This window comes from Paenibacillus pseudetheri, assembly GCF_924513355.1.
Classification (GTDB): Bacteria; Bacillota; Bacilli; order Paenibacillales; family Paenibacillaceae; genus Paenibacillus_AQ; species Paenibacillus_AQ pseudetheri.
The window spans coordinates 1-55518 of sequence record NZ_CAKMAB010000042.1; the positions used below are offsets into that span (position 1 = coordinate 1).

Sequence of the window (55518 nt, forward strand, 5' to 3'; positions counted from 1 at the left end):
TAAAACGTTATTGTAATCTGCATGCCCATGAGTGACGGACATCGGAAAGCCGTATGAGGGAAAACCTCACGTACGGTTTGATGAGGAGGGGCTGAATTTGTTCAGCCTTTTACTCTAGAACCTGATAATCATATTTACATAAAGTACCATACGAATTATATTGAAAGAACAGCATAAAGGATGAGGGGTGATATATTTGGTGAGGATTTTTAATGAAAATACAGTTTCATTTAAACAGAAGTTATCTCCGATTCCTGAGTTTGCTTGGCATACGAGTGAGAGGTTAGCTGAGATCGCTAATTCTAAACATCTTGTCTTCGACATAAGGTCGCTTGATCCAGATAAATATTCCTTTCCTTATCATTTTCATAGAAATGCTGAAGAAATATTTGTGATTTTGACGGGAAAAGCGATGTTAAGAACTCCAGAGGGTTTTAGCGAGGTTTCTGAAGGTGATGTGATATTTTTTGAAATGGGACCTGAAGGAGCGCATCAACTTTATAATCATACGGATGCACCTTGCAAGTATCTTGATCTCCGAACGAACCAGGGCATAGATGTTTGCGAATATCCGGACTCAGGTAAAATCAACATTCTCCCCTATCAAGAAATTTATCAGGCGGATCAACAAGCGGACTATTATAAAGGAGAAGAGCAGGTAAGGGAGAAATGGAACGGAATGGAGGATCACGCTTGATTCAAGATCGATGGTTCACAGTCACGAAAATGGATCCAATTACTTATGCAATCAGTGAATATGGACATTGGGAAAAGGTGCACTCTTTTTTGTTGTTAGGGAAAGAACAAGCGGTGTTGATTGATACGGGATTAGGCATCGATAATATAAAAAGAATAACGGATCAGTTAACGGATTTACCTATCGCTGTCATCACTACGCATGTGCATGCAGACCATATAGGCAGTCATGGACAATTTGAGACGATCTATGTTCATAAAGAGGATGAGGATTGGCTGATTAATGGAATACGAGGTTTGTCCCTTGCCCAGATCAGAAAAGATATGAGCCGAGATATTACTCTTCCTGTTCCTGAGACGTTTGATCCTAATACGTATACGCCTTATCAAGGGAAACCAACAGCTCTATTGCGAGAGGGAGATGTGCTTGATTTAGGCGGGCGTAGATTAGAAATTTACCACACACCGGGTCATTCGCCAGGTCATATTAGCATCTTTGATCATGCCAACGGGTATCTGTTTACAGGGGATTTGTTGTATGATGTTACGCCAATTTATGCTTTTTATCCCTCTACTAGTCCGGCAGATTTAGTGGCTTCTTTAGAAAAGATTACGCAAATTCCAAATGTATCTCAAGTATTCGGCTCTCATAATACGTTGGGTCTAGATCCAGCTATTTTGCAAGAGGTTATTAAGGCAGTTCGTGAATTACGTGAACGGGATCTTGTTGCTCATGGTACGGGCATTCATCAATTTAACGGATTTAGTGTGCAATTTTAAAATGAATGTTGGATGCAGCGAAAACGGCCCTCTCAAAAGGACCGTTTTTTTGTCCTTCCTTAAGGTTTTCAAAATTTCTAATTGGGAAAGGTAAAGTGAAGTAATAATAGTCGGAAAGGGGGCATTTATTCGGATACGATCGACCTGAAGAATGCATGCAATTGTTGGACTTGGGAGTAAGCTTCTTTGAACTGTTTGTCGGATTGTTGAATGGGCAATAAGCCTGGCAAGAAGGAAATGCTATACACAGGTATTTCATTACTGTTCATGTATATTTTAAGCGTAAGTTCCTCGATAACATCAGCCTCTTCGTCAGCACTATTAAGCACATGAATATCCGCACTTGAAGCAGTTGTTTTGCTGTTTTGTTGTCTTTTAGATACTTTTGAAAGGGTTAGTGCGTTAACAACAATCTCTGATCCCATTACATTGTCGAACGAATATAGCTTTGCTATTGCCTTTTTGCTTGTCTTCGGATTGCTGGTACCTATTGCTATTTTTTTATAAGGTTCGTTAAGGGCGATCAAGTGAGATTGATTGGGCGGAATGAATGTTTTGGTGAATATAATATTAAAAGATGAGGTTGCGTTTAAAAGCTTAGAAAGTTCAGAAGAAGTAGATAGTTTTTTTAATTCTAGAATAACGGCACTTAGAATTAAGACTCCTCCTACAATGGCAAACATATACATCAAGAAAATCAGCATGTAATCACACCTCCAATGATCTCAGTAGAACAAGATTTATTGCTTATTGAAAGATATGCCTGAATCCTCTCTACTAGTATCTGTTAAAAGCGGAAATCGTGGGAATTTAGGATATGACTACTGAATAGAAAAAGAGAAAGCACCCAGAGTTCTGCCGATTTTGCAAGCTGAGTGCAGAATTGGGGCAACTGCTGGAGTGCTTTGTCGAGAGCTTTTTAAAATAAATATGTCCTAATCATATGAAATTGAAGGCTGTGATTTGATCGGTATAAACAATTAGCTGTTTGTATTCGATCGGAGATTCATAGTGAGTATAGGGTCTTACAGAAACATCATTAAGGACTACAAAGTTATAGCTGAAATTTTTATCGGGATGTTCCGCACCTAAATAAGATATGTATTCATCTACAATGACATCATCCATTAGAGATTTTAAGTCAAAAACATCCTCTTTATTGGAGGTGGAAGGGGAGATGGTCCCTTGAATACTGCCGAATGAGGTGAGTAGATTTACTTTTTTTCCACTAGCTTGATCGTTATTTAACAATAAGCCAGAGAGTTTAACAAGTGCATCGACTTTAAAATCGACGAGGGTTCTGATTTTTGAGTTGTTCAAAACGAGACACTTCCTTTCAATTTGAAATCCTGTAAACATTATTCGACATATAACCACATAATTCCTATTAGGTCATCAAAAATACATATATACAAACACACCCCCCTCCATTGAACAATGAGTGAGGCGTGTTTATCTATGGATAGATTTAATTCCTGATCGTTACTCGTGTTCCAATCGGAACAATCGCAGCTAGTGCTAACACATCCTCATTGTACATACGAATACAACCGTGGGATACCTCGTGCCCTATGGATGAGGGATCATTGTTTCCATGTATCCCGTAGTGAGGCTTAGATAGACCCATCCAAAAGACCCCAAATGGACCGCCTGGATCGGGTTGTTTGTTAATGATTGTGAATTCACCGAGTGGTGATTGAGTTAACATTTTACCGATTCCGACTGGGAAGCCCCTGATCACAATGTCGTTATCAAGAAGATAAAGCATACGCTGCGTCAGATCAACTATAATCCGGTAAATTGGCATTGTGCAACACTCCTTTCTAATTAAGATATGAGCAGGATGCCTAAACGGTTATTCATTAAAAATGGTCATTTTAGCCTATGGGAACAAATGTTCCTGTATAGATAAATGGAGTTAGATAACAGTAAAAAAGCTGTTCTGCATTTGCAGAACAGCTTTTTAAAAAATAAAAGAAAGTATATATTTTACGATATACACTATCCTTATACTTCTCGTAGAAACGGATACCGTCATTTAAATGACGGTATCCGTTTCGTTTGGTAGGAGTGCAACTTAGTGGATATCTCGAAATAATCCGATAACTCTGCCGAGAATGGTCACGCGATTAAGGCGAAGAGGCTCGTACGCCGGATTCTCCGGCTGAAGACGTATATGATCACGTTCTTTATAAAAAGTCTTAACGGTTGCTTCATCTTCTTCGGTCATAGCTACAACGATATCTCCGTTATCAGCCGTTTGTTGTTGACGAACAATAACATAGTCGCCATTCATAATCCCAGCTTCGACCATACTGTCACCTTGAACCGATAACATAAATACTTTGTTATCTCCAACATAGTGAGTTGGAAGCGGGAAGTAGTCTTCAATATTCTCAGTAGCAGTGATAGGAACCCCGGCGGTAACCTTACCTACGACAGGAATGCGAGCGACGGTTTGCGCAAAATGATGGACATTCTCGGAATCCTCTTGGCCAAGTAATTCTATCGCACGAGGCTTCGTTGGATCTCGACGGATAAGTCCCTTCTTCTCTAGCCGATCCAAATGACCGTGAACTGTGGAGCTGGAAGCAAGACCAACAGCTTCTCCAATCTCCCGGACGGAAGGAGGATAACCCTTGCTGCGGACTTCGCTACGTATAAATTCCAGGATCGCCAGCTGGCGACTTGAAATCTTTGACATTGGAATCAACCCCATATAGTAATGTTTGGGAAAATTATAACATAGAACTACCGTTCGCACAAACATAAGTTCTAACTATTATAAATATTAATTCGAAATAGTTAATAAATGGTAGTCTTGTATTGATTGCGTTTCCTTCATCTAAATGAAAAGAGTGATTCTTTATATGAAGTATATGGTAAATATTAACCTCTGAAAAAAAGAGAACAATTGTTCTAAAATAGTATTGAACAAAACACATGTTCGTGTTATTATAATTTCAAAAGTAAGAACAAGTGTTTGGAGGATGATATTCATGTTAAAATACAGTACATACCGTAGCATCTACGATAAAGCCCCAGTGGTTGAATCTTTAGGACATAATCCTATTACCCGTTGTTCAGCTCAGATTAAAGAGATTACAGAGCTTTTGCTTGAAGGCTTGATGCGTTTGTTCCGTAGAGATTATGTTATTAAACTGACATTGATCATTGTGCTCGTACTATCAGGACTTACAGTAGTAGGTAATGTATTTGCAGGATCTACTACTTTAATGAAGGATGAGAAGCGCGTAGTGGTTGAACGTGGAGATACACTTTGGAGTATTGCTCTTGAGAATAAACCTTCTGATATGAAGACGGCTGTATATATAGAAGGAATTAAAAAATCCAATGGCATTAAAGGTAGTCAGATTGATGCTGGAGATATTCTCACTTTACCTATTTATTAATATGCTAAGAACATAATAAGAGGACATGAAGAGCTTGCAGGGAGTAAACCTTGACAAGCTCTTTTTCTCATGGCAGAGTTAGAATTAATTTATAAGGGGAGGGAAAGTTTTGAATATTGATGAGTTGGTCGCGCGTATTAACGAATTGGCACGCAAACAGAAGAGCGTAGGCCTTAATCAAGAGGAAACGGCGGAACGCGCCAAGCTTCGTGAAATTTATTTGGGGAATATTCGCAATAACTTCCGAGCACAATTGAATACGATTGAATTGGTCGATAATGATGAGCATGAACAAGGTAACAAGGGGCGTAAGCATTAACACCCTGTTCCTTTTCATAGATATTACTGGATGACTAGGGGGAACGCATATGGCCCGTTCTTGGGAAAGAATGGTTCAACGCAACACGCAGCAAATTAATAAGCAAAGAAAGAAACAGGGGAAGGAAACGATTTACGCATCTAAATCTAAATCTAAATCTCCTGGTAAGAACAGCGAAACCTTTAAAGGCCGTAACATTGCATTTCCAGTAGTGTTATTAGTGCTTGGTACTATGTTTTGGATGATTGGTTCAGTGGACCAAGCCAAAGGTAATGGTATGCTTATGAACTGGTTAGGAGTCGTCTTGTACTACTTACTAGCGGCACTTCTGTTCTTCCGACGTCCGTACTTGAAGGTAGAGAATGCTAGACTATCTACTATAAAATTCAATCGCGAACGTTATCTGCCAGCTTCTGATATTGAGAAAATTATCCTTTCGCGTGGAGCTGTTGTAATTAAGCATAAAGGCAAACGCACGAAATGGATTTTTACCAGACTTATGAATCGTTATGATACCAATGCGATGGGGACTCGACTGGAAGCATTCGCAAAAGCTCACCAAATTGAAGTAGTTCACGAATAGAAATTAACCAGCCATGGGAGAGGGAGACCTGTAATGCCAATTTCCGCCGTACTATTTGACCTTGATGATACACTGCTCTGGGATGATCGGAGCGTTAATGAAGCATTTCGTTCTGCATGTGAAGCCGCTGGGGATACGATTGATCCACAAGAACTGGAACTTGCGGTGCGTAAAGAAGCCATTGGACTATATGAATCCTACGAAACGAACCCGTTTACAAAGATGATTGGGATTAATCCGTTTGAAGCACTTTGGGGGAACTTTACTGCAGGTGAACAGCCGGAATTCCGTCAATTAGAGCAGCTTGCACCGGGATATCGTAAAGAGGCATGGCGTCGTGGTCTTGCAGCACTTGGTGTAGAGGACGAAGCTCTTGCTGAGACATTATCAGCCAAATTCGCAGCAGAGCGTAGAAATCGACCTTACATCTATGAAGAAACGATTCAGGTGCTGGAAGAACTGAAGGGAAAAGTGAAGCTATTGCTTCTGACTAATGGATGCCCTGCATTGCAACAAGAGAAACTAGATGGCGTACCAGAAATTGTTCCTTTCTTTGATCACATCGTGATTTCTGGAAGCTTCGGCAAAGGAAAGCCGGATAAGGAAATTTTTCTGCATGCCCTAGAACTTTTAGACATTGCACCTGAGCAAGGAGTTATGGTCGGAGATAAGCTTACAACGGATATTCGTGGTGGGTTGGCAACAGGTTTGACTACGGTTTGGATTAATAGAAAAGGCAAACAGCCAGATCCGGAAATTCAGCCGGATTATGAAATCAAACATCTTGGAGAGCTTCTTTCATTAGTCCAATCTTTATAAAATAGAGTGAAGCTTCATTCATTTAAGCTTTAAGAAGGCAGTGAGTTCCTAGGTTACTAGGAGACTTGCTGTCTTTTTTATATTTACATCATATTTAGTCTGATAGATGAGATTCACTTGTATATGATTTAAGTCACAGGAGTTTAGATGAATTGATGCGAAATACTGAAAAACCAATAATAATGTGTATAATAGATGGAGAATGTATAACATGAATTGGTAGATTCTTAATATTCAAATCGACTGGGAGGAATCTAAATGAAGATTTCAAGAACAATATTTCCTTTATTATTAGGTGCAACACTTTTAGTATTGGGAGGATGTTCATCAGACCAAACTAAACATTCTGGCGTACATAATATGAATATGAACATGGACATGTCTATGGAACCTATCAAGGTCGAGTTACATTGGAGTCCTAAAGAGGTTGTTGTAAATCAGAAGGTGACCTTTGAGGCAGTGGTGACGCAAGACAACTTGGTAGTGGATGATGCGAAAGAGGTTCTGTTCGAAATTGTGAGTAAAGATGATAGTGAACAGAAAATTGAATTTAAAGGGAAGCTAGTCGGTGATGGAATCTATCAAGCAGAAGGAACACTTGCGAAAGAAGGACAATATATTGTTACATCACACGTAACTGCTAGAACCCAGCATTCTATGCCTAATAAAGAACTCTCTGTGAAACCATAATTAAAAGAATAGCATTTCCTATGATTACAGATAATGCAGAGTGGAAAGGAAGGCTTTTCGAAATTCCTTTATTCTGCTAAACTTACTCTAATGTTTTACTGGGGGGACTATACGTTGGCTAAATATACACTTGAGGAAAGCTTACAACAAAGAATATTAATTCTGGATGGTGCAATGGGCACAATGATCCAACAGGTGCCTCTGACAGGTGAGGATTTTGGTGGGGAAGAATTGGACGGCTGTAATGAAATGCTAGTATTAACACGTCCAGAAGTAATTCAGACGATTCATGAGCAGTATCTCGAAGCAGGTGCTGATCTCATTGAAACGAATACATTTGGTGCAACGTCTGTTGTACTTGCTGAATATGATATTCCGCAGCGGGCTCGTGAAATTAATCTGGTTGCAGCAAAGCTAGCCCGTAATGCCGTTGATAAATATGATACACCAGATCGTCCCCGCTATGTCGTAGGTGCGATGGGTCCTACAACAAAGACACTCTCTGTTACAGGAGGCGTCACTTTCCAAGAGCTCGTTGATAGCTACGAGGAACAGGCAGTGGCATTGATTGATGGTCAAGTAGATGCGTTATTGCTAGAGACCTCTCAGGATACTCTGAACGTGAAAGCTGGAAGTATTGGTATTCGAAATGCATTTGAGAAGACGGGTATCAAATTGCCAGTGATGATTTCGGGAACAATAGAGCCGATGGGTACCACACTTGCCGGTCAGAACATTGAAGCATTCTATATTTCTTTAGAACATCTGAAGCCTATCTCTATAGGTCTGAACTGTGCGACGGGTCCAGAGTTCATGCGTGATCATATTCGTTCACTTTCTGCAATCTCTTCAGCGGCGGTGAGTTGTTATCCGAACGCTGGACTGCCAGATGAGAATGGGCATTATCATGAATCTCCTGATTCTCTTGCGCGTAAAATTGCTGCGTTTGCAGAAAAGGGATGGCTTAACATTGCGGGAGGTTGTTGCGGAACGACACCGGAACATATCCGTGCTATGTCTGAGGCCCTTTCACAATTCCCTCCACGTCCGCTTGCAGGAAATCATCCACCGGCACTTTCAGGGATTGAACCTGTTTATATTGAGAACGACAACCGTCCATACATGGTAGGTGAACGTACGAATGTATTAGGGTCGCGTAAGTTTAAACGTCTTATCGTCGAAGGTAAATATGAGGAAGCCTCAGAAATTGCCCGTGCACAGGTGAAGAGTGGTGCTCAAGTTATCGACGTCTGCGTGCAAGATCCGGACCGTGATGAGACTGAAGATATTAAGCTGTTTCTAGAATTAGTTGTAAAAAAGGTTAAAGTTCCTTTGATGATCGATACTACCGATCCGAAGGTTATTGATCTGGCATTAAAGTACTGTCAAGGTAAGGCGATAATTAACTCTATTAACCTTGAAGATGGTGAAGAAAAATTTGAGCTGGTCACTCCATTGATTCATAAGTATGGCGCAGCTATCGTAGTAGGTACGATTGATGAGACAGGACAAGCAATCAAGGCTACGGACAAGCTGGAAGTTGCCAAACGCTCCTACGACTTACTAGTGAACAAATACGGATTAGCTGGAGAAGACCTTATTTTCGACACGCTTGTGTTCCCTGTAGGAACCGGGGATGAACAATATATTGGCTCTGCTAAAGAAACTATTGATGGGATTCGTCTAATCAAAGAAGCACTTCCAGGTGTTCATACGATCTTGGGAATCAGCAACGTTTCCTTTGGATTACCGGAAGCAGGACGTGAAGTGCTGAACTCAGTATTCCTCTATGAGTGCACTAAGGCTGGATTGGATTATGCGATCGTAAATACCGAGAAGGTAGAACGTTATGCTTCTATTCCTGCTGAAGACCGTCGTCTTGCGGAGGAATTAATTTATAATACGAATGACGACACGCTTGCTGCTTTTGTAGCCGCCTTCCGAGGGAAAAAGGTTGAGAAAAAAGAGAAAATTTCTAACCTGTCACTAGAAGAGCGTCTGGCTTCATATGTAGTTGAAGGCACCAAAGAAGGGCTTATTCCAGACCTTAATGAGGCGCTAACAAAATCAGGACCCTTGGAGATTATCAATGGCCCGCTAATGGCCGGGATGTCAGAGGTTGGACGGCTGTTTAATAACAATGAGTTGATTGTAGCTGAGGTACTGCAAAGCGCTGAAGTGATGAAGGCTTCCGTTGGTCATTTAGAGCAGTTTATGAAGAAGGATGAGACATCGGTAAAAGGTAAGATTATGCTGGCAACCGTAAAAGGCGACGTGCATGATATAGGTAAGAACCTGGTGGAGATCATCTTATCGAATAATGGTTATCAAATCATTAATTTGGGTATAAAAGTACCACCTGAGACCATTATCGAAGCGTTTCGTCGTGAAAAAGCCGATGCGATCGGATTGTCTGGACTACTCGTGAAATCGGCACAGCAGATGGTGCTGACTGCGCAAGACCTACGCACGGCTGGGATTGATGTGCCGATTATGGTAGGTGGTGCTGCCTTGACTCGCAAGTTCACCAAAACACGTATCCGGCCGGAATATGATGGGCTAGTATTGTATGCTAAGGATGCTATGGATGGACTAGATATTGCTAATCGGCTTATGAACCCAGTTGAACGGGAGAAAATTGCCGAGGAAATTCGAGTGGAAGCAGAATCAGCAGTGGCAGTTGCTCCTAAGCAAGAGCTTCCTACGCTGACTAGAGCTGTACGCTCCAAAATTTCTCCAGATGCACCTGTATTTAGTCCACCGGATTTAGAGCGACATGTCATTCGTAATTATCCATTGGGGCATATTATCCCTTATGTGAACATGCAAATGCTGCTCGGTCATCATCTGGGGTTACGAGGTTCTGTAGAGGCGCAGTTAGCTGCTGGTGATGAGCGGACTGTGGAGTTGAAAGGTACTGTGGATGACATTCTACATCAAGCGATGCTGGAAGGTACGATTACTCCTCATGCGATGTATCAATTCTTCCCGGCACAATCAAGTGGTAACGATATTATCGTGTATAATCCACAGAATACAGCTGAGATTCTGCATACCTTTACTTTCCCAAGACAAGGTGTGGAGCCTTATCTCTGTCTAGCGGACTTTTTGAAGTCGGTCGATAGTGGAATGATGGACTATGTTGGATTCCTCGTAGTAACTGCGGGACACGGTGTTCGTGAGCTCTCTACAGCCCTTAAGGAAAATGGAGATTATTTACGCTCACATGCCTTACAATCTGTAGCTCTAGAAGTAGCTGAAGGATTAGCGGAGCGCGTTCATCACATGATGCGTGATACATGGGGCTTCCCAGATCCTGCGGATATGACCATGAAACAAAGACATGGGGCAAGATATCAAGGGATTCGTGTATCCTTTGGTTATCCTGCATGCCCTGATCTAGAAGATCAGGGACCACTATTTAAGCTGTTATCCCCAGAGGATATCGGTGTCCACCTTACAGAAGGCTTTATGATGGAGCCCGAGGCTTCCGTTTCAGCGATGGTATTCGCTCATCCAGAAGCGCAGTATTTTAATGTAGAGAAGCTGTAATTCTTTCATGTATACACCCGGTCTGTAGGGGGATTGTATCCCTTTCAGCGGAACCTCCCGTAACTGGGGGGTTTTTTGCTGGAAGAAGGACGTTTAGAATAGATAAGAGATTGTTCAGCCAATAAGAAGAAGGGAGGAAAAAGGATGGAATTATATTTTTTGGGTACGAATGCAGGGGTACCAACTATTCAACGCAATGTAACGTCGATTGCATTAAGACTTTTGGAAGAACGCCGTAGTATTTGGATGTTCGATTGCGGGGAAGGGACTCAGCATCAGGTTCTTCGCTCACCGATTCGCCTAGGTAAGCTGGAAAAGCTATTTATTACACACTTACACGGAGATCATCTATTTGGTCTTCCAGGTCTATTATCTAGTCGTGGTTATCAGGGAGGGACTTCGCCTTTAACGGTTTATGGTCCACCTGGATTGAAGGCATACTTAGATATATCCTTAGCTGTGAGCCAATCCCGAATTCCATACAAGATTGAGATTGTCGAGCATACAGGAGGAACGGTATTTGAGGATGATGGTTTTAAAGTGGAGGCAGCATTATTAGAGCATCGTATTGATAGCTATGGTTACCGGGTAACGGAAAAGGATAGTCCCGGGAGCCTCAATACGGAATTACTAAAGAGTTATGGCTTAAAACCTGGACCGTTATATGGAAAATTAAAAAAAGGTGAAGATGTTATAACGGATGAAGGTGTTCGTATCAGCGCTGCTGATGTTGTTAGAGAACCTAAAAGAGGGCGTATTGTTACGATCTTGGGAGACACAAGACCTTGTTCAGGAGCTTTAGAACTCTCACTTCATGCAGACCTTATCGTTCATGAAGCAACCTTTGCTCATGATCTGGCAGAAATGGCGTATCAATACCATCACAGTACAGCACGTCAAGCTGCAGAGCTAGCAAAGGAAGCCAATGCAGGCCAACTATTGTTGACTCATTTCAGCTCTCGTTACAGTTCGTCTGAAGAGTTGATTCCTTTGCTGGAAGAAGCTGAGCTCATTTTTCCAGAGACATTGTTAGCTGAGGAATTCAGCACATATCCAATTTATCGAAAACAAAACGGGCAATTGGAGAAATGATTATTTTCCGGGAAAGCGCAGGAAATGACAGTGCTATGCTAAAAAATGCTGGATGAGTCTCTCGTTCGATTTCTTTCGACGAAGTGTGTTAGATTTAAAGTAATCACAGCGTGAAAGAGGAACGAATAGCTGGAAATCTTGCCGAAAACAAATGGGCAGTACCACCAACAAAAAGTATTATTAATCATTCAAAATCCAAGCTGGGCTTAGGTTGAATGTTTATTAATACCATTATTCATTTATCACATTAATTAAATTTCTTATGGAAATAGAGGGATTTATAGTGGAACAGATTAAAGGATTATTAATTGATCTAGATGGTACGCTATATCATGGGCATAAAATGATTTCTGGTGCTGATTTACTGATTAAAGGTCTGCGTGAAGCGGGCATTCCTTTTTTATTTGTTACCAACAATTCATCGCGTACAGCGGCTAATGTGGCTGCACATTTATGTGGAATGGGAATCGATGCGAAAGCTGAGGAGGTATGTACCTCATCAATGGCGGCCGCACGTTACATAGCTGAGGAATCACCTGGGGCTGCAGTGGCGATACTTGGAGAAGAGGGTTTGCATGTGGCTTGTACCGAAGCAGGGCTCCGCATCGTCACAGACTCACCCGATTATGTACTGCAAGGTATCGATCGCTCCTTCAACTATACGTCGCTCTCGCAAGCTTCGCGCTGGATTCTGGGAGGAGCAAAGTTTGTACTCACTAACCCGGACTTAATGCTGCCATCAGATGATGGCATTATGCCAGGCGCAGGTACGATCGGAGCAGCCATAGAGGCTGCTAGTGGTGTGAGTCCGGTAGTGATTGGCAAGCCGGAATCTCATTTAATCAAGTTTGCAACAGATCTTCTTAATATCGAGCCTGAACATGCTGTGGTAGTTGGTGATAATATGCGTACAGATATAGCTGCTGGAGTAAATGCGGGCTGTCGTACAGTTCTTGTATTTACCGGGTTAACAAATGCAGGAAATCTTGACCACTATAAAAACATTACAGGGATCTCACCAGATGAAATTTGTGCCGATTTAACTGAACTTAAAACGTTTCTCGGTGTATAATAGCTAGGATCTTATTACTTCACCAACCTAGAGGGGACGATGAGCTATGCCGGAACTGCCGGAAATGGAGAATTATAGAAAGCTGCTCAGTCAGCATATTATAAATGTGCCAATATCTGATGTAATCGTGAACAGAGAAAAATCAATTAACATGGAAACAGACGCTTTTAGTAAAGCATTGATCGGCGCACGTGTTGTTTTTGTTGAGCGGCGTGCCAAGTATATTTTATTTCACCTACATGATGGACGAAGACTACTTCTACATTTGATGTTAGGTGGACTGCTTTTTTATGGTACAGAGGAAGAACGTCCGGATCGTAACACACAGGTTGAAATCGCATTTGGTGATCATACCCTTTACTTCATAGGACTTCGCTTAGGGTATTTACATTTGCTGTCGGTTAAGGAAAGCGAAGCCACAATGGGTAAACTTGGACCTGAGTTGCTGGATCGTCGAATGACGCTGGAACGATTCACAGGACTAGTAAAGGGACGGCGAGGTGCGCTCAAAAGCCTGTTAGTAAATCAGCATGTGATGGCTGGAGTCGGGAATTGCTATGCCGATGAGATTGCTTTTGAAGCTAGCCTTTTACCTTCTGCATTAGTACAGAATTTAACAACTGAATCTATAGCCCGTCTCTATGAGAGCATCCAAAAAGTACTAACTGAGGCCACAGAAATTGGTGGGTACATGGAAATGCCGTTTATGACTGGGGATTCTGTTACAGGTTCATATAATAATCAATGTAATGTGTATGATCGTGAAGGCGAGCCTTGTCTTCGTGATGGGGGAACAATTATCAAAACAGAGCTGTCTGGACGCAAAGTGTTTTATTGCCCAGACTGTCAGCATGACCAATAGTCTTCAAATAGGGGCTCATGTTAGCATTCGCGGTGGATATGGGAGAGCTGCCCGATTCGCTTGGGAGAGCGGTGCAACATGCTTTCAATATTTCCCTAAAAATCCGCGTAGTTTGAAACTTAAACTGGTAGATGTTCGAGATACGAGGGATTGTGCGCTCTTTTGCCAAGACAAAGGGATTGCTTCGATTGCTCATACACCCTATGGGATTAACATGGCAGCTGGTGTAGATGATGTTACTCCGCGAAAGGTTTATATAGCCTCTCTCTTAAATGATCTAGAGATTGCAGAAGCTTGTGGTTCATTAGGCATCGTTGTTCATTTTGGACATTTTGGTGGAATGGAGCCGTTACAAGGCTATCAAAATATTATACAATGTATGAATGAGGTGCTTCAGTCCTGGGAAGGTCGTACTAAGCTGCTTATAGAGAATCAAGCGGGCAACCATGGAAATGAAGGGATTACACTTGAAGAACTCGTGAAAGTTCGAGAGCTTAGCCAATTTCCGGAGAAAATAGGATTTTGTTTGGACACCTGTCACGCTTACGCAGCTGGGATCTGGAACCCTGAGCGAACGGAAGACTTCCTTGAGCGAGGAGAGCAACTTGAATTTTGGCCACATCTTGTTGCTGTTCATTTAAATGATTCTAAGTTTCCTTTCGACTCAAGACGCGACAGGCATGCTGGAATCGGACAAGGACATATTGGAGAGCAGGGGCTGAAAAGCTTATTATCCTCCAAGCTTTTACGAAGCTCAGCTGTTGTCATGGAAACTGAGAAGGGTGCGGATGGCAGTCACCGAAAAGAAATTGCTACTGTGCGTGGTTGGTTTGAAGCGGAGGCGTAATTGTGATTCATATCTATATGGATGATCTTCGAAAGGTACCTAAAGGGTTCGTTCTGGCTCGTTCGACGGAAGAATGTCTTCTAATGCTGCGTGAGTGCGAGGTGGATATTTTATCACTGGATTACGATATGGGGCCGGGTGATTATTCGGGTGGAGAAGTTGCCAGACGGATCGTACTGGAAGGACTGTTCCCCCGAGAAATCTATTTGCACACTTCCAGTCTGTGGGGGCGAAGAGAAATGTATGAGATCTTATATACTGCTAAACCTGAGGGGATGCTTTTGGTAAATGGTCCCCTGAGTTCTGATAAGCTTCGCGATATCGCCGAGGAGACGGACTTGAAATGAAGGCAATGAATGAAGTGGAATTACTGGAGGCGCTCAAGAGTTCAGGAGAACCGCTTGTAGTATTCTTACACACTCCATTGTGTGGTACTTGTAAGGCTGCTGAACGAATGTTAGAGGTGGCGTCTCATTTATTGCCTGCTGAACTCCAGATGGTTGGAGGCAATGTGAACATGCTGCCGAATTTGGTACAACAATATCGTATAACGAGCGTTCCTGCACTACTTGTTGCTTCTGCAGAACGGGAAAATGATCCGAATGTTTATTATTCCATGGTTTCAGTTGAGCGAGTACTGGAATACATAAGGAGTGTTATATCATAATCATTTCATTACAACATTTATCTCTCCGCAGAGAAGAAAGCTTAATCTTGGACGATGTGTCGCTAGAAGTTAAAGAAGGTGAGAACTGGGTCATTTTGGGACGGAATGGCTCCGGTAAAACCACAATTTTAGAGATGATGACTGGTTATTTGTTTCCTAGCAAAGGGACTGTAGAAGTGCTGGGTTATAAATATGGTCAATGTGATATACGTGAGGTTCGTAAAGAAATTGGCTATATCGGGCCTTCCTTGATGGAAAAGATGAGCTTAAATGATCCGGTGTGGGAGGTCGTAGCAACAGGTGCTTACGCTTATTTGCGTTTCTACGAGACGATCCCTACCGAAGTAAAAGAGAAAGCAATCAGCATGCTGGAAGATATGAATCTAGGCAATATGGCATTTCATCCTTTTGGGACCTTGTCACAGGGGGAACGTAAAAAAGCTATGTTGGCAAGATGTCTTATGGCTGACCCTAAGCTATTAATTATGGACGAGCCATGTGCTGGCCTTGATCTATATGAAAGGGAAAAAATGCTGGCTGAAATAGATAAGCTGAGACAGCGTAATGTTTCTGTAGTGTACGTAACTCACCATGTGGAAGAAATTGTCCCGCTTTTCACGCATGTTGCATTAATTCGTGAGGGTAAGCTAGCTGGATCTGGACCGAAAGAAGAAGTATTAACGAAAGAAATGATCTTGGCCACTTATGATATTCCTGTTGATGTTGAATGGGATAGCGGTCGTCCCTGGATTAAAATTAGACCTGGAGGCAAAACGATTTGAACGATTTAAGACAAGATACCGAAGAGCAGAACCTTGCTCCGGAAGAAGACGTGTATTCCCGATATATTTGTACAGCTAATCACGGATTTGCGCCTTATACGCAAGAAGAGCTTCGCCGTTTATTCGGTGCTGTGAAGAGTACCTTGTTACTACCAGGAGAAATCTTTCTGGCTACATTGCAATGTGAACCAGAGGAAGTAACCCGGCTACTCACACAGAATCTTCCCATTTTCCTGCGTCATATACAGCCTGTTCAGTTTCAGGATGAAGGAACCATGGAAGCTCTACAGCGTTTGGCGGTGTATTTAAGTCGCCACGCTGAGCTTGAAGGTGAGAAGGTATCCCTGAACGTTCGTAAAGGTGATCCATCCTTTTGGCAGGAGAGTCCAGGAGAACTTCGTGAATGGCTCCAAGAGCAATTACAGAGCTTAGGCGCAGAATTTACTGTGCAAGATCCAGCCTGGGTTATTTCAGTCTACGCAGACGGGAATGCCTTATATGCAGGTGTGTCCAGACCAGAAGCTAATTTATCCAGCTGGAATGGCGGTGCCATCCGTTTCCGTAAGGAGGATGGACAAATCTCACGTGCCAAGTTCAAACTAATGGAAGCCGAGAAGGAGTTTGATATTCCTTTTTACAGCTTCCGTAATGCGTTAGATATTGGTGCTTCTCCAGGTGGGTGGACTTCTTTCTTACTGGAACGTGGAATGAAGGTTACGGCGGTAGACCCTGCGTTAATGCATGAGTCCCTTCGTAATTATCCGGGCTTGAAAATCCTTCGTAAAAACGCAGGAGAAGTAAAATTCCGGGACAATGAATTTGATCTGCTCGTGTGCGATATGAGCTGGAGTCCTAAGCTGATGGCGAAGCTAGTAACTGGGTTACTCCACAGTCTGTCACCGGGTGGGACAGCCATTGTGACGGTAAAACTGATGCATAAGAAACCACTTGCGATGATCAAAGAAATTATTGCGATGTTTGAAGGGGAGCGCATGCAGATTCAGCGTGCAAAGCAGCTATTCCATAATCGTGATGAAATTACACTTTATATGATTAAGTACTAAATCAAACATATTCTAAATACAGAGGGAAAGCATCCCGTTATTAACGTGACCGTATTTTGCGGTAAGAACGTTAATGGCGGAAGCTTTCTCTTTTTTTTGCGAAAAGGGGGAGTTAGTTTGTATTTTGAGACGAAGCTTAAGATTGGACAGGTTATTGATGATAGATACAGAATTACAGGCCTGATTGGTTCAGGTGGGATGAGTATTGTTTATCTTGCGGATGATTTGCGTCTAAAGGGTAAACGATGGGCTGTTAAAGAAAGCTTATGCTTAGATGAGCAGCATTCTGACATTCAAGCGGAAGCGGATATGTTAATTACACTAGACCACCCACGATTGCCGCGTATTGTCGATTTCTATCTTCCAGATCGAGAAGGGTATTCCTATTTAATCATGGACTATATTGAAGGTGTGAGCTTGAGTCAGCTAATGAAGAATAATCCCGGACCTTTGCCGAGTGACTTCATCATTCAGGCGGCTAAACAGCTTTTAGAAGTCCTTCAATATCTGCATGGTCATCATCCACCGATTATCTATCGTGATCTAAAGCCTTCAAATATCATGTTGACACTGCAAAAAGAACTGATGTTAATTGACTTTGGGATCGCACGAAGCTACAAACACGGTATCTCTGAAGATACGGTTAAGCTTGGTACGGTTGGCTTCGCCGCACCTGAGCAATATGGAGGTGGACAGAGTCAGCCGGTATCCGATTTATATGGGCTAGGAGCATTAATTCTCTATATGGCAACTGGAGGCCAATGTAGTCATTGGGAGTCTGGCATGGAGGATCGGCTATATAACCATATGCCACCTGGCATTATTCCAATCACAAGACGCTTATTACGACATCACGCTGAAGAGCGTTATCAGAATGCAGAAGCAGTCCTTCAGGCACTAATTTGTGTGGAATCCGAAATGGATAGAGGAAATGATTTTGCTAATTCAGTTCCACGTTCTCTCGAAAAGCGAAAAGCGACGGTCATTGCCTTACTCGGAGTTGCTCCAGGTCTTGGAACAACACATACTTCATTTGCGGTGAGTAGCTTACTTGTACAGAAGGGGGCAACTGCATGGGTTGATTTTTCTCCTGATTCACCGGTTTATGAACGCATTCGCAGCATGCTACATACACAGATTACAACTGTTGCATCCAAGGATGAGAAATCTGCTTTTTCATGGAAAGGGGTACATTATTGGAAACGTCCTATTCACGGAAAAATGGCTGATTTGCTGAGAGGGGATTATCAATTTGTAGTGTTGGATCTTGGTACCGGTGGGTATGAAGGGGCTCTCGATGAGTTCAAATATAGCGATGTGCCGATTCTAATTACTTCTGGTGCAGATTGGCGACTCGAAGATTTACTAGTGTGGCTTAGGCGTAAAAGGTTACAGCCTGAAACGAACTGGAGGGTGGGGTTACCACTCGCAGAACGCTCAACAGCACAACTGTTACAGACCGCTATAGGTACAGATAAGGTTTATGGACTACCTTTCCAGCAAGACCCATTCAAGCCTAAGGGAAAGTTGACAGAAGTGATCAATGAAATGTTTGAGGGAGTATTAGATGCACCTAACAAGGGGAATAGGCGTAGTTTTTTTCAAAAGAAAGGCTGAATAAGGCGGTTCTCTATGCTTCCTTTTTTTCACTCAACTAACTTTTAGTTCAGTGTTGCGTTAAAGTGTGTTAAAATATATATTTATACGTGTTTTGAAAAATATAAGAAAGTATAAGTTTCACACCATACTTTATCTTTATATTTCTCGCATAAACGCCTACCGTCCAATAGGGACGCCGAAGACGTTTCTGCTTGAAATATAAGAAAGTATAAGCTTCACACTATACTTTATCCTTATATTTTTACGAGAAACGGTTGTCGTCTTTAAAAGATGACAACGTCGTTTCTTCTTATTACGCATTATTTAAGAATAGACAGGAGCTTGCGGAAAATTTATGAGTTTACTTAGTGTAGAAGACGTTTCCCATAATTTTGGGGATCGGACGTTGTTTAAGAATGTATCTTTCCGGTTGTTACCGGGTGAGCATGTAGGAATCGTAGGAGCAAATGGCGTAGGAAAATCGACGCTTATGAATATTTTGACTGGAAAACTGTTGAAGGATAGTGGAAAAGTAGAGTGGACGCCTCGCGTCCGTTACGGTTATTTGGATCAGCATACGATCTTAACGCCAGGTAAAACCATCCGTGATGTATTGAAGGACGCTTTCTTGCCACTTTTAGAGCTGGAACAGGAAATGCTAACTATAACTGAAAAGATGGGTGACGCTTCTCCTGAAGAGTTAGAGATGCTACTCGAGCAAATGGGGGACATTCAGGAACAGCTGGATATCGGAGATTTTTATCTTATTGATGTAAAAGTGGAGGAAATGGCGAATGGTCTTGGCCTTTCCGTCATTGGGCTTGACCGTGATGTCGCTTCACTAAGTGGGGGGCAGCGCACAAAAGTTCTGTTGGCGAAGCTTCTGCTTGAGAAACCGAATGTACTATTACTGGATGAGCCTACTAACTATTTGGATGTTGAGCATATCGACTGGTTAACAAACTATTTGAAGCAATATCCATATGCATTTATATTGATCTCTCATGATACGGAATTCATGAATAAAGTCGTAAATGTGGTCTATCACCTGGAGTTCGGCAAACTTACTCGATACACTGCGAACTACGAGAAATTCCTGAATATGGCCGAGATGAATAAGATCCAACACATAGATGCTTATGAGAAACAACAGGATTTTATTAAGAAACAAGAGGATTTCATTCAGCGAAACAAAGCTCGTGCCTCCACATCTGGACGGGCGAAGAGCCGTGAGAAACAGCTGGATCGTATGGATCGAATTGATCGGCCAGAAGAAGCTGCAAAACCTACCTTTAAGTTTAAAGAGAGTCGTGCCAGCGGCAAAACAGTCTTCGAAGGCATTGATTTCGAGATTGGTTACGACCGTCCGTTGCTACCGATGCTGAACATGACCATTGAACGTGGAGAGAAGATTGCTATAACTGGTTGCAATGGTGTCGGTAAATCGACGCTACTGAAGACTATTCTTGGCGTGATTCCTACGTATAGCGGTAAAACCTATCTAGGAGATTATCTGAACTCAGCGTATTTCCAACAAGAAGTGAAAGCAGCTAATCTTACACCTATTGAGGATGTCTGGAATGAATTTTCTAGTCTAACTCAGAATGAAGTGCGTGGACATCTAGCTCGCTGTGGTCTGAAAAATGAGCATATTACCCGACCGCTTAGCATGCTGAGTGGTGGCGAACAAGCTAAGGTCCGTCTCTGTAAGCTGTTGATGCGTGAGAGCAACTGGGTTCTGTTCGATGAACCTACCAATCACCTTGATGTTATTGCCAAGGCTGAGCTGAAGCGGGCATTACAAGAATATAAAGGCACAGTCCTGCTCGTCTCCCATGAACCTGATTTCTATGAAGATTGGGTTACAAAAATTTGGGATGTTGAACAGTGGTCAGCAGTACAAGTATAGAATAGAATCATCATATTCCCGGGGAATAGCAGACTATCTGCTGTTCTCCGGTTTTTGGATACGGGGAGGGAAACCGAATGATTCATACAGATGGTCGTGAAGATCGTTATTCTCGTCAGGTACGATTTGCGCCATTTGGAGCAGAGGGACAACAAGGGCTGGCGCAGTCTAGTGTATTAGTAGTGGGAGCAGGTGCGCTTGGTACAGGGATTGCAGAGACATTGGTACGCTGCGGGGTCGGAAGAATTATTTTAGCTGACCGTGATTATGTAGAGTGGAGTAACCTTCAGAGGCAACAACTCTATACCGAGGCAGATGCACTAGAACGAATGCCTAAAGCTGCAGCTGCGCAGAGCAGACTTCAACAGATTAATTCGGAGGTCGTTATTGAAGCCCACGTTATAGATGTTCGGGTCGAAGAGTTGGAAGGGCTCATTTCAGGGGTTGATCTGATCATGGATGGTACAGACAATTTTGATACTCGACTCATTATTAATGATATGGCGCAAAAGCACGGTATTCCTTGGATCTATGGTGCATGTGTAGGCAGTTATGGAATAACCTATACGATTTTGCCTGGAGAAACTCCATGTCTCCATTGTCTTCTAGGCACAGTACCTCTAGGAGGTGATACCTGTGATACGGCAGGTATACTTCCGCAAGCAGTACAACTAGTTACGGCAAATGCTACGGCAGAGGCGCTGAAACTACTAGGTAAGCGTAAAGCTCAATTAAGGAACAAACTGTTAACGTTTGATGTGTGGCGGAATGAATACCATGAAATTGGAGTAAAAGCTGCCAAAAAGAAAAACTGCCCTTCTTGTGGGAGTCATCCGATCTATCCATATCTTATGGCAGCAAATACCGAGCGAGGCGATGTTCTTTGTGGAAGGGATACAGTACAAATTCGCCCTGCGAGACCACAGAAGCTTAACTTGCAGGAAATTGCGAATCGTTTATCTCGTTTAGGAAGCGGAAGCGTGGAAAGCAACGCTTATCTGGTTTCTTTTATAGAAGGGCCTTATCGGTTGGTTATTTTTGCTGATGGTAGAGCGTTGATTCATGGGACAAAAGATATTGCTGCTGCTCGAAGCTTTTATCATCGATATTTTGGATAAAAAAGCTGTAAATAGGTGTTCAGGCCATTTCTTAGGAATGGTCTTTTTGTTTTCCGGGAATTCTATACGTACCGCAGTGATGCTGGTGCAAGTCATATGGATATGGGGGAACTTTGTGATTGAGCAAATAATATGGTATATGGCTGATAGCAGTAGTAGAGAAGAAGATCGAGTCGTTATAGAAAGTGTGCTACAAGATATTGGACTTGAAGCAACAATAAGCGAAGATCCCGAGGATCTCCGCTTATCCATATCAAAAGTAGAACCGGTACTGCTGCTTGCTGAGTTATGCGAGGTGGGGACTTGGGAAGGCTGGGACATAATTTCCGCTGTAAGAGCTGGGGGGATGATACTACCGGTAATGGTGATTTCCGGTGAACAATCTGAATCTGGAACCGGGGCAGTTTCGACGTTCTCAGCCGGGGGTAATGAATATATGACAAAACCTTTACATACCGGTGAATTCAAGCACAGAATTCTAAATTTGTTAACCCTTACTGGACGGCGTCGAAATTTAAATCATATACTAAGAGTCGATGGTTTAATGCTCGATCCCAGCCGCAGATTTGTAAGCCGCGAAGGGATCGAGTTAAAGATGACGCCCAAAGAATTTGATCTATTGTATTATCTCGCTGCGAACCAAGGAATGATATGCTCTCGCATCGAGATACTTAAGGAAGTATGGGGTTACCAATTTCACGCAGATACCAATGTTGTAGATGTTTACATCAGACATATCCGTTTGAAAGTTGATAAAGGTCACCGGAACAAGTTGATTCATACTGTTCGCGGAACAGGATATGTAATGAGGGCGCCCGAAGGCGGCACCACATCCTGAGACTATTTCTCTATTATAGTTAGAACTCTACTTCAGAGTCGTTGTTTACAGTACGCGGCGAGCTTTTAAATATGTTCTTTTCCAAGTACCAGAGTTCAGATCGGAAATCGTAACACCTGGTTTACCGTAAGTGTGCAGAATTTTACCATTGCCGGCATAAACAGCAACGTGAGTTACGTTTTTACCAGTTGCTCTGCTACCGCTGGAGAAGAATACGAGATCGCCTACACGAAGATTTGCTTTAGATACGGCTGTTCCTTTTTTGGATTGTTCTGCAGCCGTACGAGGCAGTGTCACGTTATATTGTTTAAAGATGTATTTTGTAAAAGAAGAGCAGTCAAAAACTTTTGTAGTAGATGTGGATGCACCGAACTTGTAAGACACTCCCATATATTTCTTTCCGAGATTCACTACGCTTTGACCTTTAGACACGGAAGCTGCTTCAACTTTTGTTGCTCCTATGCCAGTTGCCATCATTGTACCTAAGCCCATTGTAGTAACCATTCCTATAACAATCGCTTTTTTAATCCATTGTTGTTTATTCATGTTGTAGTACCTCCAAGGTGTTAGTCTTTGTTGTTGTGTTTGTCTGTCTTGCTTGCCTGATTCGTAGTATAGCAGGTTATCTATGACATAAAAATTGGAAGAGGTGCAATAAAGTGAAGCTGGGCATGGGTTGTAAGCGTTTTATTAAAAAATCATTAAAAGTTACAAAAAATTAATAATTTGATGTAAAAGGATTCTAAAAAAGCCGAAAAACCCTTGGTACAAAAGGGCTTTTACGGCTTTCTCGAATTTGAGCTAAAAGTTACAATGATGTTTCTAAACTATAAAAAAGTAGCATTTTTACGATAAACATGATCCCTATGTATCTAGTCTTTACTCTGAATGATCAGCAACAATCCACTTCGAATGGAAACCGTTCCTGAGGATGATACCAGTTTGTTACTCACACCAAGTGATTGTCCAAGCTTTAGTGTTGCGTCAGTCAATGGATATTGAAATCCTTCTAAGGTAATACCGGACACTTCTGGGGTTAGAGGCAGTAAAGAAACGTAGGTGTAACCTAAATCGTTGATAACAGCCTGGGATCCTGTGAGGGTTATATAGTTATGAGTGTCCATGACGTAGCAATTGATTTGACGTTGTAGGGCTCTAGTCATCATTTGAATGCTAGCTAGGGAGTGGTCAATTCGAGTACCCGTAACACCTAATAGTAGAATAGAATCGGGTTGCTGATCCATTGCAATATCTAGCGCCATCTCACTATCTGTCAAATCTTTGTTCACGGCATCACAGGTGATGGTCTTTTTACTTTTGGATTTAATATCTTGAAGCGCTTCAGGCGAAACGGAATCAAAATCACCAACTGCTATATCTGGTGTATATCCGTGTGAAATGAGAAATAGCGCTCCCTGATCCGCACCGATAATAAAATCATCTTCATCTAATAGGTTCAAATATTCTGGAGAAAGTTCTCCACCTGCAAAAATAACGACTCGTTTGGATGACATAACATCCATTCCTCCTCTTAAACCTCTTGTTGAGTATCCTGTCCAGTATAATGCAGATCGAAAGGTTGCACAATTGACCTCGAGAACGCTAAAATGATAGTGTGTAATCTTTTGAGTATAAATTCACATATATTTAGGTTTAACAACTGGGAGGTGAACGAAATCGTTAGAGTACTGTTTGTATGTCTGGGTAATATTTGTCGATCACCTATGGCGGAGGCTGTTCTCCGGCATAAGATTAATGAACGAGAACTCTCTGATAAGATTCTTGTAGACTCAGCGGGAACTGGAGATTGGCATATAGGAAAAGAGCCGCATGAAGGAACAAGACGTATCCTTGATCAGAACGACATTAGCTATGAGAACATGTTAGCACGGCTAGTCGACAGTGAAGATTTTCAAAAATTTGACTATATCGTCTGTATGGACAAGTCTAATGGAGAGAATGTTCAAAAGATTCCTGGCGGGAAAGACGCCGAGCTAATGTTCTTCATGGATTTATTGCCTGAGGAGGAGCTGCGCGAAGTGCCGGACCCATATTTTACAGGTAATTTTGAACAAGTATATGATTTGATCAATGCGGGCTGTGATATATTGTTGGAAAGAATGATAAGAGAAAAGCTGTAACCCATTCGGATTACAGCTCCCTCTGTATGTTTCATATGGTTAATCGAGGAAAGTTGCTTGGTTTAACTGTAAGCGTAATCAAGTAATCTACATACTGTTCTTTAGATGTTCACTATTTACTACTATCAATAGGTCATTATGCGTTTAAGAAATAGAGTAGTGATTCTGGTAGCTCTTTCTGCCAGAAGCCCCAGAGATGATGTCCGTCTTTCTCTCGGTAGGATACGGTTGCTCCACGTGATTCAAGCAATGTTTTTGTTTCTCGGTTCATTTGAACGAAATCATAAATGCCAGTATCCGTTTTGTAGTCTGTTTCCTGCAGACCAACGACCATATTAATGTTGAGCCAGGAGAGATCTTCTTCTTTAGCCAGCATGTCGCGGGATTCAGGATAGAATGCACCGGAAAGACTGAGGATGCGTGTGAAGATCGCAGGATAAGCAAGTGCAAGATGGAGTGATACACTGCCCCCAAGTGAATCACCGGCTAGGATTCGTTCATCCGGAGTACGACGTACAGGATATTTTTGTTCAATGAAGGGAATAATCTCTTCGGAAAAGCAAGATAAGTACTGCTTGAATCTGCTACCAAAAGGAGCGTATTCTTGAGTCCGAACAGTGACGTCTACTTCGACACCAACAATGATGAAGGGCTCCACGTCTTCTTCTATAATAAGACGTCCAGCGAGTGTAGCGATGCGGCCAAAGTTAAAGAACTCTTCGCCGTCTTGGCAGTACACCACTGGGTAGCTTAAGACTTCGTTGTAGCCGGGAGGGAGATAGATGCGTAATTTACGTTCCTCCTGCAGATGTTTACTCCAAAGTGTTTCTTTTACAATTGTGCGTTTCAGAAAAACAGAATCGCTCATAGTTGCCACGTCACCTTTCTTGTCGAGTTTTGCAATACACAACGGTATGCTCTAAAATAAATAGCTGAGTAACTGTGTGATTAATCATTTACTTGTTTCGGAAGTTATAAACTGTTATATAAAAATAGGTCACCTGTTATACATACAAAATTTAAAGGAATATAAATTTTATAAGTATTTCTTTGACGAAAGTAACTAAACAGGTGTATAATAATATTATAACAGAGGCAGCTGATATTCAAATTTTTTTATTGAGGTGAAGATAATGAGTAAAGTTCCTTATGAAGTGTATACAGAGGACGTCGAGGCTCTAACGGTACTTTCCCCGGATGGAGAAATTATCAACAAGGATAAAATGCCTGATTTAACCGACGATCAACTGAAAGAAATTATGTATCGTATGGTATTTACCCGTACTTGGGATGATCGTGCAGTAAATCTTGGTCGTCAAGGCCGTCTTGGTTTCTACGCACCGGTATCCGGTCAAGAAGCTACTATGATTGGTAGCGAGTACGCTTTGGAGAAAGAAGACTTCTTATGCCCAGGCTACCGTGATATTCCGCAGCTAGTATGGCACGGACTTCCGTTGTACCAAGCATTCTTATATTCCCGTGGACACCAACATGGTGGAGCTATTCCTGATGGCGTTAATGTATTGATGCCACAAATTATCATCGGCGCGCAAATCCTGCACGCTACAGGAATTGCAATGGGCTTTAAATTGAAGAAACAAAAGAGTGTTGCAATTACTTACACTGGTGATGGCGGTTCTTCTGAAGGCGATTTCTATGAAGGCTTGAACTTTGCTGGTCGCTTTAAACTGCCTGTTATCTTCTTTGTTCAAAACAACGGTTACGCGATTACGACTCCATTCGCAAAACAAACAGCTTCCAAATCGATCGCTCACAAAGCGGTTGCAGCTGGTATCCCGGGAATTAAAGTTGACGGCATGGACATCTTTGCAGTAATCAGTGCTGTTCGTGACGCTGCTGAGCGTGCACGTAATGGCGAAGGTGCTACATTGATCGAAGCTGTAACTTACCGTTTCCGTCCACACTCCCTTTCTGACGATGCAAGTAAATATCGTTCGAAAGAAGAAGAAGGACAATGGAGTGAAAAGGATCCAATCAACCGTCTTGCCAAGTATTTGGAGAAGAAAGGTCTTTGGACTGAAGAAGATACGCTGCGCGTGAAAGACGAAGCGAAAGCTACTGTTAACGAGCAGATTAAAAAAGCTGAACAAACCGAAAAAATGACAATACCTGGCTTGATCGACAGCATGTTCGAAGTAACACCTAAACATCTGGAAGAGCAAAAAGCCGATTTTGAATAAGGGGGATATCAGGCAATGGCACAAATGAATATGAAAGAAGCGATCCGCGACGCGATGCGCGTTGAACTGAATCGTGACCCTAACGTTCTTATCTTCGGAGAGGATGTTGGTAATGTAGGTGGCGTTTTCCGTGTAACGGAAGGGCTGCAAAAGGAATTTGGCGAAGATCGTATTTTTGATACTCCACTAGCTGAGTCCGCTATCGGTGGTCTGGCATTTGGTCTTGGTGTACAAGGCTTCCGCCCAATTGCAGAAATTCAATTCGTTGGTTTTATCTTTGAAGCACTGGATCAGATCGTTGTTCAAGCGGCACGTCTGCGCTGGCGTTCTGGCGGTAAATATAATGCTCCAGTCGTATTCCGTACTCCTTTTGGTGGCGGAGTTAAGGCAGCTGAGCTTCATACAGATTCACTCGAAGGTTTGATTGCACAAAGCCCGGGTATTAAAGTAGTAATTCCTTCAAACCCATATGATGCTAAGGGACTTCTTATCGCGTCTATCCGCGACAATGACCCTGTATTCTTCATGGAGCATTTGAACCTTTACCATGCATTCCGTGCTGAAGTGCCAGAAGGTGAATACACTGTTGAACTTGGAAAAGCTAACGTAGTACGTGAAGGTGCTGATGTATCTATCATTACTTACGGGCTGATGGTACATACAGCTACCAAAGCAGCCGAGCAACTCGAAAAAGAAGGCATTAACGTTGAAATTATTGACCTTCGTACTGTAAGTCCAATTGACATCGACACTATTGTAGCGTCTGTGAAGAAGACTAACCGTGCTATCGTAGTTCAAGAAGCTCAAAAGAGCTCCGGTGTTGCTGCTGAGGTTATTGCACAAATTAACGAAAAAGCATTGCTGCACTTGGAAGCACCTGTGCTTCGTATCGCAGGCCCAGACACAGTATATCCATTCGCGCAAATTGAAGATACATGGCTTCCAAACCCTGCACGTATTATTGCAGGCGTGAAGAAAGTTTTGGATTTCTAAAATACTTTTCTATGAGAAACGGTTGTCATCCTTTATGGATGACAACGTCGTTTCTTCTTCTGAATTCTAACCATAAGATCAGTCCCAATTTCACAAGGAGGTTTTCAAAGTGGCAAAGTTTGAATACCGATTCCCTGAACTAGGTGAAGGTTTGCATGAAGGTGAAATCATCAAAATGCATATCAAAGCCGGTGACAAGGTAACGGATGATGATATCGTAATGGAAGTTCAAAATGATAAGGCGGTAGTAGAGGTGCCTTGTCCAGTGAACGGTACCGTGTTGGAAGTTTTGACTAAAGATGGCCAAGTTTGCCGTGTTGGCGAAGTTGTAGCTATTATCGAAGCTGAGGGCGACGTGCCTGAGCAAGAAGGTCATGCTGCTGAAGAAGCTCCAGCTGCACCTGCACCTGCTGCACCAGCTCCTGCGAATGCTAAATCAGCGAACTTTGAATATCGGTTCCCAGAACTGGGTGAAGGTCTGCATGAAGGTGAAATCATCAAAATGCATATCAAAGCCGGTGACAAAGTAACCGATGATGATATCATCATGGAAGTTCAAAATGACAAGGCAGTAGTTGAAGTTCCTTGCCCAGTGAACGGTACTGTGTTGGAAGTTCTGACTAAAGATGGTCAAGTATGCCGTGTTGGCGATGTTGTAGCTATCATAGCTGCAGAAGGTGACGTTCCTGAACAAGCAGGTCATGCTTCCGCAGAAGCAGATGCAGCGAAAGGAAGTGCGAATACCACTTCTTCCCCAGCAGCAACTAGCCCTTCTGATGCTAAACAAGGCGGTTCTGTTAGTGCAGCTCCAGCGCCTGACCGTGATGTATTGGCTACACCAAGCGTTCGCAAATTTGCTCGTGAGCAAAAAGTGGATATCTCTAAAGTGAACGGAACTGGAAAAGGCGGCAAAATCACTCGTGAAGATGTTGAAGCGTTCTTGAAAGGTGGTTCAACACCTGCGGCAGCACCAGCAGCGGCAGCTTCTGAAGCTCCTAAGGCTGCTAAAACTGAAGCTAAAGCAACACCTGCAGCAGCGAGCGGTAATGTTAGTCTTGAAGAAGAACGTGTACCATACAAGGGCATTCGTAAGGCGATCGCCAATGCAATGGTTAAATCGGCTTACACTGCACCACACGTTACAATTATGGACGAAGTAGATGTTACTGAACTGGTAGCATTCCGTACACGTATGAAACCAATCGCTGAGAAAAAAGGCGTTAAGGTTACTTACCTTCCGTTCATCGTTAAAGCATTGGTTGCGGCTTCCCGTCAATTCCCAGCGCTTAACGCTATGATTGATGAAGAAGCAGGCGAAATTGTTTACAAGAAATACTACAATATCGGTATCGCTACTGATACACCAAACGGCTTGATCGTTCCAGTTATCAAAGATGCTGACCGTAAGAGCATCTGGATGATCGCTAGCAGCATCACTGACCTTGCAGTTCGTGGTCGTGACGGTAAATTGTCTGCTAACGAAATGAAGGGCAGCACGATCTCCATCAGTAACATTGGTTCTGCTGGCGGTATGTTCTTTACTCCAATCATTAACTTCCCTGAAGTGGCTATCCTCGGAACTGGCCGTATCAGTGAAAAAGCAGTTGTGAAGAATGGTGAAATCGTAGTTGCTCCTGTAATGGCGTTGTCACTCAGCTTTGACCACCGTATTATCGATGGTGCGACTGCTCAAAACTTTATGAACTACATTAAATCGCTGCTCAATAATCCTGAGCTGCTGGTTATGGAGGTATAATTATGGTAGTAGGAGACGCTTCTCTAGATATTGACACATTGGTTATTGGTGCAGGTCCTGGTGGGTATGTGGCGGCAATTCGTGCCGCCCAGCTCGGCCAAAAAGTCCTCATCGTGGATAAATCGGAACTCGGCGGTGTATGTTTGAACCGTGGATGCATCCCTTCTAAAGCACTGATTGCTGCTGCACATCAGTTTGAATCTGCTAAACATGGTGAAGTTTTCGGTGTTACTGCTGAGAACGTTAAAGTGGATTTTGCTAAAACGCAAGAGTTCAAAAACGGCGTAGTTAAGAAAATGACTAGCGGCGTGACTAGCTTGATGAAAGGCAACAAAATTGAAGTATTTAACGGCGAATGCATGTTTATCAGCGACACAGAAGCACGTGTGTTCAATGATCATGAATCCCCACGTTATCGCTTCAAGCACTGTATCATTGCTACAGGTTCCCGTCCGATTGAACTGAAGCCTTTCCCATTCGGTGGACGCATTCTGTCTTCGACTGAAGCTCTTGAGCTTCCAGAAATTCCGAAGAGCATGATCGTAATCGGTGGTGGATACATCGGTGCTGAGCTTGGCCAAATGTACTCCAAATTCGGTACCAAAGTAACAATCATCGAAGGTTTGGATACTGTACTTCCAGGCTTCGATAAAGATATGACTCGTCTTGTTGCGAAAAACATGGCCAAAACTGGCATCGAAATCGTAACTAACGCTAAAGCCGAAAGTGCTGTACAGAACGACAAGGAAGTTACCGTGAAATATTCTGTTGGTGGCGAATCCAAAGAAGTTACTGCGGATTACTTGCTTGTTACTGTAGGACGTCGTCCTAACACTGATGGTGAACTTGGACTAGACCTGATCGGTCTTGAGCTCGACGAGCGTGGATTGATCAAAGTCGATCACCAAGGTCGCACAAGCATTCCTAACATCTTCGCTATCGGCGACGTTGTTCCAGGTCTGGCGTTGGCTCACAAAGCTTCTTACGAAGGTAAGATTGCCGCAGAAGCGATTGCAGGACTTACATCTGTTGTTGACTACAAAGTCATCCCAGCAGTTGTGTTTACAGATCCTGAGTGCTCAAGCGTTGGTTTGACTGAGAAAGAAGCGAAAGACAAAGGCTACAAAGTGAAAGCTGGCAAGTTCCCATTTGCAGGGAATGGCCGCGCAGTATCTTTGAACAGCCCAGAAGGCTTTATCAAAATTGTTGCTAACTCCGAAAACAATCTTGTGCTTGGTGCACAAATCGTTGGGATCGAAGCTTCTAACTTGATCGCTGAACTTGGTTTGGCTATTGAAATGGGCGCAACACTTGAAGATATCGCTTTGACTATTCATGCGCATCCAACCCTTGGCGAAATCGTCATGGAAGCTGCTGAACTGGTTGAAGGTCATCCTATTCACGTTATGAAATAATAATTTCTCTACCCAATTGCTCTAGCAGGCACTGAAAGGCGGAACGCATTTGCGTTTCGCCTTTTTGAGTTTTCCACTTTTTTGAAAAAAGATATAATGGGAGGAGATGAAACAAATGGAGCGAATACACTATAAAATCATTCATCCGTATTTTAAAAACTTATATAGGGAGGACAATTGATGAAACCCAATAAGTTAAAGCCTGGTGATGAGTTGCGAATCATCTCACCTGCCAGAAGTCTGTCGTTAATCGCTGCTGAACAAAGGAAAATTGCCAAAGAACAGCTACAAAAGTTAGGTTTTCGGATATCATTTTCCGTAAATTCCTTTGAGAAGGATGATTTTGTTTCCTCATCGATCGAATCTAGAGTGGAGGATTTGCACGAAGCTTTTTTAGATCCGAATGTTAAAGGAATCCTTACGACCATTGGAGGCTTTAATAGCAATCAACTGCTACGTTTTATCGACTATTCCATCATTGCTGGGCATCCTAAACGATTATGCGGGTATTCGGATATTACTGCTTTAAGTAATGCAATCTATGCTAAAACAGGATTAGTTACATATTCCGGACCACATTTTTCTAGCTTCGCAATGCTTCACGACAATGAATATACCACCGAATATTTCCGTAAGCTGATGATGGACAACAAAGAAATAGTGGTGAAGCCTTCGAAGCATTGGAGTGATGATGAGTGGTATCGGGATCAGGAGAACCGTGTATTTATCAGAAATGAGGGCCCGTTCATTATCAATGATGGAGAAGCGAAAGGGACAATTATCGGTGGGAACCTTTGTACTTTAAATCTTTTGCAGGGTACGGAGTATATGCCAAGCTTAAAAAATTCGATATTATTTCTAGAGGATGATTATGAGTCATCGCCTGCTACCTTTGACAGGGATTTACAATCGCTGATTCATCAACCGGATTTTCAGCATGTCAAAGGATTGGTAATTGGCAGGTTCCAACAAGGATCACGCATGACTAAGAATCTGTTGATCAAAATCATAACTTCGAAAGAAGAACTATCAGACATTCCTGTCATTGCGGACGTGGACTTTGGACATACATCCCCTATGATTACTTTCCCTGTAGGTGGACAAGCCTCACTTCGTGCTTATGGGGTTAGAGTAGAGTTAAGGATATCGGAGTAGTGAACTCCTCAGATTATTAAATAAATTTTTAAAAAATATTACCTTCTACAAAAATCAATTTTTCAGATATAATATATGAGGTGAAATATTACGGAGGTGCAGTAAATTGAATAATGAGTTAGAACAAACCTATTTGAATTTTTTACAATATATTTTAGATAATGGTGTAAAAAAAGAAGATCGTACCGGAACGGGTACAATTAGTGTATTTGGTTATCAAATGCGATTTGATTTATCAAAAGGCTTCCCATTATTTACAACAAAACGGACACCGTTCCGTTTAATCGCAAGTGAATTATTATGGTTTATAAAAGGCGACACAAACATCCGTTATTTATTGAAAAATAATAATCATATCTGGGATGAATGGGCTTTCAAAAGATGGGTTGAATCAGACGAATATACGGGTCCAGATATGACTGATTTCGGGAATCGTTGTTTAATTGATGAAGACTTCAATCAAGTTTATCAAGCAGAGATGAAAACATTTTGTGATCGTGTCATAGAAGATGATGCGTTCGCAGCGAAGCATGGTGACCTAGGGAATGTTTATGGTAAGCAATGGCGAAATTGGACATCTTCTACGGGTGAATCCATTGACCAATTACAAGATGTTATTCATCAGATCAAAACAAATCCTGATTCTCGTCGTTTAATTGTAAGCGCATGGAACCCGGAAGATGTTATAAATGCTGGGGCAAAAGGGAGTAAAGCAGCGTTACCGCCTTGCCACGTTATGTTCCAGTTCTATGTTGCAAATGGTAAATTAAGCTGTCACTTGCTGCAGCGCAGCGCGGACTCTTTTCTTGGAGCTAACTTCAATATCCCATCTTACTCATTACTTACACATTTAATAGCACATGAGTGTGGTCTAGAAGTAGGCGAGTTTGTATATAGCATTAGTGATGCACATATCTATTCAAACCATGTTGATCAAGTAAAAGAGCAATTATCAAGAGACTTAAGACCATTGCCTACATTGGTTATTAATTCAAATGAGAAATCACTTTTTGATATTGAGTTGGAAGACCTCGTAATTGAAGGGTACAATCCGCATCCTTCGATAAAAGCGCCGATCGCAGTGTAAATTAATTGTTATCAAGATTTTTGGATCTTTATAGTAGGAAGGAGTTTTTTTCATGAGTATCAGCTTAATATGGGCAATGGGCACCAATCATGTTATTGGAAAAGATAATGATATGCCTTGGCATTTACCGCTTGATTTCGCTTATTTCAAAGCGGAAACACTGGGGAAGAGAATGCTTATGGGCCGCAAAACTTGGGATTCGCTCGGAGGGAAGCCTCTAAAGGGCAGAACAAGCCTAATTATGACTAGAGATACTGATTATGCTCCTGAAGGTGCAGAGGTTGTACACACGCTTGAGGAAGCTCTCAGTGAGGGCAGAAAAGACGATGAGCTGATGGTGATCGGCGGTGCGGAAATTTATAAGCTGATGTTGCCATATGCTGATAAGTTGATGTTAACGCAAATTGAACAGGATTTTGAAGGAAATACCCGGTTTCCTGATATTGACTGGAGTGTGTGGAAAGAGGTTTCCAATAAGAAGGGAATTCGTGATGAAAAGAATCCGTATGATTACCGTTTTCTTGTTTATGAACGTACGGAATAGTAATAAAACGTTTTCTCTGACATAACATGTGAAATAGTACAAAAAATCAGTAGATTAATCCATTACTGTGCAAAAGTAATGAGTGCTACTATAATTAAAATTAGAAATGATAATCTACAGGTATAGAATGTGCAGGTACTTCATTGCGCTGCTCACGACCATACGAAGCCGCAATATGCTACAATGTACTATACTTCAACATGAAGAGAACGGATGGGGGAAACGTAAACATGTCTACACCTACAGGTTTTATGGAGTATAAACGGCAGCTCCCAGGTGATCGGGATCCTGAGCAGCGGGTAAAAGACTGGGAGGAGTTCCACCATCATTTATCCGAGGACGAGCTTCAGACACAAGGAGCGCGCTGCATGGATTGCGGAACGCCTTATTGTCATACAGGAATTGATATGGCTGGAGGAACCTCGGGTTGTCCAGTTCACAATCTAATTCCAGAGTGGAATAATTTGGTGTACCGCGGACTATGGAAAGAAGCACTGGAACGTCTGCATAAGACGAATAATTTCCCTGAGTTTACTGGAAGCATTTGTCCTGCTCCTTGCGAAGGCTCTTGCACAGTGGGTCTAATTGGACAGCCGGTGACCATTAAGACCATTGAGCTAGCTATTATTGATAAGGGTTTTGAAGAAGGCTGGGTTGTACCTAATCCTCCAGAGAAACGTACAGGCAAAAAGATTGCAATCGTAGGCTCTGGACCTGCTGGACTCGCAGCAGCAGCTCAACTTAATAAGGCTGGACATACTGTAACTGTATTTGAACGCAGTGACCGCATCGGCGGACTGCTGACATATGGCATTCCCACTATGAAACTCGATAAGAGAGTTGTACAACGTCGTGTAGATTTATTAGCTGCTGAAGGTATTAATTTTGTGGTGAATACAGAGATTGGCAAGGATATTCCTGCTCAACAGCTAGTGGATGAGTATGATGCGGTTGTTCTGTGTGGTGGAGCTACAAAGGCACGTCGTTTTAACGTTGAAGGCAGTGAGCTTAAGGGTGTTATGTACGCCATGGACTATTTAAATGGTACGATTAAGAGCTATTTGAATTCCAATCTTGAAGATGGCAACTATGTATCTGCTGAAGGTAAAGACGTGATCGTCTTGGGTGGCGGTGATACTGGATCTGACTGTGTTGCTACAGCACTTCGTCATGGCTGCAGCAGTATCACTCAATTTGGTACACATGAAAAAGCACCTCTTCAGCGTGATCCGATTGCTAACCCTTGGCCACAATTCCCGAATGTATATAGCCTAGACTACGCGCAAGAAGAAGCTAAAGCCATATTTGGGGATGACCCGCGTGAGTTCTCTATCATGACTACTAAATTTGTTGGTGATGATGACGGTAACTTGAAAGAGCTGCATACTGTACAGATCCGCCGGATCGTGGATGAGACAGGTCGTAAGATCTATCAACCTGTTCCAGGCACCGAAGCTATATACCCTGCTCAACTTGCTCTGATTGCCATTGGTTTTGATGGCCCAGAACAAGATATTATTCAGGAGCTTGATCTTGAGACAGATCGTCGTTCCAACGTGAAAGCACGTTATGGTAAATTCAATACGAATGTGGATAAAGTATTTGCTGCTGGCGATATGCGACGTGGTCAAAGCTTGGTTGTTTGGGCCATTAACGAAGGACGCGAAGCTGCGCGTGAAGTGGATAAATACCTGATGGGTTCTACCGTTCTTGTTTAAGCATTATTCACATGATAAAAGCATTGACCAAGGATCTACGATTCAAGAAGCGTTAGAACAGAGAGGGAACCCACCGGGTGAAAGGTTCCTCAAACACGTGTGAGTGGTATCCTGCCTTGGTAGCTGTAGCGATAGTATCTACTAACCCGCTACCGGAATCGACCGTTATCCGATTTGAGGATTGCCAAATCAGAATGGATTGTATGTTGAGCTGGCAGTTGAATAAGGGTGGTATCACGACACATTCGTCCCTGACGAATGTGTCTTTTTGCATTTAGAGAGATAATTTATGGGGAGGGTATTTAAGATGCGACAAAGCAATTTATTATTAACAACACTGCGTGAGGTGCCTTCGGAAGCGGAGACAAACAGTCATCAGCTACTACTACGTGCGGGGTATATCCGTCAATTAGCTGCTGGAGTGTATACCTATTTACCACTTGGACGGCGGGTTCTGCGAAAGATAGAAGCGATTGTGAGAGAAGAGATGGATCATTCCGGGACGCAGGAGATTTTAATGCCATCCATGCAGCCTGCGGAACTTTGGAAAGAATCAGAACGCTATGATGTTTATGGTAAGGAGTTGATGACTTTTAAGGATCGTCATGAGCGGGAATTCATTCTCGGTCCAACGCATGAAGAAGTTGTAACCACACTTGTGCGGAATGAGATCAGCTCCTATCGTAAGCTTCCTGTTACCGTGTATCAAATTCAGACTAAGTTTCGAGATGAACGGCGACCACGTTCCGGATTACTAAGAGGAAGAGAGTTCTTAATGAAGGATGCGTACTCTTTTGACATAAGCTCAGAAGGACTTGATAAATCATACCACCAAATGTTCGATGCTTATCACCGGATATTTAAGCGATGTGGATTGAAGTTCAGAGCTGTTCATGCAGATTCTGGTGCAATTGGCGGAGAAGGGGGCAGCCATGAATTTATGGCACTGGCTGATATCGGGGAAGATACGATTGCGGTATGTTCCTCTTGCGATTACGCAGCCAATCTGGAACAGGCAGAAGCTGTGCGTCCTGATAAGAAGGAAATGAATTTCGAAGTACCAGCGAAAGAGAAATTCCATACTCCAAATTTACGCACAATTGATCAATTAGAGCAGGAGTTGGAGATCCAGCCAGAGCAGATTATGAAAACATTGATCTACGAAGGTAGCGGACAATTCTTTGCTGTAGTGGTTCGAGGAGATCATGAAGTTAATGAGATAAAAGTGAGTAAATATATCGGAGCGATGGAGATCGGGCTTGCTGACTATGAAGCTGTGAAATCCTTAACGGGTGTAGAGAGTGGGTTTGTGGGGCCTGTGGGACTTCAATTAACTGTACTAGTTGATGCCGCAGTTGCTGAGATGACTGAAGGTACGACGGGAGCAGGAGAAAAAGATTATCACTTCCGTAATGTTGTACCTGGTAGAGATTTTGGGCTTGAGCATGTAGGGGATTTTCGCAATGTAGCGGAAGGAGAATCTTGTCCACATTGCGAGGATGGCGTTCTTCATTTTCATCAAGGCATTGAAATCGGACATGTCTTTAAATTAGGTACCAAATACAGTGAGAAGCTTGGAGCTTCCTTTTTAGATCGTTCAGGCAAAAGTCAACCTATGATCATGGGTTGTTACGGAATTGGAATCTCGCGTCTATTGTCCGCAATTGTAGAACAGAATCATGATGATCAAGGAACAATGTGGCCAGTTGCATTAGCACCTTATCAGGTTCATATTTTGATGATGTCCATAAAGGACTCGGAGCAACTGGCAGTTGCAGAGGAGCTTTATAATCAACTTACTAAGCTCGGTTTTGAGACGCTGCTAGATGATAGGGATGAACGTGCTGGCGTTAAATTTAAGGATTCAAGCTTGATTGGTATACCCGTAACGCTAGTGGTCGGTAAGGAAGCTGCACAAGGTAGGGTGGAGTATCTAGAAAGAGCCTCAGCGGGTAAAGGGGTATTAGAAATATTCGAAGCGGTTTCTCGTATCCAAGTATTCTTTTCGCAGCTGATTTAATTTTCTATAATAATTCAAACCGAAGACCATTGTTCAGGGCGGGAGAGTGCTGGCGGTAATTTTGTGAGATCATCGCCTTTAGCCGCATTAATCTGACCCTGAGTTAGAAAAATGCTCTCTGATAGATCAGCTCCCCTAAGGTCAGTGTCACGGAAATCTGCACCAATAAGATCTGCACCTCTAAGATTAGCGCCTTTAAGGTCAGCGGCAATCAAATAGGCTCCCCTCAGGTTGGCGCCCCTGAGATCTGCATTTTTAAGATTTGCGCCGACAAGGTCAGCACCACGGCTGAAAGTTCTCGATGCTTTTTTTAGTTTACGACGAGCCTCAGTACGCACAAGTTCACTAACTTGCAGCAGCAATAGATTAATTTTTGCTCGATGAGCGTCAACATTCACCTTCTGTAGAGAATCAGGGTTAAGTAAAGTGAGTTGTTCCGTCTCATCGAGTGCTGTTTGCAGCTCAACATGTATTGCATGGGTTATATCTAAGTTCAATGATTCATTTAAGTACCATAGCAATTCGTGCAAATGCCACATGGCCGTAAATACCTCGAACATTTGCTTCGCAGTTTTTGGATTCTTCCGCCAATCCTCACCAGTATAAGTAACCTGAGAAAGCTTTTGCCCAGCCCCAAAACAGTCATATACAGTACAACCACGAAATCCAAGCGCTCTTAAATCTGTATGTACACCACAGCGAAAGTCTGATTGTAGGTTATGGCATGGCTGGCCAGCTGCTTTATCCATAGCAAAATCCACTGAAGCTGAAAAAGGTAGTGCGGAACAGCACAAACCGAAGCAGCTCTCACATTCTGCTTTTAAATAGTGGACGTTTCTGTCCGTAAAAGGTTCTGTAAATTTGTAATTTTCAGACACGTTTTGATTCCTCCGATATATAAAACTCGTTTATCAGACTATTCTAAATCATAGAAAAGACTAAGGGAAGTCTGAATTTTACTAAAGCCTACTAACCAATCCATTAAAAAAAACCGAGGTTAATGGTATAATAGAATACTGGACGAATTTTGGACTTAAGAACGAAAAGGTAAGGAGCGATTGTTTTTGAAAACACTCATTATTGCGGAGAAACCGGATATGGGGCGGAATATCGCCGCCGCAATAGAACCGAAGGCCAAAAATTACCGTTCCTATCTTGAAGGGGAGCAGTACATTATTACTTGGGCAATAGGGCATCTAATCGGTTTGGCCGAGCCGGATGCTTATGATGTTAAATACAAAAAGTGGAACATTAATGATCTGCCCATTATTCCAGACCAGTTCAAACTGGTTCCTAATGCGCGGACAATCGACCAGCTCAAGGTAATAGGAGATCTTGCGAAACGTAGTGATCTTCTAGTGAATTCATGCGATGCCGGGCGAGAAGGGCAGCATATCTTTTCACTCATTCAACGACATTTGAAGCTGGAGCATCCTGTGAAGCGGTTGTGGATCTCGGATCTGACGCCAGAGACCATTCGCAAAGGATTCCAGGAGCTGAAGGATGGATCGGAGTACGAGAATTTAACCAAAGCGGCAAAAGCACGCAGTGAAGCCGATTGGCTCATCGGCATGAACGGTTCACGAGCATTTACTACAAAACATAATGTGCTGCTGTCCGTAGGTAGAGTTCAAACGCCTGTGCTCGCCTTGATTTATGACCGTCAGAAGACGATTGAGGCGTTCTCTTCCCTAAAGTTTTTTGAGGTGGAGGGACATTTTACCCAGAATGAAATGACCTATAAAGGCATGTGGCAGGGGGATCGGCTGACTGATGGGGATAAGGCGGAGGCGCTAGCTGCCAAGGTCAAAGGAAAACCGGGCCGGATTGAGTCTTACGAGGTTAAGGAAACGAAAGAGTATCCGAATAAGCTGTACGATTTAACGCTGCTGCAGCGGGAGGCGAATGGAAAGTACGCTTTTTCCGCAAAAAAGACGCTCGATATTGCTCAAGCGTTATATGAAAAGCATAAGGTGATCTCTTATCCGCGGACGAACTCCAACTATGTTACAGAACAGAATATTCCTGAGATGCATAAGACGTTATCTGCGCTGCAAGGGACGGCTTATGATGAGTGGGTGAAGGGTGCAAATCGCAATCTCGTTCATAAAGGGAATAAATTTATCTGCAACCCCTCAAAGGTTGAGGATCACCACGCGATTTTGCCTACATATCGTAAAGCATCAGGACTTAGTGCAGATGAGGGAAAGCTGTATGATTTGATTGTACGGCGCTTTTTGTCTCAATTCTATCCGGCAGCGGAGTATAAAGTGCATACGGTGATGACCGAGGTAGAAGAGGAAAAGTTCAAAACCACAGTCAAGGAATTGTTAAGCCTCGGCTGGAAGGTCATTTACGCGGACCAGAAGAAGGATAAAGCGAAATCTTCCAAGGGTAAGAACAAGGATGAGGAAGAGGACGAAGAGATCGAAGTGAATGAACCATTTTCTATTGCTCCGGCAGAAGAAGTGGTTTGTAGTGATGCTATAGTTAAAGAGAAAGATACTCAGCCACCCAAGCATTACACAGAGGGTACGCTGCTTCGTGCGATGGAAAGTGCCGGAAAGCAGATTGAGGATGAAGAGCTTCGCGATGCTATGAAGGATTCAGGGCTTGGAACTCCGGCTACCCGCGCAGCAACGATAGAACGGCTGAAGAATGTCGGATACATTGAAATGCAGGGTAAAAAAATTGCTATCACGCAAAAAGGACGCACAGCCATTGAACTAATTCGTGGAGCGGGTATTGAGCTGTTGACTTCACCGGAAATGACCGGACAATGGGAACGTCGCTTGAACGAAATTTCCAGAGGAACGGCGTCGGACGGGCAGTTTATGGAGAATGTAAAAAGATTTGCCTGTATGATCGTGGATAAAGTACGAGTACAATCTCGGGCGTCCAAAACCTCTTTTGAAGGGGAGACGCCTTCTGTTAATACAGGTGCTAAAGGGCGAAGCACTGGAAGTACATCCCGTAAAACCAGCGACAAACCTGCGGCGCCGAGAAAGCGCAAGGCAAGTAGTGAAGAGGAATCCGCCAATTCAGGTCCTAAGGTCATCGGAAACTGTCCGCGTCCCGGCTGCGGTGGAATGATATTCATGGGTAAAAAAGGCTACGGCTGCTCTCACTACAAGGAAGGCTGCAAATTCGTGATCTGGAAAGAAAATCATGGTCGTACACTCACGGACGCGCAAGTGAAGGCGTTGATTGAAAAAGGTCGGACGGGCAAGCTAAAGCTTACCAGCGAAGATGGTACACCCCTTGAAGGCAAGCTAGTGCTTCAGAATATGGATACGGGACAATTAACAGTAGAATCATAGGCGATCGGAAAGATTGTATGCACGGCAAAAAGGTGTCTTTAGCCATGTTGGTTACGTGGCAGAGACACCTTTTTAATAATGTTTTATATTTATTCAGCGGCTTTAGCCAGCTGCGCTTCAATCGCTGCAGTTAACCCTTCATAGGAAGAGTCGGGAAGCATGGCTCCGTTTACCATAAATTTAGGTGTACCATTAACCCCGTACGACCCGGCGATCTTGAAATCTTCTTTAACGTCGAACATGTAGGTGTGATTCTTGAGATCTGCCTCGAATTGTGCATAATCAATGCCTTCGATGTTATTCTTGACGAAATTCAGAATGAACTTCTGTGTGGCCCATATTTTGCTCTCATCGCCTTGATTGGCGTACAGCTTATGGAGATACTCCCAGAACTTCTCGTTGCTTTGCTTATAAATGGCTTCACCTGCACTTGCAGCAAGATAGGAATCTCGATCCAGGAAGGCAAAGTTCATGAAGAAGAGTTCAACTTTTCCGGTATCCACGTAGTCCTTAACAAAAGTATCCGAATATTTCTCCGACCAATTTTTGCAGGCAGGACATTTGAAATCTGCGAATTCGATAACTTTGATTTTGGCATCAGGGCTTCCAAGATGAGGTTGCTTTTCATATTTCAGCCCATCAACAACAATGCTTCCCTTCACATCGGTGTAGTTAGGTAGTCCCTCTGTACTGTCTGTCTTGTCATTTAGAATGAAGACAATAACAGCGACAAGGATTACAACAACTATACCTAAGAGCATGGGAAGCATTTGTTTGTTAGTTCGAGTACGGTTGGACTTTACTTTCTTGTTCATATCTCATCTCCTACCTCATTTAGGAATTGTATAAAAATAGTATAATCATTCCAGAGGTAGAGTAGATATGTCATTTGTAACAATGTCTGAGGTTACGTTGCACTTAGCTTTTGTGCAAAGTAGCAGTACGAATAACAGGAGGCACCTCATGGATGGAGGAAATGGTCTTCACTGCTTGTTGCATTTCTTGCTCCAGTTCAATAAGGTTATAGCTCCATTCATTCTGTTGCTTCAGATAGATACTGTTAATGCCTGCGGTCACTGCCGGAAGTACATCTGTACGTAAAGAGTTACCAATCATCCAGGTGCGTTTGCGGTCAAAGCCTTGCGTAGTCAAAATATTTTCAAGTGCCTCAACATTTTTATGTTGACGAATATAGATCCGGTCATCAAAGTAAGCATCTAGCTTCATTTGCTCAATTTTACGTTGTTGGATCGTATCGTCTCCACCTGTATACAGGAATAAATGGTGACCATCCTGCTTCAGAGTATCCAGCGTTTCAACCATACCAGGGTAAGCTTCAATTTCTTGATCATAAACGCTTAGTCCAAGCTTGTGTAACTGTTGTTCTTGAAAACGGTCCGTCGGACGATTATATTTGGCGCAGAAATAGCGGTAGGTAGCGATTAGAGATTTAGGGAAATTATCGCTGGCAAGACCACTTGTGTTGACCGTGTGTACATCAATTTCTATTTGTTTGTTACGTAAATCACTGGTGCTTGGGCCAAATTCATTAAACCAATCTGTCATCAGCTCAAAATATTGCCCTAAAATCAGATCGAAATATTTGTTGCAGTGGACTAGTGTATCATCTAGATCGAAAATCACCTGTTGTGTCAAGTATTTCATATCTCTCACTCCTTGGATCTGTATCTGTATAGTGTTCTATAGGTAAATATAAGACTCTAGGAACATTTGAAGCTCTGATGCGCCGTCAGGGCGAATACTGAAACGTTCGTCTTGTTCACCTCTAAGATGGATGCGGAGTAGGCCGGCTACTCGTAGAATCATAAGGTGATGCATCAGCATTTCTCTGGATTGATTAAGATCAGATTGCATCTCCCACAACGACTTGGGTTCATGTGCGACATAGCGAAGCAATCGAAGTCTGGTGGGGTCGGAAAGTGCCTTGGTCATGCGCAAAAGCACCATAGGTGGTTCATTTTCGTCTTCTAAAGGTACATCTACAGGATATTGTACGATTACCATGGTTTTGTAGAAGCAGTAGGTGTTAATCGGACGATTATGAACAGTTGGTAGTAATACAATCGTCTTTAGATCCGTGATCTCCTCGAAAACTACACCGCCAGATGCGTATTCAATTAGAGAAACGGGGTCCATTTTGCTTTCAAGCATTTTTTTCTCAGAAGCATCTTCAATTAATAGCGGTAATATTTTGTGCTCCACATGGCGGAAGTATTGCTCGTACCAGAGACGCAAGAGTGGACTATAGCTGCTCCGAATCCGAAAAGCATCTTCAATCGTAAACTCCTGAATGAGCGGAGCGATTTGCTGATAACATTCTTCTATGGAGGCTGAATCCAGATCATCTAAGAAATGCTGCACTGATGTTGCGGGTCCTCGAATGTAAACCCAGGCATATAGCACATCATAATCCGTAAAAGGCCACTCGACGGCTTGCATTAAAGCTGTTACCTTATGAGGAGAAATGCGATCTTCCACATCACTTATCCAGTGGGGACCAATGTCCAAATTGGAGATCCATTTTCTAGTTACATATAACATAAAACTGTCCAGCAGTTCATAAACCGGCGATACGTCGATCTTTAATTCGTACTCCATGTCTCATGCACCCCCAGGAAATCCGTAACATCTTCATATTATCTCTTGTTTTGAAGAGGGTTGTCCACTATAATGTTCGGTGTTTGCCAATTGGCGTTAGAACAAATTAGTGTTATTAATCATAGGGGGATATCATCTGTGTCAGACCGGCCAAAATTATCTATTCGAAGTAACAGCAAAATGAATTTCATGATTCTTATTACCGCTACTATAGCGGCTGGACTCAGCCAAGGAATGCTGCTTCCCGTACTATCCATTCTATTGGAGCAGAAAGGAGTTTCCTCTTCGCTTAATGGACTAAATGCAGCTGCTTTATACATAGGATCATTCGGAATGACCTTGATTGCTGAAAGAGTTCTCGGAGCGATTGGATTCAAAAAATTGATTGCTGGCGGGATAAGCCTAGTCTTAGTAAGCTTGCTCTTATTTCCCTTTTTTCCTGGAATCAAAATATGGTTTGTGTTACGTCTACTTGTAGGTGTTGGTGATGCAGCTATCAATTATGCCGCTCAGCTATGGGTGCTGCTAATGACACCTGCCGAGCATCGCGGACGAAATCTTTCCCTGTATGGGATGTCCTATGGTCTGGGGTTTAGCTTGGGGCCACTTGGAATTAGTCTACTGCGCTTTGGTCAGGCAACACCCTTTATTGTTCTAGCTTTTCTTTTTTTGCTGGTCCTAATACTTGCCATTACAATGCTTCCAGATTCACGTCCAGATAAAGTTGAGAGTGGAGAAAGTCAGGTACGCCGGTTTGGACGTTGTTACAGTCTAGCGTGGTTCGCTTTAATTCCTGCACTCCTATACGGTTTCATGGAAGCAAGCTTAAACAGTAATTTTCCAGTGTATGGCCTCCGGATCGGTTACAGCACGGATCAAATTGCAGCCTTATTGCCTTTTGCGGGCATAGGGGGACTGTTGTTACAATTCCCGCTAGGACTGTGGAGCGACCGATTTGGTCGAAAGAAGGTATTGATTCTTACTGGGATTGTAGGCGGGATTGCCTTCGCATTACTGCCATTAGCAGGTGACCATTTCAAAGTGACTATGGTGCTGTTGATGATTGCTGGTGGACTTGTAGGCTCCTTTTTCTCGTTAGGGCTTAGTCTGGCTGCGGATATTTTACCACGACATTTACTGCCTGCTGCAAATGTGGTTGCTTCTTTTCATTTTAGTATAGGCAGTATTATAGGTCCAGGTATCGGCGGTTTGCTCATGCAAGCCGGCTGGGGCGGGGGGATTTTCGGCTTGATGGGCGCTTTATATATCGCCTTCGGATTGCTTGGGTTATTTTTCTCGCCACGGCAAAAAATTTGAGGTAAGATAAGAACGAGTGCTCGCATGGAAATTCATCTGGCTTTCAGAGTACACTATAGATTATAGATAAAGACAGGGAGAGGCTGAACTATGATCACAGTTGAACACTTAGCCAAGGCAGTTGGGGAAGATAAAAATCCAGTTCTACAGGATATAGGGTTTCAATTAGAACCGGGTGAGTTCGTAGCAATACTTGGAGGTAGCGGTAGCGGTAAGACCACTGTACTGCGCTGTTTAGCGCTGCGTGAGAAGTGGGATCGAGGGAATTTTAGAGTGGACGGTACAGATATAATGGCGAATGCCTTTACAGGTAAAAGAAAAATCCGCCGCGAGTGGGCATACCTGGAGCAGAATGCAGAGCTCAATCCTAACCGTACAGCATTGAAGAATGTACTGATCGGCCAGTCCGCACAAACGCCGTTATGGCGAATGGTTACTGGGATGGTACGTTCAGATGATTATATGGGTGCAATGGATGAATTGGATGCCCTTGGCCTCCTGGATAAGGCGAAGATGAAGACAAGTCAACTTAGTGGTGGAGAAAGGCAGCGTGTAGCGATTGCTAGAGCGTTGACTCACGGTGCTAAAGTGATTTTAGCGGATGAACCGGTTACGGGATTAGATCCTAAATCCGCGGAGAGCGTCTTGGAAACATTGCGGAAGCTGTGTAAAGAAACCGGTCTTACGGTTGTAACGGTGTTACCGATTGAATTAGCGGAACGTTTTGCTACGCGTCTATGGGTACTAGAAGATGGCAGAATTAAGCATGATATAAAGGGGCGTAGATTAACGTTCCAAGAACGTGCAAATCTTTAAATATAGGACACGGATAAGGAAAAGAGTGATGAAGTTGAATATGAGAAGCCTTAGGTGCTTTGTAGCTGCAACGCTGACGTTATCCGTACTGTCGGGTTGTACTTTCATCAGTGATCCTGTTTCTAAGATGAAATCCCCACAATTGTCTGCTGATAAAGCAACACTTATGGCTGCTATTAATTCACTTATGCCAGCAGGTTCCACGTTGATTCGTCCGACCAATGACGATGATAGTACCATCTTTAGTGAGGATCTCAATAAGGATGGGATTTTGGAGACGCTTGTGTTCTATAAGACTCCTGGAGAAGCTGTATTGATTCACGGAATGATCCTGGAGAAACAGGGCGACACTTGGGTCAAGAAGCTTGTATTCGATGGCGAAGGATCTGTACTAGAGTCGGTTGATTTGAAGGATATGACGGGTGATGGGAAGCTTGAGATTGTTACCGGCTATTCACAAGGTGAAGAAAAGGGTCTTGTCGTCTATAGCTATTCCACTGGATCATTAGAAGAAGTACTTTCACATCCTTATACAAAATATATGATTGATGATCTTAATAGGGATGGAATTGAAGACATCACCGTTGTTTATTTTAAAAGAAATGAATTTGCAACCATCTCGGTCTATCAGTACAATGATGGCTTTAAGGTACTCGATAAGCTTGATAATATCGACCCTTATTTTAATAATTATTACAATATTGTTGCAGGAAAAATCTCAAAGGATAAAGAAGGAATCGTATTGGATGCTGCAGTGGATTCCCAATCTGCCTATACCTCTATTGTCGTTATGGAGAATAACAAGCTGCGTGTGGTATTACCAGGCGATGCGCGGACTTATAAAGATCGTCGGATTGAAAGCGAAGATATTGATCATGATGGCATTATTGAAATTGGATTGCTTGAGGCGCCTAAAGGATGGGAGTATTTCGACCCCGCTGAAATTCCATACTTTACCTCCTATTATAAATGGGATGGGAAAGACGGTCTGACCTTCGCAACCCAGCTATATCATGATCCATCGGATCGATTCAATATTAATTTTTCTCCGGAATGGCATGGGAAGGTGACGGTTGATACGAAATCGGTTCTGGACGAGAAACTTAAGTTTATCATGTCAGATACCGGTGAGACGGTTGCTGAGGTTTCCTTCTTTTCTCCTTCTGAATGGGGCCGTGTGAAGAATGACGGTTGGGATCTGCTTGCACGTGATGCAGACAAGGTCATCGCCTACCGCGGTAAGTTAGAACAAAGTACACAAAAGGAAGGAAGCAATAAAATTGCTCCCCCTATAGAAAGGAAGGGAATAGATGAGTAAAGTACTGATACTGGAAGATGAGGAGTCCATTCGTAGTTTTATTGTCATTAACTTGAAGCGTAATGGGTTCGAAGTGATAGAGGCTGCGGATGGGCATGAAGCTCTTCACAAGTTAACCACGATCCCTGATATTGATATCGCTCTACTGGATGTAATGGTTCCGGGTATTGATGGATTTGAAGTATGTAGACGGGTCAGAGAAACCAATGAACGTTTGGGTATTATTTTTCTGACAGCCAAGGTTCAAGAGCAAGATAAAGTGTATGCCTTATCTGTAGGAGCGGATGACCATGTTAGCAAGCCATTCAGCCCGACAGAACTGATTGCTCGAATTCAATCGTTGCTGCGCCGAGTGAATGTTCATCGTGAACAGTCAGCGAAAGTTTCTTTCGTTTCAGGGCCATTTACCTTGGATCTTATTTCCAAACATTTTAAACGTGATAATGAAGCGATTGAACTGACGCCAACAGAGTTTTCATTGATCCAATTCTTTCTCGAAAAAGAAAATACACCGCTCAGCCGCGATCTTTTGCTGGATCATGTGTGGGGCAAGGAGTATATGGGTGATCCTAAAATTGTGGATGTGAATATTCGTCGTCTGCGTCAAAAAATAGAGAATAATCCGTCAGAGCCAGAATTTTTGCAAACGGTATGGGGACACGGATACAGATGGAAAGGCCAAGTACAATGATTAAGAAGGGGATGCGCAGACAAATTGTTCTACACTACATTCTTGTAGTTTTTTTGGCGCTTCTCCTCGTAGAAGTTATATTCCTGCTTGCCATCAGAACGTATTATTATGACAGTGTATATAGCAAGATAAAAAATCACATTACCACGGCAGAGTCGTTTTTTCATAAGCTAGATGGCGATAACAACTCGAACCAGCTGCAAGTGCTACTGGAGAGATTTGGGCTGGATAAAACCGAGTTAGAAGTATTGACCCTGAATGGGGATATGATCACCAGTTCGACTGGCTTTCAGCCAGACCGTACCATTACAACTAGTGATGTCCCTGAAGCGGTAGGGGGCAGCATTGGCCGCTGGGTAGGGCGCCAGAGTGGTACTAACGAGAGTGTTATGGCTGTGTCCAAGATACTGCAGGTTCACGGACGTGATACGTATATTCTAAGATATCTTACTTCACTTGAGGGTATCAACAACGATTTGCTTAATCTTACGTTACTGTCAATTGGTATAGGTGCAGCTGTTATGGCTGTTGTTATCGTGTTCAGCTTCGGACTTGCCAATTCAATCGTAAAGCCGCTCAATAACATTACGGCGGTTTCAGCCCAGATGGCTAAGGGTAGATTTAATGTGCGGATTAAAGGGAATTACAAATTTGAGATTGGTGACTTGGCTTCAACGCTGAATTATATGGCTCAGGAAATTGTGCGCAGCAATCAGATTAAGGATGATTTCATCTCGTCCATTTCACATGAACTTCGGACACCTCTTACAAGTATCAAGGGCTGGAGTGAAACCTTGGTTTCTGGTGGCTATGATCCGGAGGAGACGAAGCTTGGAGTCAGCATCATTTCCAAAGAAAGCGAACGCTTGATTGGTCTAGTGGAGGAGATTCTCGACTTTTCAAAGCTGCAGCAGAACCAAATGAAGCTGTCCATTGGGATTGTTGATGTGAAAGTGTTACTTCAGGAGACCATACTTAATATTTGGGCCAAGGCAGAGAAGAAACGGATTCACTTGCTTCTTGAATGTGAAGATGGGATCTATGTTAAAGGAGATGCCAATCGTCTAAAACAAGTGTTTTTAAATCTGGTAGACAATGCCGTGAAGTTTTCACATGAAGAGTCTAGTATAGAATTGTCTGCGAAGAGAATTTCCGCTACAGAGACTGCTATCATGGTTCGTGATAGTGGCATTGGGATTAGTGAAGCACATATCTCCAGAGTGAAAGACCGTTTCTTTCAAGTGGATGCGTTGAATGGGGGTACGGGATTAGGTCTAGCCATCTCACAACAAATCGTGGAACTTCACCACGGGAAGCTCGAAATGGAAAGTGAGCTAGGAAGTGGAACTGAAGTTACCGTAATCTTGCCACTTACTGAGAAGCTACCTGAAGTCAATTCAGATCATGTAGCACAAATTACAGCTACCTTACCTGAATCAGATGTCTAGGAGGTATGGTAATGGAAGCATGGGGGAATACGATTAGGATCGTTCGTGGAGAACCTGATCGGACAGGTGATATCTTGAGGCTGCTGCAGGAAGCAGCAAATTGGATGGAACGAAATGGGATTAAGCAATGGACCCCCGGCCAATTTAACGAGAATGATATCACAGGCTATTTCGCCGATAGGCATGTTTATCTTGCGATTGACGATGAAGCAGTAGTTGGTATGTTCACGTTACAATTCAGTGATCCTCAATACTGGGGAAGAAAAAACGATGAGTCTTATGCATATTTGCATAGGTTAGCTGTAGCGGGTTCACACCGTAGTCAGGGACTTGGTCAGCATATGCTTAAATATGCAGTGGTGCGAGCCAAAGAACTTGGCTGCAGAGGACTTAGATTTGATACTGTCGCACATAACATTAAACTCAATCGTTATTATCAGAGCATGGGTTTTCATTACATGGGTACTAACGATATGGGAAATGGTCGTTTAGTGAACCTGTATGAGCATTTTGAGGAACAACCTGATTCCGATCGTCTGATTCTTAGATTTATTTCTGAATCGGACTTTGAGCACCTGAAACGATGGAGTGTCTCACCTGAGTATCTGAAGCAATGGGCTGGACCTTCACTAACTTATCTTCTTGACGATGACCAGCTTACTAAGTATTTAGATGGAGCTAATCATCCAGCGTATTCTGATCGCCTTATTTTCTGTGCGGTGCATGAAGCTACGCAGCAGGTCGTGGGACACATCAGTTTTTCTGCCATAGACCGGTCGAATCGATCTGCACGTATTGGCAGAGTAGTAGTAGATACTGATTATCAGGGTAGAGGCTTGGGAACAAGGATGATGAATGAAATGCTCCGGATCGGATTTGAGAGCTTGGATATGCATCGTATTTCCCTGGGAGCTTTTGCTTTCAACACCGTTGCCCTGAAAACCTACGAAGCATTAGGCTTTAAGCGGGAGGGTGTAGAGCGCGAATCAGCGCAGTTTGGGGAGCAATATGTAGATTGTGTGGAAATGAGCATTTTAGATCGAGAATGGTTAGCGCTCCAAAAATCATAAAGGTTAACTTCTAACAACCGAAGGGCTGTTGCTCTGGTCATGATCGACCAGGTCAACAGCCCCTTTTTATAAATATAAGAATATATAAGTTTTACGCTATACATTATCCTTATATTTCTCGCATAAACGCTTACCGTCCATTTGGGACGTCGAAGGCGTTTTTGCTTGATCAAGTATTTATATATATAATGGTTTTTATGAAGGGAGAACTTCCCGTAGACGTCCTGTCTTCTCATAAACATCCTGAAACAGACGGGAGGGTTGATTTCGAACCGCTGGCTTAGGAGTTACGGTCTCATAGGGCCCAACAACTACAATATTATTAATACTTCCCTTGACGACAGCACCATCCTTAATAATGGCGCCTTCGCCAATAATGGCATTTTCGATCTGTACGCCACGTCCAATGCGAACGCCAGGCATAATAACGCTTTGTTTAATTTGGCTCATTTTACCAATTTCCACACCATTGAAGATTACAGAACGTTGCAAGCTGCCTTCTTGCGTGCAGAATTCATTCACGAGAGAGTCCGTTGATGGGATCTGAACACGTGGTTTATGAACAGCAAGCTTAGTCCGGCGACTCCGGCTATACATTGGCCAATGAGCTTTGTCGAGCTTCATGCCATTGTTTTTTTGCAGAAGATCCATATGTGCTTCCCAGAGACTACCCACAGTACCTACATCTCTCCAGTATCCTTTGAAGCGGTAAGCGAATAAATCATCATTCTGATCAAGCATCGTTGGTATAACGTCTTTACCAAAGTCATGACTGGAATTCGGATTAGCTGCATCCCGTAATAAGTGCTCCTTCAGATAAGCCCACTCAAACAGATATATACCCATAGAAGCTAAATTACTTCTAGGTACTTTTGGTTTTTCCGCAAACTCAGAGATTTTTAGTTCATCATTTACGTTCATCACTCCAAAACGACTAGCTTCATCCCACGGTACCTCCATTACGGAGATCGTGGCTTTAGCAGCCTTGCCTACATGATAATCCAACATTTTGCGGTAATCCATATGGTAAATATGGTCACCGGATAGGATAAGTACATGCTCTGGATTACAACTATCAATATACTCAATATTCTTATAAATCGCATCAGCAGTTCCTGTATAGCTGTCTCTGCCTTCAACACCGGAAGGAAGCAAGGTGACACCTTTGTCCTTTTGACTATGTAAGCCCCAAGGTTCACCTTCACCGATGTGATCGTGCAAGGATTCAGCTTCATATTGCGTCAGGACACCTACTGTATCAATTTTAGAATTTACACAATTACTTAGTGGGAAATCAATAATTTTATACTGTCCACCGAAAGGGACTGCAGGCTTAGCCATACTGGAAGTCAAGGGAGCCAATCTGCGGCCTTCCCCTCCTGCCAAGAGCATGGCGATACAATCTTTTTTGTTAATCATTTGTTATCCCTCCCATTATTTTGTCAATGCTTGTTATATAAACTTACAACAAGCACTTGAAACGACATAGGTGAAGTATATTGCTGCGTAAAAAGAAAAATTACAACTAATATTTCTTTATCAGAAAATTTTTTGTTTTCACATCAAATCATTTTCAAAATGGTAATATTCGGTTAATCTAATAGGTACAAGCATTCAAAAAAGGTGGTGTAGAATTGGCTGAAATAGCAACAATCGATACCCTTCCGTCAGCTTCTGATATTTATTTGTTCCATGAGGGCACCAATTATCGCAGCTATTCTATGCTGGGTGCGCACACTGCCGCTGAAGAAGGCGTTACGGGCGTGCGCTTTACCGTGTGGGCTCCTCATGCGACATATGTAGGACTAGCTGGTGATCTTAATGGCTGGGATGGAACGCGGGACATGGACTCGTTATATAAGATACCCGATTCAGGATTTTGGAGTCGTTTTTTTCCGGGAATAAAGCTGGGAACTTTTTACAAATACAGAATTGTTGCTAGTGATGGCTCCAGCTTCTTAAAAGCGGATCCATTTGCCTTCAAAGCTGAGATTCGCCCGGCGACTGCATCCGTTGTTACGGATCTCAGTGGTTATCGTTGGGGAGATGCAGCATGGCGGAGAAGGAGTAAAGTTCCATATCATCAACCGATGAACATTTATGAGATGCATTTTGGAACTTGGCGTCAAAAAGAAGATGGAGAATTTTATAGCTATCAGGAAATGAGTGAATTATTAATTCCTTATTTGGTGGAAATGGGCTATACCCATGTAGAGTTTATGCCGCTTGCTGAGCATCCATACGATTTGTCTTGGGGCTATCAAGGGACGGGGTATTTTGCGGCTACTAGCCGATATGGTGAACCCCATGAGTTGATGTATTTAATCGATCACTTGCACCAAGCTGGAATTGGTGTCATTCTGGATTGGGTTCCGGCCCATTTTGCAAAGGATGCACACGGTTTAAGAATGTTTGATGGTTCGCCACTTTATGAATATGCAGATCCAATGTTGGCGGAAAAACCTGGCTGGGGAACCCTTTCGTTTGACTTTAGCAAGCCAGAGATTTCTTCGTTTCTCATTTCTAATGCACTCTTTTGGTTTGAGTATTATCATATTGACGGGATGCGTGTAGATGCGGTTACCAGCATGCTTCGTCTCGATTTTGAAAAACAGGCTCATCAATATCGGCGTAATGTGAATGGTGGTCTGGAGAATTTAGAGGCCATTAAATTTATTCAGAACCTGAATAAAGCGATATTTCAGTACTATCCTAAGGCACTGATGATGGCAGAAGAATCCAGTGCGTGGCCTGGCGTTACAGCGCCGGCTCATGAAGGTGGTCTCGGTTTCAACTACAAGTGGAATATGGGATGGATGAATGATACTTTGGGCTACATAGAACATGATTTCTGGGCGCGCCCTCATCATCATAATTTATTAACATTTCCAATATGTTATGCTTATGCCGAAAATTATGCATTACCGTTATCACATGATGAGGTTGTACATGGCAAGAAGTCATTACTTGATAAAATGCCGGGTTCTTATGAACAAAAGTTCGCAGGACTTAGGCAACTGCTCGGTTATCAAATTTCCCATCCCGGAAAGAAACTTCTGTTCATGGGAGGAGAATTTGGTCAATTTATCGAATGGAAGGATCAGGAACAACTGGATTGGCTACTGCTGGACTATGACAGCCATCGCGGCATGCTAGCTTACACTGCTGCACTTAATAAACTTTATCGCTCGGAGAAAGCCCTGTGGGAGCTTGATCATTCCCAAGAGGGTTATCAATGGATTGATGCAGATGACAATGAACAAAGCGTAATTTCATATCTGCGTAAAGGCAAGAAGCCTGGAGATACGTTGTTGTTTATCATCAATTTTCAACCTTCCCAGCGTCAACAGTATCGGATAGGCGTTCCACGCCCAGGGACTTATGAAGAAGTCTTTAGCTCTGAAGATGTAGCGTTCGGAGGTTCGGGTATACACAACTTGCCTCAGAAGAGTAAAAAGTTAGAATGGCATAATCAGGTGAACAGTATAGAGCTAACATTACCGCCTCTTAGCTTCCTGGTGTTTAAGAAAATGTCACGAGTGGGTAAGAGTAAAGAGGCTAATGAGTCATAGATTAAAGAACGAATAGAGAATCCGTACACTTTAAAGGGGGAAATAATCATGAAAGTTTTATTTGCCGCAGCTGAAGCTCATCCATTTATCAAAACGGGTGGTCTGGCCGATGTCATTGGGGCATTACCTAAAGCGCTGAAGGGTGCCGGGGTGGATGTACGAGTGATTTTGCCTAAATATCGTGGGATTCCAGAAAAGTTCACTTCAAAAATGGAGCATTTAACAGAAGTGTATGTGCCAATCGGCTGGCGTAATCAATACTGCGGGATCGAACATATGGTTTATGACGGTATCCCCATTTACTTTATCGACAATGAATATTATTTTGGACGGGATGGAATCTACGGATATATGGACGATGGAGAGCGCTTCGCGTTCTATAATCGTGCGGTGCTGGAGTGTCTGCCCGCTATTGATTTTCAGCCGGACGTCTTGCATTGCCATGATTGGCATGCGGCTGTAATCCCAATGCTGCTTCAGGGTCATTATCGACACAATCCATTCTATAGCGAAATGCGAAGTGTATTTACCATACATAACCTGTTGTATCAGGGCGTGTTTCCTTATGAAATACTTGGGGAGTTATTGGGTCTCGACAGTAGTTATTTTCTAGGGGTTGAGTATTACGGAAATGTGAATTTCTTAAAAGGTGGCATTGTATACAGCGATCGTGTCACCACCGTTAGTCCAACCTACTCCGAAGAAATTCGGACACCTTATTATGGTTACGGGCTGGATGGATTACTAAATGCACGGGCGGATGTATTAAGTGGTATTGTGAACGGAATTGATACGAAAAGTTATAATCCTGCAACAGATCCAAGTCTGGTTACCCGGTATCGTTCTAATCTGGCAAAGAAAACGGAGAATAAGTTAGCCTTGCAGGAGGAATTAGGACTACCTGTGGATGCTACTATTCCGATGATTGCCATGGTTACTCGTCTTGTGGATTCCAAAGGTTTAGATCTGCTTACACGTGTATTGGATGAGCTACTATATAATGATGATGTTCAATTTGTTCTGCTTGGAACGGGGGATGAGTCCTATGAGCGGTGGTTCAGGGAAGCAGCTTGGCGTTATCCGACAAAGCTATCTTCACAAATCCTCTTTAATGATGCTCTCTCACGTAAAATATATGCCGCTAGTGATATCTTTCTTATGCCTTCCAAGTTTGAACCATGTGGGATCAGTCAACTTCTCGCTTTGCGCTATGGCAGCATACCCGTTGTGCGAGAAACCGGTGGTCTGAATGACACGGTTCAACCTTATAATGAAGAATCCGGTGAAGGGAACGGCTTTACGTTCAGCAACTATAACGCCCATGATATGATGTTTACGCTTCGTCGGGCGATCTCATTATACAAGCGACCTGAACACTGGAAAAAAATTACGAAAAACGCGTTCGCTGGCGATTATAGCTGGAATGTATCGGCTCAGCAGTACATCGATATTTATAATGAAATTACGGAATAAAGGTTCATCAGATTTTGTAATAGGTTAATAAGGGAGGGGCTGTCCCATAAGTAGATATTCTACTAGCGGAGATAGTCTCTCTATCCTCTTAAAAGTTTAAAACGTCAACAGAGCAGCGATTCTCCTGTTATTGGAGAATCGC

The 55518-nt window shown here is 42.8% G+C and carries 51 protein-coding genes; 39 read left to right on the forward strand and 12 right to left on the reverse strand.

Features of this window, described 5'->3' with window-relative positions; genetic code table 11:
* Nucleotides 1-199 precede the first annotated feature (199 nt).
* Together L1028_RS25655 and L1028_RS25660 are read left to right on the forward strand one after the other, a co-directional pair.
* Nucleotides 200-697, forward strand: coding sequence for a cupin domain-containing protein (locus L1028_RS25655; protein ID WP_234540795.1), 498 nt, complete (start codon nucleotides 200-202; stop codon nucleotides 695-697).
* The gene (locus L1028_RS25660; protein ID WP_234540796.1) at nucleotides 670-1476 is read left to right on the forward strand and encodes an MBL fold metallo-hydrolase; all 807 of its coding nucleotides are present in this window, start codon (nucleotides 670-672) and stop codon (nucleotides 1474-1476) included. Before L1028_RS25655 ends, L1028_RS25660 begins: the two co-directional genes overlap by 28 nt.
* Nucleotides 1477-1601: 125 nt before the next feature.
* Here the strand turns inward: L1028_RS25660 and L1028_RS25665 are convergent, their stop codons facing one another.
* The 4 genes from L1028_RS25665 to lexA all read right to left on the reverse strand — a co-directional run bounded on the left by L1028_RS25665 (nucleotide 1602) and on the right by lexA (nucleotide 4180).
* Nucleotides 1602-2180, reverse strand: a complete 579-nt coding sequence (locus L1028_RS25665) for a hypothetical protein (RefSeq protein WP_234540797.1) — start codon at nucleotides 2178-2180, stop codon at nucleotides 1602-1604.
* A 235-nt stretch (nucleotides 2181-2415) separates the two neighbouring features.
* A complete protein-coding gene (locus L1028_RS25670) occupies nucleotides 2416-2796 on the reverse strand; it encodes a hypothetical protein (protein WP_234540798.1) in 381 nt (126 codons plus the stop codon).
* A gap of 148 nt (nucleotides 2797-2944) precedes the next feature.
* Nucleotides 2945-3283, reverse strand: coding sequence for a L,D-transpeptidase (locus L1028_RS25675; protein WP_234540799.1), 339 nt, complete (start codon nucleotides 3281-3283; stop codon nucleotides 2945-2947).
* Between the two features lie 270 nt (nucleotides 3284-3553).
* Complete coding sequence (gene lexA / locus L1028_RS25680) at nucleotides 3554-4180, reverse strand: transcriptional repressor LexA (protein WP_042188849.1); 627 nt, start codon at nucleotides 4178-4180, stop codon at nucleotides 3554-3556.
* A gap of 295 nt (nucleotides 4181-4475) precedes the next feature.
* Between lexA and L1028_RS25685 the strand changes: the two genes are divergently transcribed.
* From L1028_RS25685 to L1028_RS25770, 18 genes are all read left to right on the forward strand, one after another.
* Nucleotides 4476-4889 (forward strand): LysM peptidoglycan-binding domain-containing protein, encoded by a 414-nt coding sequence (locus L1028_RS25685; RefSeq protein ID WP_234540800.1) that lies wholly within the window; start codon nucleotides 4476-4478, stop codon nucleotides 4887-4889.
* A gap of 109 nt (nucleotides 4890-4998) precedes the next feature.
* A complete protein-coding gene (locus tag L1028_RS25690; RefSeq protein WP_042188845.1) occupies nucleotides 4999-5208 on the forward strand; it encodes a DUF896 domain-containing protein in 210 nt (69 codons plus the stop codon).
* A gap of 49 nt (nucleotides 5209-5257) precedes the next feature.
* Nucleotides 5258-5791, forward strand: coding sequence for a hypothetical protein (locus L1028_RS25695; RefSeq protein ID WP_234540801.1), 534 nt, complete (start codon nucleotides 5258-5260; stop codon nucleotides 5789-5791).
* Nucleotides 5792-5824: 33 nt separating this feature from the next.
* On the forward strand, nucleotides 5825-6610 hold the full coding sequence (locus tag L1028_RS25700; RefSeq protein ID WP_234540802.1) for an HAD family hydrolase: 786 nt from the start codon (nucleotides 5825-5827) through the stop codon (nucleotides 6608-6610).
* 258 nt (nucleotides 6611-6868) lie between these two features.
* Complete coding sequence (locus L1028_RS25705; protein WP_234540803.1) at nucleotides 6869-7300, forward strand: FixH family protein; 432 nt, start codon at nucleotides 6869-6871, stop codon at nucleotides 7298-7300.
* A 174-nt stretch (nucleotides 7301-7474) separates the two neighbouring features.
* Entirely contained in the window at nucleotides 7475-10852 is a 3378-nt protein-coding gene (gene metH / locus L1028_RS25710) for a methionine synthase (protein WP_423803092.1), read from the forward strand.
* Nucleotides 10853-10996: 144 nt separating this feature from the next.
* Nucleotides 10997-11944, forward strand: coding sequence for a ribonuclease Z (rnz, locus tag L1028_RS25715; protein ID WP_234540805.1), 948 nt, complete (start codon nucleotides 10997-10999; stop codon nucleotides 11942-11944).
* Between the two features lie 283 nt (nucleotides 11945-12227).
* The gene (locus L1028_RS25720; RefSeq protein ID WP_234540806.1) at nucleotides 12228-13016 is read left to right on the forward strand and encodes an HAD-IIA family hydrolase; all 789 of its coding nucleotides are present in this window, start codon (nucleotides 12228-12230) and stop codon (nucleotides 13014-13016) included.
* 46 nt (nucleotides 13017-13062) lie between these two features.
* Nucleotides 13063-13878, forward strand: coding sequence for an Fpg/Nei family DNA glycosylase (locus L1028_RS25725; protein WP_234540807.1), 816 nt, complete (start codon nucleotides 13063-13065; stop codon nucleotides 13876-13878).
* Nucleotides 13868-14725, forward strand: coding sequence for a deoxyribonuclease IV (locus L1028_RS25730; RefSeq protein WP_234540808.1), 858 nt, complete (start codon nucleotides 13868-13870; stop codon nucleotides 14723-14725). Before L1028_RS25725 ends, L1028_RS25730 begins: the two co-directional genes overlap by 11 nt.
* Before the next feature lie 2 nt (nucleotides 14726-14727).
* Nucleotides 14728-15072, forward strand: coding sequence for a cyclic-phosphate processing receiver domain-containing protein (locus L1028_RS25735; protein WP_234540810.1), 345 nt, complete (start codon nucleotides 14728-14730; stop codon nucleotides 15070-15072).
* Complete coding sequence (locus L1028_RS25740) at nucleotides 15069-15392, forward strand: thioredoxin family protein (RefSeq protein WP_234540812.1); 324 nt, start codon at nucleotides 15069-15071, stop codon at nucleotides 15390-15392. Before L1028_RS25735 ends, L1028_RS25740 begins: the two co-directional genes overlap by 4 nt.
* Nucleotides 15392-16174, forward strand: coding sequence for an ABC transporter ATP-binding protein (locus L1028_RS25745; RefSeq protein WP_042188828.1), 783 nt, complete (start codon nucleotides 15392-15394; stop codon nucleotides 16172-16174). The genes L1028_RS25740 and L1028_RS25745 overlap by 1 nt, the downstream gene beginning before the upstream one ends.
* A complete protein-coding gene (locus tag L1028_RS25750; RefSeq protein ID WP_234540814.1) occupies nucleotides 16171-17238 on the forward strand; it encodes an SAM-dependent methyltransferase in 1068 nt (355 codons plus the stop codon). Before L1028_RS25745 ends, L1028_RS25750 begins: the two co-directional genes overlap by 4 nt.
* A gap of 117 nt (nucleotides 17239-17355) precedes the next feature.
* On the forward strand, nucleotides 17356-18855 hold the full coding sequence (locus L1028_RS25755; protein WP_234540815.1) for a serine/threonine protein kinase: 1500 nt from the start codon (nucleotides 17356-17358) through the stop codon (nucleotides 18853-18855).
* A gap of 337 nt (nucleotides 18856-19192) precedes the next feature.
* Nucleotides 19193-20746 carry an ABC-F family ATP-binding cassette domain-containing protein gene (locus tag L1028_RS25760; protein ID WP_042188823.1) on the forward strand — a complete coding sequence of 518 codons (1554 nt, stop codon included), beginning with the start codon at nucleotides 19193-19195 and terminating at the stop codon, nucleotides 20744-20746.
* A 77-nt stretch (nucleotides 20747-20823) separates the two neighbouring features.
* On the forward strand, nucleotides 20824-21864 hold the full coding sequence (locus tag L1028_RS25765) for a ThiF family adenylyltransferase (protein WP_234540817.1): 1041 nt from the start codon (nucleotides 20824-20826) through the stop codon (nucleotides 21862-21864).
* Nucleotides 21809-22702 (forward strand): response regulator, encoded by an 894-nt coding sequence (locus L1028_RS25770; RefSeq protein WP_234540818.1) that lies wholly within the window; start codon nucleotides 21809-21811, stop codon nucleotides 22700-22702. Before L1028_RS25765 ends, L1028_RS25770 begins: the two co-directional genes overlap by 56 nt.
* Nucleotides 22703-22747: 45 nt before the next feature.
* Here L1028_RS25770 and L1028_RS25775 read toward each other — a convergent pair whose 3' ends face one another.
* Entirely contained in the window at nucleotides 22748-23248 is a 501-nt protein-coding gene (locus L1028_RS25775) for a C40 family peptidase (RefSeq protein ID WP_234540820.1), read from the reverse strand.
* A gap of 326 nt (nucleotides 23249-23574) precedes the next feature.
* On the reverse strand, nucleotides 23575-24216 hold the full coding sequence (locus tag L1028_RS25780; RefSeq protein WP_234540822.1) for a thiamine diphosphokinase: 642 nt from the start codon (nucleotides 24214-24216) through the stop codon (nucleotides 23575-23577).
* Between the two features lie 162 nt (nucleotides 24217-24378).
* Between L1028_RS25780 and L1028_RS25785 the strand changes: the two genes are divergently transcribed.
* Nucleotides 24379-24843, forward strand: coding sequence for a low molecular weight protein-tyrosine-phosphatase (locus L1028_RS25785; RefSeq protein ID WP_234540844.1), 465 nt, complete (start codon nucleotides 24379-24381; stop codon nucleotides 24841-24843).
* A 136-nt stretch (nucleotides 24844-24979) separates the two neighbouring features.
* Here the strand turns inward: L1028_RS25785 and L1028_RS25790 are convergent, their stop codons facing one another.
* On the reverse strand, nucleotides 24980-25711 hold the full coding sequence (locus L1028_RS25790) for an alpha/beta hydrolase (RefSeq protein WP_234540823.1): 732 nt from the start codon (nucleotides 25709-25711) through the stop codon (nucleotides 24980-24982).
* A gap of 265 nt (nucleotides 25712-25976) precedes the next feature.
* Between L1028_RS25790 and pdhA the strand changes: the two genes are divergently transcribed.
* The 9 genes from pdhA (at nucleotide 25977) to L1028_RS25835 (ending at nucleotide 37732) form a co-directional block, all read left to right on the forward strand.
* Entirely contained in the window at nucleotides 25977-27044 is a 1068-nt protein-coding gene (gene pdhA / locus L1028_RS25795) for a pyruvate dehydrogenase (acetyl-transferring) E1 component subunit alpha (protein WP_042188812.1), read from the forward strand.
* A 15-nt stretch (nucleotides 27045-27059) separates the two neighbouring features.
* A complete protein-coding gene (locus L1028_RS25800; RefSeq protein WP_234540825.1) occupies nucleotides 27060-28037 on the forward strand; it encodes an alpha-ketoacid dehydrogenase subunit beta in 978 nt (325 codons plus the stop codon).
* A 109-nt stretch (nucleotides 28038-28146) separates the two neighbouring features.
* Nucleotides 28147-29793, forward strand: coding sequence for a 2-oxo acid dehydrogenase subunit E2 (locus L1028_RS25805; protein ID WP_234540826.1), 1647 nt, complete (start codon nucleotides 28147-28149; stop codon nucleotides 29791-29793).
* A 2-nt stretch (nucleotides 29794-29795) separates the two neighbouring features.
* A complete protein-coding gene (gene lpdA, locus L1028_RS25810; RefSeq protein ID WP_042188806.1) occupies nucleotides 29796-31208 on the forward strand; it encodes a dihydrolipoyl dehydrogenase in 1413 nt (470 codons plus the stop codon).
* A gap of 180 nt (nucleotides 31209-31388) precedes the next feature.
* Nucleotides 31389-32363: a S66 family peptidase gene (locus L1028_RS25815; RefSeq protein WP_234540827.1), complete on the forward strand. Its 975-nt coding sequence runs from the start codon at nucleotides 31389-31391 to the stop codon at nucleotides 32361-32363.
* A gap of 106 nt (nucleotides 32364-32469) precedes the next feature.
* Complete coding sequence (locus tag L1028_RS25820; RefSeq protein ID WP_234540828.1) at nucleotides 32470-33450, forward strand: thymidylate synthase; 981 nt, start codon at nucleotides 32470-32472, stop codon at nucleotides 33448-33450.
* 52 nt (nucleotides 33451-33502) lie between these two features.
* Nucleotides 33503-33994 (forward strand): dihydrofolate reductase, encoded by a 492-nt coding sequence (locus tag L1028_RS25825; RefSeq protein ID WP_149647325.1) that lies wholly within the window; start codon nucleotides 33503-33505, stop codon nucleotides 33992-33994.
* A 230-nt stretch (nucleotides 33995-34224) separates the two neighbouring features.
* On the forward strand, nucleotides 34225-35712 hold the full coding sequence (locus L1028_RS25830) for a glutamate synthase subunit beta (protein ID WP_234540829.1): 1488 nt from the start codon (nucleotides 34225-34227) through the stop codon (nucleotides 35710-35712).
* A 307-nt stretch (nucleotides 35713-36019) separates the two neighbouring features.
* Nucleotides 36020-37732, forward strand: a complete 1713-nt coding sequence (locus L1028_RS25835) for a proline--tRNA ligase (RefSeq protein WP_234540830.1) — start codon at nucleotides 36020-36022, stop codon at nucleotides 37730-37732.
* A gap of 14 nt (nucleotides 37733-37746) precedes the next feature.
* Here L1028_RS25835 and L1028_RS25840 read toward each other — a convergent pair whose 3' ends face one another.
* Complete coding sequence (locus L1028_RS25840) at nucleotides 37747-38610, reverse strand: pentapeptide repeat-containing protein (protein ID WP_234540831.1); 864 nt, start codon at nucleotides 38608-38610, stop codon at nucleotides 37747-37749.
* 186 nt (nucleotides 38611-38796) lie between these two features.
* Between L1028_RS25840 and L1028_RS25845 the strand changes: the two genes are divergently transcribed.
* On the forward strand, nucleotides 38797-41052 hold the full coding sequence (locus L1028_RS25845) for a type IA DNA topoisomerase (RefSeq protein ID WP_234540832.1): 2256 nt from the start codon (nucleotides 38797-38799) through the stop codon (nucleotides 41050-41052).
* Between the two features lie 89 nt (nucleotides 41053-41141).
* Here L1028_RS25845 and L1028_RS25850 read toward each other — a convergent pair whose 3' ends face one another.
* From L1028_RS25850 to L1028_RS25860, 3 genes are all read right to left on the reverse strand, one after another.
* Nucleotides 41142-41867, reverse strand: coding sequence for a DsbA family protein (locus L1028_RS25850; protein WP_234540833.1), 726 nt, complete (start codon nucleotides 41865-41867; stop codon nucleotides 41142-41144).
* Nucleotides 41868-41970: 103 nt separating this feature from the next.
* Nucleotides 41971-42717 carry an HAD family hydrolase gene (locus tag L1028_RS25855; protein WP_234540835.1) on the reverse strand — a complete coding sequence of 249 codons (747 nt, stop codon included), beginning with the start codon at nucleotides 42715-42717 and terminating at the stop codon, nucleotides 41971-41973.
* A 36-nt stretch (nucleotides 42718-42753) separates the two neighbouring features.
* A complete protein-coding gene (locus tag L1028_RS25860) occupies nucleotides 42754-43671 on the reverse strand; it encodes an ArsR/SmtB family transcription factor (RefSeq protein ID WP_234540837.1) in 918 nt (305 codons plus the stop codon).
* Nucleotides 43672-43833: 162 nt separating this feature from the next.
* Here L1028_RS25860 and L1028_RS25865 point away from each other — a divergent pair, with 162 nt between their 5' ends.
* The 6 genes from L1028_RS25865 (at nucleotide 43834) to L1028_RS25890 (ending at nucleotide 50331) form a co-directional block, all read left to right on the forward strand.
* Nucleotides 43834-44988: an MFS transporter gene (locus L1028_RS25865; RefSeq protein ID WP_234540845.1), complete on the forward strand. Its 1155-nt coding sequence runs from the start codon at nucleotides 43834-43836 to the stop codon at nucleotides 44986-44988.
* A 90-nt stretch (nucleotides 44989-45078) separates the two neighbouring features.
* Nucleotides 45079-45804, forward strand: a complete 726-nt coding sequence (locus L1028_RS25870; RefSeq protein WP_234540838.1) for a phosphonate ABC transporter ATP-binding protein — start codon at nucleotides 45079-45081, stop codon at nucleotides 45802-45804.
* Nucleotides 45805-45844: 40 nt separating this feature from the next.
* On the forward strand, nucleotides 45845-47122 hold the full coding sequence (locus L1028_RS25875; RefSeq protein WP_234540839.1) for a hypothetical protein: 1278 nt from the start codon (nucleotides 45845-45847) through the stop codon (nucleotides 47120-47122).
* A complete protein-coding gene (locus L1028_RS25880) occupies nucleotides 47115-47813 on the forward strand; it encodes a response regulator transcription factor (protein WP_042128265.1) in 699 nt (232 codons plus the stop codon). The genes L1028_RS25875 and L1028_RS25880 overlap by 8 nt, the downstream gene beginning before the upstream one ends.
* On the forward strand, nucleotides 47810-49261 hold the full coding sequence (locus L1028_RS25885; protein ID WP_234540840.1) for a sensor histidine kinase: 1452 nt from the start codon (nucleotides 47810-47812) through the stop codon (nucleotides 49259-49261). The genes L1028_RS25880 and L1028_RS25885 overlap by 4 nt, the downstream gene beginning before the upstream one ends.
* Nucleotides 49262-49272: 11 nt before the next feature.
* Nucleotides 49273-50331, forward strand: a complete 1059-nt coding sequence (locus L1028_RS25890; protein ID WP_234540841.1) for a GNAT family N-acetyltransferase — start codon at nucleotides 49273-49275, stop codon at nucleotides 50329-50331.
* 195 nt (nucleotides 50332-50526) lie between these two features.
* On the opposite strand, the gene L1028_RS25895 is transcribed toward L1028_RS25890, so the two are convergent.
* A complete protein-coding gene (locus L1028_RS25895; protein ID WP_423803093.1) occupies nucleotides 50527-51747 on the reverse strand; it encodes a glucose-1-phosphate adenylyltransferase in 1221 nt (406 codons plus the stop codon).
* A 218-nt stretch (nucleotides 51748-51965) separates the two neighbouring features.
* On the opposite strand from L1028_RS25895, the gene glgB reads away from it, so the two are divergent.
* Together glgB and glgA are read left to right on the forward strand one after the other, a co-directional pair.
* Nucleotides 51966-53903 carry a 1,4-alpha-glucan branching protein GlgB gene (gene glgB / locus L1028_RS25900; protein WP_279306918.1) on the forward strand — a complete coding sequence of 646 codons (1938 nt, stop codon included), beginning with the start codon at nucleotides 51966-51968 and terminating at the stop codon, nucleotides 53901-53903.
* A 48-nt stretch (nucleotides 53904-53951) separates the two neighbouring features.
* Nucleotides 53952-55376: a glycogen synthase GlgA gene (gene glgA / locus L1028_RS25905; protein WP_234540843.1), complete on the forward strand. Its 1425-nt coding sequence runs from the start codon at nucleotides 53952-53954 to the stop codon at nucleotides 55374-55376.
* Nucleotides 55377-55518 lie beyond the last annotated feature (142 nt).

What these genes read in the sequence shown, in the direction of transcription:
- L1028_RS25705 (WP_234540803.1), top strand. Translation starts at nt 6,869, where the DNA reads ATGAAGATTTCAAGAACAATATTTCCTTTATTATTAGGTGCAACACTT.
- L1028_RS25725 (WP_234540807.1), top strand. Translation starts at nt 13,063, where the DNA reads ATGCCGGAACTGCCGGAAATGGAGAATTATAGAAAGCTGCTCAGTCAG.
- L1028_RS25775 (WP_234540820.1), bottom strand. Translation starts at nt 23,248, where the DNA reads ATGAATAAACAACAATGGATTAAAAAAGCGATTGTTATAGGAATGGTT.
- L1028_RS25825 (WP_149647325.1), top strand. Translation starts at nt 33,503, where the DNA reads ATGAGTATCAGCTTAATATGGGCAATGGGCACCAATCATGTTATTGGA.
- lexA (WP_042188849.1), bottom strand. Translation starts at nt 4,180, where the DNA reads ATGTCAAAGATTTCAAGTCGCCAGCTGGCGATCCTGGAATTTATACGT.
- L1028_RS25740 (WP_234540812.1), top strand. Translation starts at nt 15,069, where the DNA reads ATGAAGGCAATGAATGAAGTGGAATTACTGGAGGCGCTCAAGAGTTCA.
- L1028_RS25675 (WP_234540799.1), bottom strand. Translation starts at nt 3,283, where the DNA reads ATGCCAATTTACCGGATTATAGTTGATCTGACGCAGCGTATGCTTTAT.
- L1028_RS25815 (WP_234540827.1), top strand. Translation starts at nt 31,389, where the DNA reads ATGAAACCCAATAAGTTAAAGCCTGGTGATGAGTTGCGAATCATCTCA.
- L1028_RS25885 (WP_234540840.1), top strand. Translation starts at nt 47,810, where the DNA reads ATGATTAAGAAGGGGATGCGCAGACAAATTGTTCTACACTACATTCTT.
- L1028_RS25800 (WP_234540825.1), top strand. Translation starts at nt 27,060, where the DNA reads ATGGCACAAATGAATATGAAAGAAGCGATCCGCGACGCGATGCGCGTT.
- L1028_RS25850 (WP_234540833.1), bottom strand. Translation starts at nt 41,867, where the DNA reads ATGAACAAGAAAGTAAAGTCCAACCGTACTCGAACTAACAAACAAATG.
- L1028_RS25665 (WP_234540797.1), bottom strand. Translation starts at nt 2,180, where the DNA reads ATGCTGATTTTCTTGATGTATATGTTTGCCATTGTAGGAGGAGTCTTA.
- L1028_RS25860 (WP_234540837.1), bottom strand. Translation starts at nt 43,671, where the DNA reads ATGGAGTACGAATTAAAGATCGACGTATCGCCGGTTTATGAACTGCTG.
- L1028_RS25880 (WP_042128265.1), top strand. Translation starts at nt 47,115, where the DNA reads ATGAGTAAAGTACTGATACTGGAAGATGAGGAGTCCATTCGTAGTTTT.
- L1028_RS25765 (WP_234540817.1), top strand. Translation starts at nt 20,824, where the DNA reads ATGATTCATACAGATGGTCGTGAAGATCGTTATTCTCGTCAGGTACGA.
- L1028_RS25830 (WP_234540829.1), top strand. Translation starts at nt 34,225, where the DNA reads ATGTCTACACCTACAGGTTTTATGGAGTATAAACGGCAGCTCCCAGGT.
- L1028_RS25780 (WP_234540822.1), bottom strand. Translation starts at nt 24,216, where the DNA reads ATGTCATCCAAACGAGTCGTTATTTTTGCAGGTGGAGAACTTTCTCCA.
- L1028_RS25760 (WP_042188823.1), top strand. Translation starts at nt 19,193, where the DNA reads ATGAGTTTACTTAGTGTAGAAGACGTTTCCCATAATTTTGGGGATCGG.
- glgA (WP_234540843.1), top strand. Translation starts at nt 53,952, where the DNA reads ATGAAAGTTTTATTTGCCGCAGCTGAAGCTCATCCATTTATCAAAACG.
- L1028_RS25790 (WP_234540823.1), bottom strand. Translation starts at nt 25,711, where the DNA reads ATGAGCGATTCTGTTTTTCTGAAACGCACAATTGTAAAAGAAACACTT.
- L1028_RS25855 (WP_234540835.1), bottom strand. Translation starts at nt 42,717, where the DNA reads ATGAAATACTTGACACAACAGGTGATTTTCGATCTAGATGATACACTA.
- L1028_RS25875 (WP_234540839.1), top strand. Translation starts at nt 45,845, where the DNA reads ATGAGAAGCCTTAGGTGCTTTGTAGCTGCAACGCTGACGTTATCCGTA.
- L1028_RS25890 (WP_234540841.1), top strand. Translation starts at nt 49,273, where the DNA reads ATGGAAGCATGGGGGAATACGATTAGGATCGTTCGTGGAGAACCTGAT.
- L1028_RS25695 (WP_234540801.1), top strand. Translation starts at nt 5,258, where the DNA reads ATGGCCCGTTCTTGGGAAAGAATGGTTCAACGCAACACGCAGCAAATT.
- pdhA (WP_042188812.1), top strand. Translation starts at nt 25,977, where the DNA reads ATGAGTAAAGTTCCTTATGAAGTGTATACAGAGGACGTCGAGGCTCTA.
- L1028_RS25685 (WP_234540800.1), top strand. Translation starts at nt 4,476, where the DNA reads ATGTTAAAATACAGTACATACCGTAGCATCTACGATAAAGCCCCAGTG.
- L1028_RS25870 (WP_234540838.1), top strand. Translation starts at nt 45,079, where the DNA reads ATGATCACAGTTGAACACTTAGCCAAGGCAGTTGGGGAAGATAAAAAT.
- L1028_RS25660 (WP_234540796.1), top strand. Translation starts at nt 670, where the DNA reads ATGGAACGGAATGGAGGATCACGCTTGATTCAAGATCGATGGTTCACA.
- metH (WP_423803092.1), top strand. Translation starts at nt 7,475, where the DNA reads ATGGGCACAATGATCCAACAGGTGCCTCTGACAGGTGAGGATTTTGGT.
- lpdA (WP_042188806.1), top strand. Translation starts at nt 29,796, where the DNA reads ATGGTAGTAGGAGACGCTTCTCTAGATATTGACACATTGGTTATTGGT.
- L1028_RS25835 (WP_234540830.1), top strand. Translation starts at nt 36,020, where the DNA reads ATGCGACAAAGCAATTTATTATTAACAACACTGCGTGAGGTGCCTTCG.
- L1028_RS25700 (WP_234540802.1), top strand. Translation starts at nt 5,825, where the DNA reads ATGCCAATTTCCGCCGTACTATTTGACCTTGATGATACACTGCTCTGG.
- rnz (WP_234540805.1), top strand. Translation starts at nt 10,997, where the DNA reads ATGGAATTATATTTTTTGGGTACGAATGCAGGGGTACCAACTATTCAA.
- L1028_RS25730 (WP_234540808.1), top strand. Translation starts at nt 13,868, where the DNA reads ATGACCAATAGTCTTCAAATAGGGGCTCATGTTAGCATTCGCGGTGGA.
- L1028_RS25770 (WP_234540818.1), top strand. Translation starts at nt 21,809, where the DNA reads ATGGGACAAAAGATATTGCTGCTGCTCGAAGCTTTTATCATCGATATT.